Consider the following 57671-nt stretch of genomic DNA (forward strand, 5'->3'; position numbering starts at 1 on the left):
TTGACCAAAAGACGCAAAACAACTTCGACACAGCCCTAGCAGAAACCAAGTTCGGCTCTAAGCACTTCTTCAAAGCTGATGACGAAAAGCTGCAAGGCATGAGCGGTCGTATTTCTGGTTACTACAACGGTGTAGACATGCAGCGCAGCATCATTCTTGCTGAATTGCCAGAATTCGAAAAACCACTTGTGATTGATGTTTACCGCATCGAAGCAGATCAAGAGCACCAATACGACCTGCCGGTGCACTACTCTGGTCAAATCATCCGTACGGATTTTGAATACGATGTAGAAAGCACGCTACGCCCAATGGGCGAAGACAACGGCTACCAACATCTATGGAATGTAGGTTCAGGCCAAGTTCAAGGCAGCTCGCTTGTTAGTTGGTTGCACGACAACAGTTACTACTCGCTAATCACAAGCGCAACAAACGGCGGCAAAGTGTTCTTCACTCGCACTGGCGCAAATGATCCAGACTTCAACTTGAAGAGCGAGCCTGCACTGATCCTACGTCAATCTGGTCAGAACCACGTGTTTGCTTCTGTGCTAGAGACACACGGTTACTTCAACGAGTCTATTGAAGCATCGGTTGGCGCTCGTGGCCTAGTAGACTCAGTAACCGTCGTTGGCAACAACGAAGTGGGCACCGTGATTCGTCTGCAAACCACAACAGGCAACGCTTACCACTTCGCTATCTGCAATCTAGACGAAGACAAGCAAAACGCGGCACATCGCGTTGAATTCGACGGTGTGGCTTACACTTGGGAAGGCGTATTCGCACAAATTTAATCTTTAGCTAGTCACTAAAAATTAATATAAAAATCGGGAACTAATTCAAAGCCGGACGTCATGTTCGGCTTTTTTTGATTGTTTACATGACTCTACATGAGCTTATCAATTAGCGTTTAATCATAGTAAAACCGTTAATAACTCATAGAAAAACAGACATAACTTAACCTTACGCCTTATCAAAGACACCACTTATACATATAGAACTCTTCTGAGATTTAATTAACACTTTTACTATTTAACTTATGACTAAACTACTCCCCAACAACACTAAAATGATATTGTATTACAAATATTAAATAGTGTAAGAGGCTTACTACTGTGTTTATAAAATCAACTAAATTGCTTCTAATAAGCTTCTCTGGGCTTGGATTAATAGGATGTGGAGGAAATACCTCCCCTACAAGGCAAGATGATAAACCAAATATTCCACACCAAGAGCATGTAGCACCATACTCAATAGCAAAATTTCAAAACATATTGAGAAATTCAGATTTACAAGTATCAGATCCCGATGGGAAGGAGGGAAATAAAACCAGTGACGTCAAAAATGGAGCATTCTCGGATTATAAGAGTGACCACTTTTACGCAGAAAAGGATTCCAATTACCTTGTCTTTAAAATGTCGAACTACAAAATGCGCTCAGAAGTTCGTGAGCGAGAAAACTTCAACATTTCAGAACAAGGCGTCTTTAGAACTTTGTATGCAGATGTTCGATTACCAGAGATTAACCTTGCAATGGCTAGCTCCCCTGCAAACCATGATGAAGTCACTTTCCTGCAAATTCATAACAAAGGCACAGATACTTCTGGTACAGGTGCTATCCCACACCCTTTGTTACGAATCGTTTGGGAACAAGAACGAAACAGTATCACTGGTCATTACTGGGCGGTAGTAAAGAACAATGCCATAGATTGCAGTCTACCTTCTAGCGCATCAGATTGTTATGCAACATCATACGATCGTTATGATTTAGGAAAAGCCGATCTCAACGCATTCACGCGATTCGAAGTAAAAATCGGAGAAAACACATTAACCATTAAAGTGAACGATGAGCAAAAGGTAAATGTAGATGTATCCTACTGGCAGCACCTCCTGAGCTACTTTAAAGCCGGAGTTTATAACCAGTTTGAAAACGGTGAAGCAAAGGTACAATTTAAGCAGTTAGGACTAACCAAAACTGACCATACTGATTCAATAGCTTGGAATATTGACGATTGGAAATTAACCATTCCTGCAAGCAAAAATGATTGGTATGGTTTTGGCGGTGACAGCGCGGCTGAATTAGAGCCTGAGCGTTGTAATTCAAGTAAAGATCTTCTGTCTAACGAAGAGAGCGTTTACCAACGCGAGATTGATTTATCATACTTCAATGTTATTGACGGTAGCATGCATTTCCGCGCCGATATGGGTTACGGCACGTCAACGGCCAACTCCAGTTACATCCGTTCAGAATTGCGAGAGCTCTACATCAGTACTAACTCCCCGGATTGCAGCACCAGCGATGAAGAGACAAGTTGGTATATTGAAGATAGTCGTACCGGTGCAACTTCGCATACGCTAAACGCAACACTAAGAATCAACGAATACCCTAAAATCGACGGTCAATTACCAAAAGTCGTGGTAGGCCAGATACATGGTTGGAAAATCAGCCAAGCACTCGTAAAGCTACTTTGGGAAGGTGAGAATAAGCCAGTCCGAGTTATTCTGAACGATAACTACAAACTTGATAACAACAAAGACTGTACTGATTGTAACGCATTCAGCGTTAAGCTTGGTACCTACGCGGTAAACGAAGACTGGCAATATACGATCCGTGCCGATAAGGAAGGACTGTTTTTAGCCACCTACGATGCAGATGGCAGTAATATGGTCTCGCACACACTGAAGTGGGGAGAAGCATACTCAGACACCGCTAACAACAAGTCCTATACTCTTACTGAAAGATGGGCGTCGCCTGATATTGCGTTTTACTTCAAAGCCGGAATTTACCCTCAGTTTAAACCTGATAATGCATATCGAGGAGAAATCTTTGATGTGAGCTTTAGTGTTTTGAGCACTCTTCATCAATAGTCATTTCAATCTCTTAGCAATAGGCTTGCTACTTTGCTCTAAAGCAACGAACAAAGCTCATACTCCCGCCACGGGAAATTTATTTTCTCGTGGCCTCTTCTTTTAGAACACCACAATTCAACTCGCTTCACGCATAGTGTTTCCTTCTACGATAAATATATAAATCAACCTCCACTTAGGCAGCTTAAAAACAGCGTCTATAGTTTCGTGAGATATTTATCTACCCTAACGCTGAGTTATTTTAAATTTAACCAATTAAACTACTCTAATATACATTAGCACTTAAAAATAAACATTGTCAGAAGATAAAAGCAATCAATAATTATTACCTATCTATGGTGATAAATTTTTAAATTAATTTATCTATGTCAATTAAAATAACATTTGAGCTGTTTTATTCTTCTATAGAAAGAAAAAGCCCTCAGCTACAAAGCTGAGGGCAAAGGACTTCAATCAACTAAAAGTGATAGAACTAGCCTTGGTACTTACCAAAAGATTGTTTTAATTTATAGAAAGTAGCTTGTGCGTAATCATCTGGATTACCGTACATATTCTGGTTATAGACACCGGCTTTAAAGTACATATATCTGCCACCTTCGTCATAGCCACTGTCACTCATATCTACGACTTGAACAACATCATCTTTACCATCACGTTTTACCGTAACTGTCATTGTGTTGCCTTTCACATCAATGATGTAGCTGAATTTTTCACCTAGCGCGATGCCATCGTCACCGATTTCACCAGTCATATCACCCACTAAGCTGTAGTAATCCTCTGTTCCAGTTTTGGTTTTTTCGTGAGCAAAGTAAACTGTACCTGTTGGTTGGTCTGGTAGCTTACGATAATAAAGACGAATTGGCTCATCATCTTTGTCATGAATCTGGCCGATAATAAAGCGGCCAACTTCATGCGACTGACCAGTTGTGGTTGCATGGTCAATCTTCAGAGTAGCTTCAAGCGTACCGTCTACACCACCCGCTTCTTTTTGATCTTCAACTGGTGCAGAACTGAATACCCAGTTATTAGGATTTACACCTTTTGTGCTATAAGACTTATCACCAGCACGAAGCATGGTACGTAACTCAGTTCGCGCGTATTTAGTGTTTTCAGAAGTTCGAGCGCCTTTCACATAGCTCTTGAATACCATTCCGCCATCATCTGCTGTGTAGAATATATCAGAGTGTTGGAAGCCGTTAGCCAAGTCCCACTCATCAATATCATCAGCACGACCATCTTTGTCATGGTCGAAAGGTGTCGTCAGTTTCCAACGTGTTAAGTCAAAGTTTTCACCCGGTGCATTTGTCGCGAGTGGCTCTTTCGGTAACGTAGGGTAAGGCATCGCTTTAGAAAGATCACACGTCACAGTCGTTTCACAAGGACGGACGATTGGTGCTCCAAAGTCGCCTTTACGATTCTTTTTGAGTAAATCCTTTTGTGCCTTTTGCTCCGCTTTCATTTGCGCAATCATAGCCGCTTCAGCGTTAACGACGTCATCAGTAATGATGTGACTTGCCGGACAGGCATTAATTCCGCAATTAACTGCCGCTAACTCAGTAACTGAGTTCCATTGGTTTTTGCTATTACCGTGGCCAACGTAACGAACATAGCGTGCTTTTACTGCAGGCTCAAACTGGAAGCGCTCTAAGCCAAGTGCGCGACCAGAGCTTTGCGCACCCTCAATAACCGTCACCCAGTTTTCACCATCAGTACTAAACTGAACATCAAATTTGCTGACGCGTTCGTTACCTTTGCTGAACGAGGCTTGAATTGCGTCGAACTCATAAACCGAGCCGTAATCCAACATCGCCCACTCACCATCACCATTTGCTGACCAACGTGTCATAATATCTTGGTCAAACAACTGCTCTGGAACATTACCATCATGACTACTCGCCGTTATCGTAACGGGAGTCAGAATATCAGCACCAGTTTCTTGGTTGTTTGGAAATGGATCTACCATGGTCGCCGTACTATTACAGCCCACAGCAAGTAAAATAGAAGAAGCTAACAAGCTTTTGAAGAAAATATGCTTCATGTAATCTAACACCTACAATATAAAAATGAATTAACAGCTCTTTTGCTGTAACAACAATTAGGCAATAACACTCGGGTTAAAAGCTGTATTTAAGGCCAAGGCGTGTTCTCAATTGACGGTCATCCGTGGTTGAACCATCCTTACCTTTGACATTCCACAATTCAAAGTAAGGACGGAAATCTCCCATTTGGTAACCAACAATTAAACCAGCATCCCACTCAGAATCTTTCCAATCAGATAAACGCACTTCGTCATAGTTTTTGTTGTAGTTGATCTCATAGCTCAGCTTGACGTTATCAAGGTACTCGTTATCAAACTGACGCATATCGTAAGAGCCTGTCAGTGTCCACTTACCTTGTTCAACTGTTTTCCCAGCAACGCTTACCGAAGTACCATCCGTTAGTGTTTTGTTACCTGCACCATCTGAATAAACTTGAAATTCGTGTCGGTAACGTAAAGCGGTACTTAAGCCAAAAGAGGATTTGTAACCAACACGAACTTGTGGTTTATAAGTGGTTTTTTCGTCATCATCGCCAAAAGTAATAGGCATCCCTGGTTGGATAAACCATTGTTTATTTATTTGGTAGCGAACTCCCCAATCAAACTCAGAATCACCAGCAACGAGTTGATCCCAAAAATGCGAGTTGTCGTAACTATGGAATTTTTGTTCAACACCAAAGTTCAGTTTGGTCTGATCGTTAATTTTAGAACTACCACTAATTTTGATACGTTGGGCATAAGTTTCACTCTCATGCTTATATTCTGCGCGATAGTCTAAAGTTGCTGCGGAAACCGCTCCCGCCATTAATGTGGAAGCAACGAATAGGGACATTGTTGTAACTGCTTTCATGATTATATCTCTCTGTATATATTTTTTGGGATACCACTTAAATCCCTGGATTTGATTCAACACTATTGAATTAATGTATGACAAATACTAGTTAATTCATCATGAGAGTTCTGTGATATTAATCATGTAAGTGCCCCTCAACTGACAATTTGTATTATTATATATTCAAAAGTGTTAGCTATGTCTGATTCTAAAACGACCTTTGTAGACATCACTTACAGAGAAATGTTTTAACTCGTTTCATATGATAAATAAGAAGATTAAAAATATAAACAACAATAAATTCAATGACTTAAAATAAAAAATCTTGATGTAAAATCAAATTTCTTTCCTAAATCACCTTTAGTTTTTGCTGTTTCTCTATAAAGAAAGCCCTCAACCTCATAAACGTTCAGCTCTTATTGATGTTGATATTCAACTATTTTGTGTGACTTATTCATCACTTCAGTGAGCAATCATTGTATCTAGTGTGAGTCGGATCATTCTATTGATAAAACCATCTAGATGACAGAAATTATTTGTCTAACAATATTACATAAATAAAAACACATGGAAGTGAGTACCTACCATGCAAGTAACAAAAATTGCAGCAGCAATTGCTATTTCCACAGGTTTGTTAACCGGATGTAACACTGATTTAAGGGATGCACCATCGGCTCCCCCACCAACAGAAACTGAGTCTGAGTTGAGCCAAGGTATGTGGGATATTTCAACACCAGCCACTGTGGCGAAATCCGATGATGAGCACGACCTGCCAAACGTCTATGTCTTTGAAGACGGTACGCAAAAGTATTATAGCGATGATGATAACTTCGGTACTTACACAATCTACACTTCAACTTATACCGAAGATAAAGATACAGAGACGCTTACATTCAACCTTTATGACGAGAGCGATCTAGGTAACCCTACCGAGTTAACAGGGACTTATGAAGTTTCAAACGGCATGTTAACCATTTCAGGAACAAATGACGGAAACTTCACCGGTAACGATGAATCAGAAAACGATGCGGTGAAAGATGCAGTTGCAGCGGCAAATAATGACGCTGGCGATAACAACGTCGTACAAATTTTGGATACCAATAAAGGTGGAACAGAAGAAGACACCGGTGAGTTACGAATCAAGCTGTCTGATTCAACGAGTGTTTCAGAAATTTCAACAGGCCGACTAACTGTAGATCTAACTTACCAGCATCATGAAGAAACAGAACAGGAAGCCGACGGTTCTGGTGACAATGCTTACATCTCATTTTATGCAGCAAAAACCTCGAATTCCAACTTGCATGGCGAAGTGGCATTTGAAAACGGCAAAATCAAATACCGCGATGCAAGTGGAAACTTGACGGAAACAGGCGACACGTTTGAGTTAGGTGAAAACCTCGCGATAGAAGTCAGTTGGATAGAAAACTTCTTCTCTTTTTCGGTTAACGGTAAACAAATAGGTGAAATGTTACCTGTCGCTGATGGCACCGCTGTAACTTATGTATCACTGAGACTAGGTGATAATGGCAACACTACAAACTTTGAATTAAATGCAGACAACTTGAAGATTTACTCTAGTGATTCGGGCTCTGAAGTGTTGGTTCTAGAAGAGGATTTTGACAACTACATTCCAGGCTTAGACCTTGCGACAATTTACAACAGTGCATCAAGCGAAGCGGTTGTCATTTCAGACGGAAGTTCTAATCCTGATAAACCGTCAGAAGACGTGAGTGAAAACTTTGACTCATACCCAGTAGGAACAAATATCAGTTCAGCAAACTCTAGTTGGAAAGAATACAATACGGTTGCTGATGACTCCTCCACCTTGACCTCCGTGGCTGTAGTAAGTGATGACGTATCAAAGAGCGGCACTAACTCTCTGCTAATATCCGACACAGATACGACCAACAAACCATACGTTACGCGCGAGTTTTCAAACGGAGCAACATCAAACGGTAGCGTGTCATTCGATGTTTACATTCCGTCAGACAACGAAAAAACTACATACATTAATGTTGGCTCAGGTAAAAACAACTCAGATCGTTACTACGAATTGAGAATTTCGGGCAGTGGTAAAGTTGAAGCCGAAGCAGGATCAGATGACGTAGAAATAGGCACTATTACGACTGACGCTTGGAACTCAATGTCCCTAGCTTGGGATGGTGATGAGATTAACGTTTCTATTAATGGAAAAACGGTTGATGCGCCAAGTCAGTCCGAAACAGGCTTAGACGCAACGAATACACCATCACAACTGACTATTTATGTAGGGGACACAAGTGGTGCTTCAACAAAAGCATATTTCGATAACATCGATTCAAAGCAACTCTAGTGTTATTTTGTAGCACTTGATACTAGGCCAGGCTTTCGAGCCTGGCTTTATTTTTTTACCTCTTCAGAAGAACAAAATTCAACACAATACTCTAAATTCAAGCCAGTCCCAGTGATTGCTTGCTCTATCTTGTTTCTTACCTTTTAAAGAATTCCACTGAAAACAAAAGCCTCATCAAATCGATGAGGCTTAAGTAGAAATCGAGTAGCTCTTAGCTTTCTATTAGTTTCAATTTTGATTTAGCTTGAGCTTAGAAAATGTCACGCTGTTATAGTCACCGTTTTTCTTGTCGACTGAAAAATCACCGGTGCCCGCACATCCTGTACCCCACACAGGGTGAGACTCACTGACGCTACATTGACCATAAGCTCCTGCTTTAAAATAGAACATGTCTTCTGCGTAGCCATGCTCAAAGTCCTTACTATCAATCCCCTTACTGAGATCTATGGAATAAGTCACTGTCTCGTGGCGTTCTGTTTCAAACGTCAAGTTCATCATAGTTCCTTGAACTTCTATCTTGTAGCTGAACTCTTCACCAAGAGCGATACCTGCTTGGCCTGGTTCTTCAAGGTTATCCCAAGTATTTCCCCATACTGGATATGCAATATCAATACGATTTGGATCTTCCTTCGCTAGGTTACGCTCGTAGTTCCAAAATACAGAGCCCATTTTGTGTTCTGGGAATTTTTTATAGAAGATTTTAATGGGTTCATTTCCATGTCCATAGCCTTTACCCTCTTTTATTCTTGCATCAATTTTTTTCGCGTGGATTTGACCGACAACAACAGAATGAGCAGGCCCTTTTTCTGGAAATTTGGCGTGTTCAGAAACATGGTTCACTTTCAAGGTCGCTTCCAACGTTCCACCTACGCGACTGTGTTTAGCAGCCTGAGGGTGGCTCGATAAAGCCCAATGGTTTGCTAAATCATCGGTTTGAATAGAAAAGTCAGCGCCACGAGGCATTTCACGTAGTTCAGAGCGAGCATTCTTCGAGTTTTTTGTCGTTACCGCTTTATTCTGCACTTCAAACACCAAGTTGCCTTCTTCGTTCAAGAAGAAGAAGTCTTTGTGTGAATAACTCAGCATCGCCACACCCTCGATTTCGTCCACTTTTCCGTCTTCATTGATATCGGAAGGAATAGTGATATTCCAGTTTCGCATATCAAATTTATCGGCAGGGACTGGATAATCAACGCCATTATTTAAATCAGAAGCGATAGCAAGAGTTGGTAAGGTAACAGCCATTGCGGCTACGAGTAGATTGAGTTTCATGTTCAAACCTTATCATATGTAATATTGTCATACATATAATAAGGTTTGCAACGGAATGATTCGAGGAAAGAAGTTATGATGTGCTCTATTGATCACAATTTATAAACTCGATAAACCCCAAAATGATAAGCTAGACATACTCCTCTTTAGTCCATAGCATCTACGAATATTTTCGACCTAATCCAATAGTCATAGAATCAATCGTACATTAGCTTGTCTGCCTTATTAATATCGAAATCTTTCAGAGACTTACGTGCTAAATGCCTAAATGGCCATGCCTTAACAATTTCTTCAAACGGCATGATTGCAAACACCCAAAACACTGAAAGGTCCAAGTATAAAATCATCAAAGCACATAACGGTATTGAGATTACCCACTGACCGGTAAAGTTAATCTTAAACACCTCCGTTGTTTTACCTAACGCTCTCAAAATATGACCATGAACGGTGTTATAGCCACGTACTATCGGTAGCAGTATGTAAAGTGGAGCAATCGCGGATAACGCTTTGTAAGTACTCGGGTCTAAGTCGGGATACAAATCAGGAAGAACGAAACTAAGTGCAAAAAAGAAAAATGCTGAAACGAACGAGATCATCACGGCCATATCAATACTAATATCGACATTGTTACGCAGCTCATCCATTTTTCTTGATCCAATTGCTTGGCTAATCGTGATTGCCGATGAATGCGCCCAAGCAGTAATGAACTGAGTACCCGCTTTGATCCAAGGCATCACGATAGTCATAGCGACATAAGCATTTAAGGTCAGTTGCGAGTACAGCAACATGTATATCGTTGCGCCAGTTTGTAACATTGTGACGTTCGCCGCGACGGGGAAAATCTCTTTAAAATGCTTATGTATATTGCTTTTCAATGACGCATCAAGCTTCTTAATAGACAAGATGATAGAATCATCAAGCTTAATGCACATGGTTAAATATAACAGCCGAATACTAATAGCAACCAAACTACCCGCCGCGGCGCCTTGAACGCCAATACCTTCAAAATTAGTCAGGCCGTGAATCAGAACATAAGACATCGCCACGTTGACTGGCAATTCAATCAAATAGCCTTTAAATGGAACTTTGGTCCGTCCAAGCGCATTGAACACCGCAATCATAACCTGAGTAATGGCATTGAATATGACGATGAACTTAGCAATTGCAAGGTAGCATTTTGTCTCCGCATAGAGATCAACGTTATCCGTCAACTTACTGATTAACGCTTCATCAAAGACAGTAATCAACAGCCAGAATAAGGATGCGACTAGAACGTTGATAACTAAAGCTGCCCAGAAACCTTTATTTAACGATAGATAATGACCAGAGCCTACCGCACGGCTAAGTACCAATTGAGACCCATTTGCTAGAGCCATTTGGATACCTAAAACAAAAGAAACTATTGTTGTAGCAATCCCCATAGCAGCAAGTGAAACTTCACCTAATGGCGTAACAAGCAGCGTATCAATCATAAGCATTGATTGCATCAACAAAGCATTAAGAGCAAGCGGCCAAGCAAGAGATAAGTTTTTCTTTATATATGGTTGGGAAAACATTAGTAAACCTTTGTAATGAGGTTAAACGTTTAAACTAAAGAGCTCGGTCATTAGGCAAAGTTCATGACAAAAAGAAACGACAGAAAACTCTTTTTAGTCAATAAAAATGTACGCAAGCTCTTAACTATTCACGGCGTCGGAAAGCCTCTGATTCTCATCATTTAACAGCGTTTGAGAGGCTAAACGAGCTTGAAATGAGTTTCCGACCATAATTGCATCATAAATTGCACGGTGCTCATTAAGGCAGAACCTCCCTCCTTCAACTGACTTGTCAATAAACACCTTAAATATGGTCGAAAGTATATTGCTGAAGGGAACGTAGAATTGATTATCGGTACAAAGGAATATCGTTTGATGAAACAAATGATCGTTAGCAATCCACTCATCATAATCGTGACATCGTGCTGCCATCGTCATTCTTTGAAATACAATTGACAACAGCTTTCTTTGCTCAGCATTGGCATTTTGGGCTGCCAGCGCACACGCCTCTGGTTCTATGGCTTTACGCAATCCTAAAAACTGAGATAGAAACGGCTTAGTATCTTCTAAATCTTGGATCCACTCTAAGAGTTGAGGATCAAGAAAATGCCAATAGTTTCTTGGTAGTACCGTAGTTCCAACTTTTGGTTTAGAGATAATTAAGCCTTTAGCAGACAGCAACTTCGTCGACTCTCGTAGTGCTGTCCGACTAACACCAAACAACTTACACAGTTCTATTTCACTCGGGAGCTTCTCATTTTGACTTAATTCTCCTGACAATATTTTGCGAGAAATCTGTCTTGCTACTTGTACATGTATCTTGTGATTTGAATTCCCGAGAAGTGAAAACTCTGCCATCTATATTCCTCATTGCCAGCAGCCTAAACGACTTGTTTAGCTAATAATTAGAAAAGGCCAAATGAAACACGCTTTGAAGGCGGAGACTTTCTGTGTAAATGTAAAGCACTGTTATTTAGCGTCTAAAATCTAACGATCTTATGAATATGATTTTTACTCGCGAGGTATATTGGCCAAACTCAATATTGAATGGTCGAGTAGTAACATCATGCACACCGATCTTTAGTATATAATAATACAATATCACTTTATTTAACAAGAAACCTGACCTTCTATTCAAATTGTGTGCTGTGTATTGAAAATCAGTGAGTACAATAAGTAGGCGCGACTAGAGTTAACTAACATATTGAGCTAACAAATAAATAAGGAATGATGTAAGAATCGGTGGCCTCATCTGTTATACGCTAAGTATCATAATCATGAAGGCTTCATAAAGCAGTCGGAGATTCAAAATGGATTTGTGAAGACAACTGTTATTACGTAAACATCTTCTTGGTGAGCTACACTTTGGATGATATAGTCCAAGCTTAAATAATACAATTTTAACGATAAGTGATTTTATGTCTGGTGAATTTCATTCTATCTCCGGTTCCAAGCGCAGCTTACATGTACAAGTAGCTCGCGAAATTGCTCGTAGCATTTTGTCAGGCAAGATCCCTCAAGGGTCCATTCTTCCAGGAGAAATGTCCCTGTGTGAACAGTTTGGTATCAGTCGCACAGCTTTGCGTGAAGCCGTAAAACTTTTAACATCAAAAGGTTTACTCGAGTCACGTCCAAAAGTTGGTACTCGAGTCATCAACCGAGCGTACTGGAACTTTTTAGACCCACAATTAATTGAATGGATGGACGGTCTAACAGAGATAGATCAGTTCTGTCATCAATTTTTGGGGTTACGACGCGCGATAGAGCCTGAAGCTTGTGCACTCGCAGCGAAAAATGCCACTGCGGAACAGCGAATTCAGCTATCAGAAGCATTCCAAGATATGTTGGAAGTCGCTAAAGCAGACGAACTGGACAAAGCGCGTTGGATGGATGTAGATATTCGTTTCCATAGCATTATTTTTAACTCAACCGGAAACGACTTTTTCTTACCGTTTGGGCATGTTCTGACTACAATGTTCATTAACTTTATTGCACACTCATCTGAGGAAGGCAATACGTGCATCGAAGAACATCGTGAGATTTATGAAGCAATAATGGCAGGCAATGCTGAAAAAGCACGTCAAGCTTCGGCTAACCACTTGTTGGAGTCAAAACATCGCTTACCCGAAGCCAGTTAAGCTTGGGCTTGGGCGATCTAATAACTAGGCAAAAGCACGCATCTCGCGTGCTTTTTTAATTTCGTTTCCTCCAATTCTTTATGGCACACCATCAATATTTTGATATATAGTAATACAAATGTATTTTGAGAATGTTGTGTTATGACCGACTCGCTACTGCCAAATATCATACAGTTTATCAGCCAGATTGATCCGTTTGACAAGGTACCTAAAGGTGCACTTCGCGAGCTTGCTTCATCTGTCAAGATCACTTATTTAAGCAAGGGGGATGTTGTTGATCAGTATTCTTCTAAGAACGAAAAGTCACTTTATATTATTAGAACTGGCTCTATCGAACAGCGTAAATCTGATGGCATATTGAGAGCTAAACTTGGTCCGGAAGATTTGTTTGGCTTCACTTTTCTTGGTAACGAAGTCGAAAGCGGAAAAGAATACAAAGCAATTGCAATCGAAAATTCATTAGTTTATGTAATTCCAAATGCTGCGCTGAAAAAGTTGTGCACTTCTCATCCTGAATGTGCTGAACATTTTGCATCACAAGCTCAGGTACGGCTAAAGTCAGCATTAGATGTCGTGTGGTCTAACAAAGAAAAAGGGTTGTTTATTCGGCGTGTAGAGGAAGTCGCTAGTGGTCGAGTTGCAATTGTAACCGCTGAGCAATCCATTCAGTCAGTCGCCAACGAGATGATCGATAAGTGCTCTCCCTGCGCTGTCGTTTATCGTGATAATAAAATAGTTGGACTGATTACCGACCGAGATATGACAAAGCGAGTCATCGCCAAAGGATTAAGCATCTCAACACCAGTCGTCGAAGTCATGTCGCCTGATCCTAAAACAATTCATCCTGACGATTTAGTTCTGCACGCAGCCTCCATTATGATGCAGCACAATATAAGAAACTTACCCTTAGTCAGAGACAATAACGTCGTTGGCGTTTTGACCACAACGCACTTGGTTCAAAACCATCGAGTCCAAGCTATATTTTTAATTGAAAAGATCAAATATGCTGGCAGTGTCAAAGCGTTGTCTAGTTTTACGTCCGAGCGCCAAGCTATTTTTGAAGCATTAGTCGAAGGACGGGTTTCACCAGAAATCATTGGTAAAGTGATGACCATGATTATGGATGCGTACACTCGTAGGTTAATACAAATAGCCATTGATAAGTTGGGAACACCTCCCTGTGACTTCTCTTGGATTGTGGCAGGCTCTCATGCTCGCCAAGAAGTACATATGCTGTCAGATCAAGATAGCGCCATCGTATTAGATGATTCGGCAACAGATAACGACCGTATCTACTTCAAACATTTAGCAATGATAGTAAGTAATGGTCTGAATAAATGTAACTATCCATTGTGTCCAGGGAAATTTATGGCAGCGACCCCTAAATGGTGCCAGCCTCTCTCTGTTTGGAAAAAGTACTATAAGAAATGGGTGGCAAATCCTGAATACGAGCGCCTCCTCAATATCAGTGTCTTTTTAGAAATCCGAACCGTTTATGGAAACAAAGACTTTGAACAGATACTTCGCGATGAGCTTCACTCTAACATCAACGCTAATAGAGAATTCCTTACGATGTTAGTTAACGATGCGGTGAAAACAAACCCACCGCTAGGAATATTCAATAGCCTAGTATTACAAAAATCGGGAGAGAACAAGAAAACGCTCGACGTAAAAAAATACGCGATTAATCTAATCATTGATCTTGCAAGGATTTATGGTCTGGCAGTTGAATGTGACCTCACTGCAACTGATGAGCGTTTTAAAGCAGCTAACGAAAAAGGACTGCTCAGCCATGACGCGTACAAAAATATAATCAACGCATATCAATTCATCTTGTCGTTTCGATTTGCCCATCAATTAGAAGCACTAAAAAGTGGAGATGAGCCAAATAACCACATTGACCCCAATACGTTCGGTAGTTTTGAACGTCAACATTTAAAAGACGCGTTCCGCATCATTGCAGATCTACAAGAAGTCGCCAAACTCCGTTTTGGGAGCCGATAATGAAGCGCTTACTTGAGTACTTTCATCCATTGACACGAAAAAATCGTCAGAGACAAAAGCACTGTAAAAAGAAGCACATCCCTCTTTATCTTAAAAAGCTGCTTCGCTCGCCAAATCTGGACGTAAATCAACGAGCTTTTGACACTGAGTTCATCGTTCTAGATCTTGAAACAACTGGCTTAGACAGTGAGGAAGAAGTCATTCTTTCCATGGGCTGGGTAGAGATTCGACAAGGCCATATTGACTTAGCAACAAGTCAACACCTTTATGTACATAGCGACTCAAAAATTAAGCCCGAAACCATAGTTGTTAACCATATTACCCAACAAATGCTGACTGATGGAATCTCTATTCATGAAGCAATGCGTACATTCTTTAAAGCAGCAGAAAACAAAGTTATTGTTGCGCACGGATGTATAGTCGAAACTAGCTTTATTAATCAATATTTACAGCGAGTTTTCAACATAAAAGAGTTGCCGCTCATTTGGATAGACACCTTGCGAATAGAAAAAAGGTTACAAAGAGCTATCAATGCTTCCGATGAATCAGATGTGACTCTAGCAGCGACAAGGGAACGTTACGGGTTACCCGCTTACAACGGCCATAATGCACTTGCAGATGCAATTGCAACTGCAGAGTTACTATTAGTTCAACAAACCCGTATCGCACCTCAGACAAAAGCGACAGTCGGGCCCCTTTACCGGCTTAGCCTGTAATCATCCAGATCACAGGCCTATTTGCTAAACATGTTCTCTGTCACAATTTGGTATCATCAGCATTTACCTTAGTTAATAATACAATATCATTAATGGAGGCGACGTTAGCAAAATGCAGCGAATAGCCATTGTCACTTGCCAACATCAGAGCGAGTGTAAACTGATTAGTTGCTCCATATCATAACTACATTTTAGAGAGCTTAGCATTGCATGTGCGCAATGATTGTCGAAGATCTAGCAGCGTTACATAAACAACCGAATTCAGGTGATGTCCCCTCGAACGTCATCTGCAGTGGTTAGTAATCATGTAAAGCCGCTGTTGCGAACTTCAGCCGACAGCTCGCGGTACTAGTACCGTTTGGCCCATGCAGTACAGGCTTGCATGGGCTTTTTTTTAACAATCCTACATCAATCGATGTTATATCCCTCTGCCAGATATGCATAAATCCGCATCCATTCTTATTAGAGGACTTAAGATTCTTTATAAGTATATTCATAGAACCCATACCTAAACTCGACACTTTTAGCAGCTTCAGAGAAAAGCAATATCTGACACCGATCACTTGTATGATTAATTAAAGGGTTTATTACGCCTTACTGGTCACGGTTTTGAGTTATTGTACTACAAATAAGAGGGGCGAACGTTACTATTACTTAGGACAATAAACTACTTCAAAGGTCTAAAGATGGAACTCAATACTCTCATTGTGGGCATCTATTTTCTATTCTTAATCGCAATAGGTTGGATGTTCAGAACTTTTACTAGTACTACAAGCGACTACTTCCGAGGTGGCGGCAACATGCTTTGGTGGATGGTTGGAGCAACGGCGTTTATGACTCAATTCTCTGCTTGGACATTTACTGGAGCAGCTGGTAAAGCCTACAATGATGGTTTTGCTGTCGCTATTATTTTCCTTGCAAACGCGTTTGGTTACTTCATGAACTTCGCTTACTTTGCACCGAAATTTCGTCAGTTACGCGTCGTAACTGTCATAGAAGCCATTCGTATGCGTTTTGGTACAACAAACGAACAAGTATTTACTTGGTCTTCGATGCCAAACAGTGTTGTCTCTGCAGGTGTATGGCTTAACGCCCTTGCTATTATAGCTTCAGGTATTTTTGGTTTTGATATGACAGCAACCATCTGGATTACCGGTTTAGTTGTACTTGCGATGTCGGTAACTGGCGGCTCTTGGGCGGTTATCGCCTCCGATTTCATGCAAATGGTCATCATCATGGCGGTAACGATCACATGTGCAGCCGTTGCTATTGTTCAAGGTGGTGGAGTTACTGAAATTATCTCTAACTTCCCAGTCGCAGAAAGTGGCAGCTTTGTTGCAGGTAACAACCTGAACTACTTAAGCATCTTTAGTATTTGGGCGTTCTTTATCTTCGTTAAGCAGTTCTCTATTACAAACAATATGTTGAACTCTTACCGTTACCTAGCTGCAAAAGACTCTAAAAATGCAAAAAAAGCAGCTTTGCTAGCATGTGTATTGATGTTGGGTGGAGTTTTCATTTGGTTCATGCCTTCTTGGTATATTGCAGGCCAAGGTGTTGATTTAGCGGCAGCTTATCCAGATGCTGGTAACAAAGCAGGCGACTTCGCGTACCTATACTTCGTTCAAGAGTACATGCCAGCAGGTATGGTTGGACTTCTGGTCGCTGCAATGTTTGCTGCTACGATGTCCTCTATGGACTCTGGTCTTAACCGCAATTCAGGTATTTTCGTAAAGAACTTTTATGAACCGATCGTTCGTAAAGGCCAAGCATCAGAGAAAGAGCTAGTCGCAGTTTCTAAAGCAACATCGGCGGTATTTGGCGTTGCAATTATTCTAATCGCGCAGTTTATAAACTCTCTAAAAGGTCTGAGTCTATTCGACACTATGATGTACGTTGGTGCGCTCATCGGGTTCCCAATGACAATTCCAGCGTTTTTAGGCTTCTTTATCAAGAAAACTCCAGACTGGGCCGGTTGGGGAACTCTAGTCGTGGGTGGCATCGTTTCCTACCTTGTTGGGTTTGTTATCACAGCTGATATGGTGTCATCGGCGTTTGGCCTTGAGGAGTTGACTAGCCGAGAATGGTCTGATGTGAAAGTAGCAATAGGTCTAATCGGACACATGACGCTAACTGGTGGCTTCTTCATGTTGTCGACTCTATTCTACAAGCCTCTAACTGACAAACGCCAAGCAGATGTCGATAAGTTCTTTGAAAACCTATCAACGCCTCTTGTAGCGGAATCAGTGGCACAGAGAAAACTCGATAACAAGCAACGTCAAATGCTGGGTAAACTTATCGCGGTCGCAGGTATAGGTGTCATGTTTATGGCTCTGCTACCTAACCCAGTATGGGGGCGCTTAGTGTTTATTCTATGTGGTGCCATCGTCGGAGGTGTTGGTCTACTACTTGTAAAAGCTGTGGATTCAAGCGCTGAACAAGTCTCTGAACCTGTGACAGAAAGTTAAATCTCTTATTCTAATAAACGCGGCTATTCTTTGGCCGCGTTTTTTTTATTCTAAGTTCCCAGTACGAACACTTCACCCTTTTACGAAGACATATCATCTTGTCTAGGGTTATCGAATTGCAGCTTTATTTTGTCATTCGATAAGGCTAAACCAGAACGTGATAATCTGATCGAGTTAAAAGTGCAGCCTACCTTGCTTAAGTAAACGCCCCAAAAATACCTGATGAAGTAAAGATCTCGGCTCGTATACTTTGTTGCCACTTCGTGATTTAGACTCGCTAGTCCTTTACATCACTACCTAGTCTACAAGCCAAACTATTCCCGCTGAACAAACCATCTCGGGATTACTTAGGTACACTATTTTCTCTTTTTGCAGATGGCACAACAACAGCTACCAATAAAGCTAACAGCAGGAACACAGGGCTAAGCATTAATCCATGCCAGATTGAATACCCATCATGGAACAGCCAGAATATACCAAGCGTCAGTAGGTACGAAAAGTAGCTGCAAAACACCAAGCTAATCGCGACAAAGCGCTTTTGATTAATAATAAGAATCCGCACTAGATACTGGCTAAGAATACCGGAGCAGCGCATGGCAAGTTGCCAATTAATGATAAAGAAAGCAAGCGCAATAAACCCAGCTACGACCAGTGCATCATGCGTACTTAAAATGAAGTAGCTACCAAATCGGCTTATGATGATCGGATAATCGCCTTCGTATATCGTTGACCAAGATATTGCGTTCGCTGCTGCTACGTAATTGGCAAAATAAGCAATGGCGTAGAAAGTCGTTTGAGAACTGAACGGCTGAAATACGTCTGTACAAAACCCTCGCCATTCTTCTTTGTTGGCGGTAGGCCCAACCCAGTCACGTTTTTTTTGAGCGGTACGCCCGGCAAACGCAGGCTCGTTGCGAAACAACAGCCAAAATATATAGAGTGCAAGTATAACCAAGAGTATCGAAAACATACCCTTCCCCCTCAGAAATTATCGGCGCCACTGCCAATGGCGTTGGGGTCGTAAACTGCACTTCCCTGCTATACCTATTTGATTTATCAAAGACTTAATATTTTATTACCACCAAAATTCATTTAATGGCATGCTAAACAGCGATATTTTCACGCTTTGTGCGTGAAGTTCGAAAGCCTACTTTTAGGTTTAGCACAAAAATAGCTACAGCAAAGCGTAAGATAGGGATTCCGCACCCATCAATGAAGATGAGGCGTTAAGCAGAAGCTGCGACCGCAATGAGAAGAGAAGGATTCAAAGCGGTCATGCATGGGCGAGAGGAGCAACTATTTCTCTAACTTTTCTTCAAATACACCAATCTCTCTGCCCAACCAAATCGCGCGTTCTGTGTGATCGAGCAACTCTTCTTCGCTTACTGGGTGAATAAGCACAGAAAAATCGCCTCGAATCGTATCAAGCCACGCCAAGAACTCTTCACTCAAGGATTCTAGGTGAATTTCAAACATCGGCATCTTGTGTGGGCCAACTAACCTTCCAACTAATGGAAACACACGCAGCACATCTTGACGCTCTTGACGGATGATCTCGTTCAAGGCTTGCGCTTTATCTTGTTCTCTTAGGGGAAAATAAACATGAGCGTGGTACATAACTTCTCCATAATCACTTCCACTTGAGCACTACCTACTTTGGATAAGCTCAAGGACTGCCGAGGGTATACATTTGTAATGCCGTCACCCTACCTTGATTCCACTCAGTTGGGAAGAAGTTATGCATTCTCATAAGGTCGAGGCTTCGAGCACAACAAAAATTTGCAATTCATCATATAGCAACTGTTTGAGTTGATTCATTAATAATGACTCACTTTGTCAAATTTTACAGCCAAATTTTGTTGCAAATATGTTTCATTAACCAGTAATTAAATTCGAGTTTAAAAATACCACCAGCAAAATAGCAGCATATTACTCTGCAAAATCAGGGTGCAAGCAAAACTTTACTACTGAGCGAAAGTCAAAATGAAGCATAATTTAACAATTTGTTTACACTTATTGTATCTGGCTATACCACGATTTAGTTAGAGGGTTAGATACAGAAAAGCCTTTCTCTGTATCTTGCGGTGAAATAATCGCAGCGATGTTATCGACAAATAGTTTAAGGGACGAACAGATGCCTACCGCTATCGAAAGCACACGCAACCTTAGGTATGGCCTTTGCGCTGATATCAGAGTTTGAGTACCCATACAAACTCTGGTTTTGTATGAACAGCTGCAGTCCAAAAGACCCGCAGCGTCAAAAGGAGCTTGAGATGAACGTTCAGGCATTACCCATGCATCGGTTTATCGACCATCGTGGGGACCTCGTCGGCCAACTACCCAACTGGGCTGACACTGAAACATTGGTCGGGTTTTACCGAGACATGGTATTAACTCGCACTTACGACAACAAAGCAGTTGCCTTGCAACGCACCGGTAAGCTAGGGACCTATCCCTCACACTTAGGCGCGGAAGCCATAGGCATTGCGGTCGGCAGAGCACTTAAAGCCGATGATGTGTTTGTCCCTTACTACCGCGATATGCCTGCGATGTGGTGTCGTGGCATTGGCATGGAAAAGAACCTTCAATACTGGGGTGGCGATGAGCGCGGGAGTGATTTTGCTCCTGAAGGCAGTCCGGTTCCTAGCCGAGACCTTCCCTACTGTGTACCCATAGCGACGCAATGTACGCATGCTGTCGGGGTGGCTTCCGCGCTAAAAATTCAAGGTAACCATGAAGCTGCGCTAGTCATGTGTGGCGATGGTGGTACATCCAAAGGGGACTTTCTTGAGTCAATAAACTGCGCAGGTACTTGGAATATTCCACTTGTTTTCGTCGTAAACAATAACCAGTGGGCAATTTCAGTGCCGCGTAGTCTCCAATGTGCCGCCGATTTCTTATCAGAAAAAGCGCAAGGTGCAGGTATACCGGGTATTACTGTCGATGGTAACGATGTCGTCGCCGTTTATGATGCAACTAAAACCGCCCTTGAGAGAGCAAGAAAAGGGAAAGGCGCAACACTCATCGAAGCGGTGAGTTACCGACTGAGTGACCACACTACGGCCGATGATGCGACTCGTTATCGTAAAGAAGATGATGTTCAAACTGCATGGCAATACGAACCTATCGCACGTCTTAAAACGTACCTCCTTAATCAAGGCGCTTGGAGCGACGAACAAGAACAGCAATGGCTAGATTACTGTAAAGAGCAAGTAGAGTTAGCTGTTGAACGCTATCTGAGCTTACCGCCACAAGCACCAGAAACCGGTTTCGATTATTTGTATGAATCGCTACCTCAAGAGCTTCATGCACAAAGAGATGAACTCATCAACAAGGCAATGAGAATGCAGGGAGGCAGACATGGCTGAGCTAACGTTGGTTGAAGCAGTAAACCTTGCCCTGCACCACGAAATGCAACAAGACCCCAATGTTGTCGTATTAGGTGAAGACGTGGGCGATAATGGTGGTGTATTTCGTGCCACTGTCGGACTCAAGCAAGAGTTTGGTCTTAAACGAGTCATCGATACGCCACTCGCTGAAGCCTTAATCGGCGGGGTTGCGGTCGGTATGGCAACGCAAGGATTACGACCTGTCGCCGAATTTCAGTTTCAAGGTTTCGTTTTTCCTGCGATGGAGCACTTAATGTGCCACGCGGCTCGAATGCGTAACAGAACTCGCGGTCGGCTCACTTGTCCCGCGGTTTTCCGTGCGCCATTTGGCGGCGGTATCCACGCTCCGGAACACCACTCAGAAAGCGTGGAAGCGCTATTTGCTCACACTGCTGGATTTAAAGTGGTGATTCCTTCTTCACCACAACGCGCATACGGCTTACTTCTCGCCGCAATTAGAAGCAATGATCCCGTCATGTTCTTCGAACCGAAGCGCATATATCGCACCGTTAAATCTGAAGTCGTTGATAACGGCGAAGCACTCCCACTCGACACCTGCTTCACCTTACGTAAGGGGCGAGATATCACGCTCGTTACTTGGGGCGCATGCGTCGTAGAGTCACTTCAGGCCGCGCAAACCTTGTCTAGTCAGGGAATTGAAGTCGAGGTGATTGATTTGGCGAGTATTAAGCCAATTGATACCGCGACGATTTTCAGCTCACTAGAAAAAACTGGACGTTTACTCGTTGTTCATGAAGCGAGTAAAACTTGTGGTGTGGGATCTGAGCTATTAGCTCGAACCGCTGAACACGCCATGTGCTTACTTAAAGCCCCACCTAAACGAGTAACTGGAATGGACACCATTATGCCTTATTACCGTAACGAAGATTATTTCATGGTTCAGGAAGAAGACATTGTGACCGCGGCGCGCGAACTCGTGGAGGATTGGAAATGAAGACGTTTAATTTACCCGATCTCGGTGAAGGTCTCGCTGAGTCAGAAATTGTCAAATGGCACGTTAATGTCGGAGACATGGTTAAATTAGATCAAGTGATCTTAACTGTCGAGACAGCAAAAGCGACGGTAGACGTCCCTGCCCCCTATTCGGGCCGTGTGGTCAGCCGTCATGGTGAGGAAGGTGAAATCGTCAATATTGGTGCATTACTGCTAGAGATTGATGAAACAGGTGCCGGGAGAGAAGTAACGGCAGAGAAAAAAGCCACTGCTGACGCCGCAACCGTCGTCGGTAGCGTTTCTCACCAAGCGCATCATGTTAACGTTGATGATTTCTGGATTGGTGGCAACCACAACACGACAGAAAGTAACCTCGTTACCGCCCTGCCTTCGGCTCGCTTGTTGGCACAAAAACTTGGGGTAGATCTTAACCTTGTGTCAGGTAGTGGCCCGAACGGACTTATCGTAGATGCCGATATTTACGACGAAGCCGGAAAACAGCGTCCAGGCACCGAAGTTTTGAAAGGCGCTCGACGTACCATGGTATCGTCTATGACCGAATCGCACGAACATGTTGCTGCCGTAACTATTACGGAAGAAGCGTTGTTGGAAGATTGGCTGCCAAACGAAGATATCAGTATCCGCCTTGTTCAAGCGATTGTTCATGCGTGTCAAGAAGAGCCCGCTTTAAACGCTTGGTTTGATGCCGAAACCATGACACGCTGTGTACACACAACGGTCAATGTAGGAATTGCAGTAGATAGCCGTCATGGATTGTACGTGCCAGTCTTGCGCCACGCAGATGAATACGAGCCACAAGATGTTCGTCGTTGGCTCGATCAAACCGTTGAAGGGATCAGAGAGAGAAAAATCGGTCGTGAGCAATTGCAGCACGCGACGATTACGCTTTCCAACTTCGGCGCGATTGCCGGTATTTACGCAACACCTGTCGTCACACCGCCACAAGTCGCTATTGTCGGCGCGGGCCGAATACTCGACCGAGTTGTGATAAGAAATGGTCAAGCAATTTCGGTGAAAGCAATGCCGCTATCCGTAACGTTTGATCATCGCGCTTGTACTGGTGGTGAAGCTGCAAGGTTTACGAAAGTACTTGCAGAGCACCTGCAACGTCCGAGCGAAAAGTAACTTATAAAAATCAAATGATAAAGGCTTCCAGTCCGGAAGCCTTTTGTTTTAGGAAGCAAGACTATATCTACAGCTTCTCTAACAGCTCAGGCATTACCACAAACAAATCGCCGACCAATCCATAATCAGCAATGTCAAAAATAGGCGCATCAGGATCGCTATTAATTGCAACAATCACCTTGGAATCTTTCATTCCCGCCAAATGCTGGATCGCGCCAGAAATTCCGACGGCAATGTATAACTCCGGTGCAACAATTTTGCCGGTTTGCCCGACTTGATGGTCATTAGACACATAGCCCGCATCGACCGCCGCTCGTGACGCCCCTACCGCTCCACCTAGCTTGTCAGCCAATTGTTCTACTATAACAAACTTCTCTTTACTCCCGAATGCACGACCACCCGACACCACTACTCTAGCCGCTGGCAATTCTGGTCGCTCACTTTCTGGCGTTTGTTGCGAAACAAACTCACTAAGTTTATTGATAATCACCGTGTCGACTTGAGTAAGCTTAGGGACAACTGGCGTGTCAGATAGCTCTGCGGCATCAAAAGCCGTACTTCTTATGGTCATCACTTTATAGGGATCATTCGACGTGACTCTCGCCAATGCATTTCCAGCATAAATTGGACGAATCACCGTATCGATAGACTCGATTGTCATCACGTCAGAAAGTTGACCAACATTAAGCAACGCCGCCACACGAGGCATCACATTCTTACCAAATGTACTAGCAGGAGAAAGAATGTGTGAGTAGTTTTTGGCTACTTGTGAGATCAAAGGTGCGATATTTTCCGCTAATCCATGTTCATATCCCTTCGCATCAACCCAGATAATTTCTGCAACACCTTGAACACAATTCAACTCATCCAAAACTGATTGGCACTGATAACCAATAAGCAACACAGAAACAGGAAGCGATTTATCATCACCCTTAATCTCAAATGCCGCTTTAATTGCACACAGCGTCCCTACAGCCAACGATTGGTTGTCATGCTCTGCGAGCACAAGTGTTGCTAGTGGTCGGTCTTCCATGGTCATGCCTCATATAACACGTCAGATCCATTACTTGAGCTTAGTCCACTTCACGTTAACGTCAACTGAGCTATAGTTTTCTGTATAGAAACCAAAAACCTGTCACGCAGATGACGATAATAGAAAGGAAGCATAAAGATGGAACGAGAATGCATGGAGTTTGATGTCGTGATCGTGGGGGCCGGACCTGCAGGCTTAAGCGCCGCTTGTCGGCTAGCTCAATTCAACCAAGACAGTGAAGGTGACGCTCTTTCAATTTGCGTTGTAGAAAAAGGCTCAGAAGTGGGCGCACATATTCTATCTGGCGCTGTTTTTGAAACTAGTGCCTTAGATGAGCTTTTCCCCAATTGGAAAGAAATGGACGCCCCGCTAGCAGCCTCAGTTCAACGAGATGATTTCCTTTATCTTACTACTGAACAAAACCATATTCGCGTTCCCCACTTCCTTAAACCGCGTCCAATGATAAATGGCGAGAATAATTACGTAATTAGCCTTGCCAACCTTTGCCGTTGGCTCGCTAACCAAGCAGAAAATCTTGGGGTGGAAGTTTTTCCGGGCTTTGCCGCTGCAAGCATCAATTATGATCAGACTGGCGCAGTGACAGGCATTAACACGAGCGATATGGGACTAGATAAGAACGGCCAGGCCAAACCTAACTTTGAACCAGGTATCGAGCTAAGGGCAAAATACACCCTTTTTGCTGAAGGTTGTCGCGGACATCTGGGTAAAGAACTTATTCAAAGGTTCGACCTAGACGCAGGAAAGCAACCACAGCACTACGCGCTTGGCCTAAAAGAGATATGGGAGTTACCCACTGACAGTAAGGATGTATCTGGCAGTGTTATCCACTCCGCTGGCTGGCCCTTGAGTGAAACAAATACCACAGGCGGCGGTTTTCTCTATCACATTGAGAACAACCAAATCGCCGTCGGGCTTATTGTCGACTTGAATTACAGCAATCCTTACTTGAGTCCGTTTGACGAATTTCAACGCTTTAAGCACCATCCGGCTATTGAACCACATTTGAAAGGAGCTCAACGCATCGCTTACGGCGCAAGAGCCATTGCGAAAGGTGGACTTTCCTCTCTGCCGAGACAGCAATTCCCTGGCGGTTTATTGATTGGTTGTGATGCGGGGACTTTGAACGTTGCTAAAATTAAAGGCAGCCACACAGCAATGAAATCCGGAATCATTGCAGCAGAAGCGGTACATACGTCCCGACAAACTGGAGCTTCTGAGCCAGACTACCAGTCGTTGTTTGAATCATCATGGTTGTATGACGAACTCGCCGAAACGCGTAACTTTGGTGCGAACATTCATAAGTTTGGCAGCATACTGGGCGGTGCTCTTTCGACTTTTGAACACAACCTGTGGCAACCACTGGTTAAGAAGCCGTTACCTTGGTCTATCAAGGACTATTCGCACGATCATGAGCAGTTAAAACCTAAACAAGAGTGCCACCCAATTGCATACCCAAAACCAGATGGTGAAATCAGTTTTGATAAGCCTTCGTCGGTATTTTTGTCGGGAACACAGCACGAAGAGAATCAACCTTGTCACCTTGTTCTGACTTACCCTCACATTCCAATTGATGTGAATTTAAGTATGTATGACGAACCGAGTCAGCGCTATTGCCCCGCTGGGGTTTACGAAGTGGTGGAAGTGGACAATAAGTTGAAGTTTCAGATAAATGCCGCCAACTGCGTGCATTGCAAAACCTGTGACATCAAAGATCCTTCGCAAAACATCACATGGAAAGCACCAGAAGGTGGCGGCGGACCGAGCTATCAAAACATGTAGATACGTTAGTATGTTGACGATCTAACAAATGGATAAACAAACCGATTGGCAGAGCCTCATTACTCCTGCCAATCGACAAAATGATCAAGCAAGAAGTCGATAGCCAATCGCGCTCGTAGTGGTAGAAAGTGACGATTCTGATAAACAATCCAGCTGCTGTTGCCGCTTCCCCAATACGGCTCTAGTATTGGCACCAAACGACCAGACGAAATAGCATCGTTGAAACTACTCTTCGGTAAGTACGCCACACCTAATCCTTCTGCACAGGCTTGCAAGACCGTGTGTGCGTTATTGCTCTTCCATCTGCCCTGCACTTTTACGCCATCTAAAGGCTTGCCGTCTTTTTCAAACAACCAAACGTCCTTATTGGCAATAATGCAGCTATGACGCTTGAGTTGCTCTGGGTGCGTTGGTAAACCATGTTCATCGAGATAACGCTGACTGGCTGCCGCTGCCATGGGACGATCCACCAGCTTTCTCGCAACCAAGCCTGAATCACTCAACCTGCCGTAACGAATGGCAAAATCGAAACCATCTTCAATAAAGTTGACCATGCTGGTGTTGAAGTTAATTTCAACCGTGAGATTAGGATGTTGCTTGGCAAACGCCATCAAGGCAGGCGCTACATAGTTCTCAGAAAACGCACCAGCGGCGCTCACGCGTAACGTACCACTCAACTGAGTTTGCTGCGTGGTGAGCTGTTCATTGGCTTGCTGAAGCCCAATCACCAACTCTTTACACTGTTGATAATACGCTTGCCCCGCTTCCGTTAGACTCACCATTCTTGTCGAACGTGCTAACAAAGCGACACCTAATCGCTCTTCTAGTCTTGTGACTTGGCGACTGACGTGACTGGTACTGCAACCTAACTGTTTTGCCGCTGCAGAAAACCCTAAGCTCTCAGCAACCGTAACAAACTCATTGATGCCTTCAAAACTGTCCATACTTACCTTTGCTATATAGCAATAATGTTTTGCCAATTAATCGTATTATCACTTATTTGTTTAGCAATTAGTATGAAGGTGTTCAACAAATACACGTAAGCCAAAAAGGAAACCATCATGAAGAAAGTACTCATCATTGTGACGAACCATGCGACTCTTGGTGAAACTGACCAAGCAAACGGAACTTACGCGCCAGAGCTCACTCATGCCCTTAGCGAGCTACTAGGTGCAGGCTTCGATTACGACATTGCCTCTATCAAAGGTGGACAAGCACCACTGTACGGAACCGACATCGAAGGCGACGCAGTGAACGAGAAAATTTTGGCGGATGATGATTTCCAGAACCGCATCAACAACACGATTCCAGTGTCACAAATCAACGGTGACAACTACGATGCGATCTTCTATCCGGGTGGTTTTGGTCTTCTTTCAGACCTAGCGAGCAACGAAGATTTTGCCAAGATTTCTGCAAAACACTATGAAGATGGTGGTATTGTGGCAGCAGTTTGTCATGGTCCGGGCGCTCTTCTTCCTATCACGCTTAGCAATGGCGAAAAGCTGCTTGCGTCTAAATCAGTAACAGGTTTCACTCGCGAAGAAGAGATCGACTTCGGCACCATCAACGACATCCCATTCCTATTGGAAGAGTCTCTTGCTCGTGGCGCAGCGCGCTACTCTAAAGTGCAACCATGGCAAGAGTTTGTAATTGTGGATGATCGTGTCATCACAGGTCAAAACCCAACGAGCGCACACGGCGTAGGCAGAGCGATTGTTGAACACCTAGCTTAAACGCGCCGGAAACTACAACCATCCTAGAAGAGGAAAGCGTGCTTTGTCATGCTTTCCCTTGCTACAGGCGATCGCAAGATGCGCTTATACTTCTACTCCTGCTTCATCTTCTTCTACGATATCCGTTTCTTGGTTCGCCTCTTCCAACCATTGCTGTAAAGATTCACTTGCTAGCACCTTTTGTTGGTAAGCTTTGGCACCTTCCGATAACTCGATGCCGTAAGTTTGGAAACGCAATGCCACAGGTGCATACATAGCATCCGCTATCGACCATTCTCCAAATAGCCAACCGTTTGGATGCAGTTCTGCTTGCTCTGCCCAAATGGCGTCAATACGAGCAATATCTTTAAGCGCACCCTTCGTTAAGTCGACTTTTCTGTGTGCGCGGATGTTCATTGGGAGTTCGTTTCTTAAATCAAAGAAACCCGAATGCATTTCTGATGCGATGGCGCGTGCTTTAGCCCGTTCTGCAGACTTACTTGGCCATGCTTTGCCTTGTAAGAATTGCTCGTTAACGTATTCCAAAATCGCTAATGAATCCCACACGGTTGCGTCACCATCCACTAAGGTAGGGACTTTCGCGGTTGGTGTAATATCTTCCAAGGTCTTATAAAAATCTTCTGTGAATAATTTGAGCTTGGTGACTTTCACATCCAGTTTGAATTGAGAAAAGATCAGCCATGCGCGAAGTGACCAGCTTGAGTAGTTTTGATTAGCAATAAACAGTTTCATGACGCCTCCATGCGGTTCGTGTTTTGAGTACCCATTCATAATATCTGATTGTATTTAAGGGGACTAACGGATAGTTTTGATGGAACACTTCAACAAAAACGATGGATGAGTTTTAGATATGGATATCGATGCGTTACGCAGCTTTCTGGCTTTTGTCGAAACGGGAAGTTTCACTCGTGCAGCCAAGCAGATCAATCGCACCCAATCCGCGTTCAGTGCGCAAATGCGTAAGCTAGAAGACGAACTCAGCGTCAGTTTGTTTGAAAAAGAAGGTCGCAATCTTGTCTTAAGTGAAGCGGGATTAGCACTACGCTCTCACGCAGAGCAATTGGTTAGCTTGCACAATCAAGCACTGAAACAAGTGAAACGTTATGAAAATAAGCGTCCTCTTCGCTTAGGTTGCCCAGAAGACTACAACGACAATATCTTGCCTAAAGTCATCCGCGTATTACAGCAATCTGAGACCACATGTTCGATTCAGGTCTTTAGTGAGCCGAGCATCACCTTGAGAGAAAAACTTGATGAAGGAAAGCTAGACGCCGCTATTGTGACAAGAGCACCGGACAGTGAGGAAGGTTACTGGCTAGCAAGCGACAAAGGCGTGTGGATTGCTCATCCTGATTTTGACATTGAGAACGCCCAACCTCTCCCTCTCGCCCTATTCCAAACCGACTGTAAATACCATGCGGCAGCAGTAGACGGATTAACCAAACGTGGCACTCCTTATCAACTACTGGCATGTTGCAATACGGCTTCTGCACAACGAGCAATTGTACGTTCAGGCATGGCTATCGGTGCGATGGGCAGTATTAGCGTTAGCGAGGATCTTAAGATCTTAGGCAATATGCCATCGCTGCCTTCCGTAGATATTGTACTGGTCACGGGCGTCGAGCCTCATCCGATACTGGATAAAGAATGCTTGGCGCAATTGGTTGAGTTAATGGCTTAACCGGATTAGCTAGCCAATCACAAAGTTAAATTGGCCAGTTAATCGCCCGTCGGTTCGTATGGTTTCAAACTGTAGATAATCTCGGGCTTTGCCACCCCACCATTCATCACCAGTATTGCCTTTTAAGTACAACTGAGTGGTCAGAAGCTCTTGGTTATCCCGCCACAACTTAACGTGAATGTGCGGTGGACGAGAGGCATAAGGCACGGGGTACAAAGTCTGGAATAAGTAGCGACCATCCGATTGAGTTTCTACCGCGCCAAAACCTGCAAAGTGAGTATCAAACTTATCATTATTTGGCTGCTTAGGATGATCGTAAATCCCCTGCCCATCGCATTGCCAGATTTCTACTTTGATGCCTGAGATAGGGCTTCCCGACGTATCTACGACTTTGCCTTGCAACACGATAGGCTCACCGACCAAGCCTTCTGATTGCAGAATCAAGTTTTGACGAAGAGGAATATCCACTACTGGGTAAAATGGCCCTTCTGTTTGTGCTGGCGTCGGCCGCATTGGTGTCGTCGCTTTTAAAGAGGGTGCGAACAACAATGTCCACAGCGCTAAAAAGTGTCTTCTTTCCATGGTGCCACCAATACAATTGCATTGAATTAAGTTTGGTGGAACTTGAGGAATTTGCCATGACGAACATAAAAAATGCCCCTGCAAGAGAGTCATTTGCAGAGGCACTGTGGAACTAAATGATAAATGTTTGATGGAAGGTTTATGCGGCTTCGAACGCCAATGCTTTCTTCTCTACCTGACGGAAAATGAGAGTCAGCACACCATTTACCGTCAAATAAAATGCACCTGCAATACCAAATACCGTCAACGTATCGTAAGTTTGTGCGTTAATGCGCTGCGCGTAACCCATCAGATCCATGATCGTAATCGTGCTTGCTAGTGACGTGCCTTTGAAGACCAAAATCACTTCGTTCGAGTAAGCAGGAACAGCACGACGAATAGCGTATGGTAGCAGCACTTTCAGCGTTGCGGTTTTGTTCATACCCAGAGCACGACACGCTTGCCATTGACCGGAAGGAATCGCGTTAAACGCTCCTTTGAACAACTGAGTGCTGTAGGCTGCGGTATTCAGCGCTAGCGCTAACATCGCACAGAACCAAGGTTGGCTTAACCATGTCCAAAATACACTTTCTCTTACAGCATCAAACTGACCCGGACCGTAGTACACCAAGAAGATCTGTACCAATAAAGGTGTACCAGTGAACAAGGTGATGATGCCACAACTTAACCAATGCAAACCCGGAGTACGTAGGATCAGAGTCAGCGTCATCATCAGAGCTAAGAGACAGCCCACCACCAAAGAAGCGGCGGTCAATTGGAGGCTAGTGCCTAAGCCATCCAGCATTTGCCAAACGTGTTGTTCGTTCATGCGGTTGCCTCCTGTCCCATACTCATGCCATGAATTGAGAACTTCTTATCAATCAGTTTGACGGCACGTTGTGTGATCAAAGTAATGCCTAAGTAAATCGCCGCAGCAGTTGCGTACCATGTAAACGCTTCATGTGTCGCTGCAGATGTTAGCTGTGCTTGTTTCAACAAATCCGTTACTCCGATCAGTGATACAAGCGCGGTATCTTTCAGCAAAACCAACCATTGGTTAGTTAAACCTGGTAGTGCGTGTCTTACTGCTTGTGGCAAAACAATGCGAACAAAAGCATGTGCCTGACTGATGCCGAGTGCACTTGCTGCTTCTCTCTGCCCTCTTCCAACGGCTTTTAACGCGCCACGTAGAGTTTGAGAAGCATAAGAAGCGAAGATCAATGACAACGCCACCACGCCAGACAAGAACGGGCTAACTTCAATAAAGTCGCCGGTGATTAAAAACAGAACCTGAGTCGAACCAAAATAAATGAACAACACGACAAGGATTTCTGGCAAGCCACGCACAATCGTCACAAACGCCGTCATTGGCCATTTAACGAAAACGCGGCGAGACATTTCACCACTGGCGAATACCACTGCCAGAATCAAACCGACTAAAAGGCTTGTGAAGGCTAGCTGGACAGTCATCCAACTAGCTTGAACAAGCGATAAAGAGTAACCCGTTAGTGCCATATTACTTACCGAAGTACTTGTTGTAGATTACGTCGTATTCGCCGTTCGCTTTCACTGTTTTCAGTGCCGTGTTCAGCTTGTTCACTAGCTCGTCGTTACCTTTGTTTACTGCGATACCGAAACCGTTACCGAAGTATTTAGGGTTGGTTACGTGCTCGCCCACGTATGCTAGATTGTCTTCTTTCTTGAACCATTCAGCTACAACAGCTGTATCGCCGAATACAGAATCAATACGACCGTTCTTCATATCGATGAATGCGTCTTGGTAGCTAGAGTAAGGAACCGCTGTTACGCCCGGCATTTGCTCAATCAGGTAACTTTGGTGTGTAGAACCGTTTTGAACACCAACGCGCTTACCTTCTAGTGCTTTTTGATCAGCAACTTTTTCTTTGATAGAAACAAACGCAGCTGAGTTCTCATAGTATGCATTCGTGAAATTCACTTGCTCCAAACGCGCCTCGGTAATGTCCATTGCAGAGATAGCCGCATCGTAACGTTTGAATTTTAATGCAGGGATCAGGCTGTCAAAAGATTGGTTATGGAAGGTACATTTGGCTTCCATTTCTTTACATAGTGCGTTCGCCAGATCCACGTCAAAACCTTGGATTTGGTTGTTTTCATCCATGTATTCGAATGGTGCGTACGTCGCTTCCATCGCGAATTTGATCTCTTCTTGTGCTGCTGCGTTTGCTGCCATAGTTGCAGAAGAAAGGCCGATTAGTGAAGCTAGTAGAATCTTTTTCATTGCAATACTCCGTGTGTACTTAGTGGGCTGACACTCGCAATGACAGCCGAGCTTATCTGTTAAATAGACTGAACTTTAAAAACGTAATTTAGTGATTTAGTGATTTAAGTAGTCAGCAAACTGGGCGGTTTGCGGGTTAGAAAACGAATCATTTGTGCCGTGCTCAACGATGTGTCCTTTTTCTAAATACAGTACGTGACTAGCGATTTTCTTGGCGAAATCCACTTCGTGCGTCACAACTACTTGTGTAATTCCGGTTTCGCTTAAATTTTTAATAATCTTAACGACTTGGTTAGTAATTTCCGGATCAAGCGCAGCGGTCGGTTCATCAAAAAGCAAGACTTCCGGTTTCATCATCAATGCACGAGCAATCGCCACACGTTGTTGCTGACCACCAGAAAGTTGCATCGGCCATGCATCCGCTTTGTCTGCCAAATGCAGCGTCGCAAGAATTTGCATTGCCTGCTTCTTCGCTTCTTCTTTATCCATGCCAGCGACTTTTACCGGAGCCTCAATCAGGTTCTCCATCACTGTCATGTGTGGCCATAGGTTGTACTGCTGGAACACCATGCCTACTTTACGACGAAGTGCTAAACCTTGTTTCTCTTTGATTTCAGTAGAGAAATCAAAAACATCATTTGCGATGTTTAGCTTGCCGTTATCCGCACCTTCAAGAAGGTTAAGAACACGTAGTAGAGAGCTCTTCCCTGCACCACTTGGACCAAGTAACACCAGTGTTTCGCCGCTTTCACACTTAAAGCTGACATCGTGAAGCACTTGTGTCTCACCGTAGGATTTATTGATTCCGCTTACCTGAATAGTCATGCTGACATACCGCATTAATTGTCACTTGGCATTTATATTACTCAAAAGGATTTTTTATGCAATAAAAATGTATAAAAATTAATTTTGTTAAATTTTTGTATGATAAGCAATCAATACAACAGAGAATATGACTGGTTTAATCAGTTGGTTTTAACTGAAATTGTTGATGAAAATCCAACAATATGATGGCAATCGAAACAAGGTTAAAATTCTGGTTACTTTTGTGCTTGTGTAGACGGAATTTTGAGTCTTTGAACGTACTACACCCGACGCAGACCTTCTCATTTTTGCCGGGCTTCCCCCCTCGATTTCCGGTAAAGCCTTCTATCGGCGGGTTCCTGATTAGGACTTTGTGAATGGACTATAATTTCTCTTTGTATTCTGGCCCTTAATTCGAGTCATCTAAGTATGAGTGAGATAACCCCATGTTTAAGTCGCATTGTTTTTCTCTCATTGCACTTGCTTCTCTGAGCTTACTTTCTATACCCAGCGTTTGGAGTAGAACAGCAATCGTGTTACCTGGATTGCATGAACAGGGTATTGATCTTCAAGATAAGCCTATCTCTGCTGTGGCTACACGTGAATGGGAACTGGATCATGCTGATATCGTGTTTGGAGCTTACAAAGATAAGAGTGATAACGAGCGTGTAAAAGCGCTTGGTTACATGTACAACCAAAAGCTGGAACTTAACTCAGGTTGGCTGGAAAACGATATACGTAACCAAGCAGAACTGAATGGAATTGACTACGAAGATTTCTTTCTCCACTTTTCTGAAGACACTATCCTAGCTGAAGTCGACTCAAGCCATGGTGAAAATACCTTACTCAATCGAAAACCGATGATCGTTGGCTATACCGCCAGCGCTGACCACGCCGGCTTTTGGCTATATCAACCACCGCCATGGGATGCTGATGTATTTGGCCAGGCGAATAATGGTGGAGCCCTCTATGTCTATCACTCAGAGAAGTTCGACCGCTTAGCCTTTACGTTCTCTCAGTTTGCTCAAGGCGGCAGCTTCACGATTGAATACCCTTCTGCTATCGACTCGTTTGGTCGGGTAACAGAATGGAAACGCTTCGCGATTAAAAAAGACAAAACTGAGAACATGACTAAAAACCAAACAGTAAACTGGTCTGTTCCTTCGGATTGGGTTCGCGCTACAACGCATGATGGTAGCGGAAAAACTTATGGTGGCGGTCAGTACTTTGGCTCCACCTTTTTACGCGACGGCGGCCGCCTTTACTTTGCGAAAATTACTTGGCATGACGGCAACATAGAAAACCGCCCACGTCTCGAAAACATTCAACTCAAAAATAGCTTCCCTGCCGTCAATATCTCAGGAGTACCAACGGAGACACCGGAAGGTCAAACCATTCAACGCTGGCGTAAAATTCGTGGCTTCGACAAATCTGCAGATCGAAACCAAGACCATTATCTTTCTTGGAATGAATACAAAAACCGTTCGAATAAGAATGCAACCGCACGATTTCGTTGGGAGTCACGCGTTATTCCATTTGGTCGTATGTGGAATCAAACCTCTTCTTGGGCATTGACCAATCTCGGCAATCCCTTTTTTGCCAATACAATGCGCCACTCTTACCAAACTGGATGGGCGAAACAAGGTTTAAATGGTGCGTACAACGACGATACGAATAAGTTACTCGGTGCAAATCAGTTCTACATATATTCCGGAGGCACAGTGGATGAACTTGGTTTGGTGGCGGGTAGCCAAGCTGCTGACGATGCTTACAAAGCGCAATTCTCGGCGTTCTTGAATAAACTGGCAACGCTGGATGAAGATGCGTTAATTGGCCTCAACATAGGTACGGCAAACTTATTCGGTCGTAATGGGCAAAACCACTTGGTTAACGCTGGCTCCTTGTACTTGCGCGAGCACTACCTTTTCCCTGCTACCGGCTTTAGTGGCTATGCTGGCTTGGCTAAATTTTGGGATAACTCTGCACTCGCCAAAGCTGGCCAGAAAGTGATTTATCAAGCGACCACGCGTTATGGTCGCGTTCAATACTTTGGTAACACAGAAAACAATTGGAAACAGGACCAATACTCTGCACTAGCGGTGTTCTACTTAAACTATCACCCTGAGCGCAGTTACTTTAATCAGTGGAACAATGGCTACTTATATGGAAGTAATAACACAACAAGTGACAACTTCTGGAAGGCAGGCGTACCAAAGAATATTGCTTATCAACCTAGCACCTTGCTTGCCGTTGATTTGGGAGAGCCAACCAATCAAATCCCAGATGGGTATCAGGCGACTCCGCTAATGATGTCCACCAGCACGCCCTATCCTGCCGATTACACTGTCATTGGAGATGCTTCTATGAGCAAAGTGGCTCACCCTGACTTGCCTAATGGCGCTATCGATTTGTTACCAACCCATACGTACTTTGCGTATCACTCAGACGATGCGGTAGTGATGCATGGCCCTACAGAGATGGTGTTAGCCCGCGAATTCACCAAAGGCCGAGTGCTGTATCGGACTGATTTCTTTGGCAAAAATATCGATTACTTCTCCTCACCGAAGATAACTATCGCACTTCCAGAGCCTATGCGACCTGTAGATCAAGACGGTAACATCGGCGACTATGTTTCTCATATTGAGATTGGCGGCTACGAAGGAGTGTTCTTGCTGTATTAACTCCCTTTCAACACGCCTCACCAAACGCTTCATAAATCGCCGTTTTATGCTTAACGTCACTGAAAAAAACTTGTTCACTGAATCTTTATAAACCGATGTATATACTGAAGTAAATGACAACGACAAGGAAATTCAGTCACATGAAGACGACACCTTCAATGCTCTCTGTTCTGCTGCTATCAGCATTATCTACTCATGCAAATGCGGACGAATGCGGAAAAATAACCATCGCAGACATGAATTGGAATTCGGCCAGCTTAATGGCGCACATCGACCAATTTGTCTTAAATGAAGGCTACCAGTGCGATGCGGAATTGATCCCTGGTGATAGCGTTCCTACAGGCACCTCTATGATTGAAAAGGGACAGCCTGACGTTGCGCCAGAGTTATGGACAAACGGTATTAAAGAAGCACTTGATAAAGGGATTGCGGATAAACGCTTGCGCATCGCTAGTGAATCGCTTGTCAATGGTGGTGAAGAAGGGTTTTGGGTTCCCGCCTATCTGGTAAAACAGTATCCAGAACTCGCGACGATAGAAGGCGTCATCAAGCACGCCAAACTATTTGAACACCCAGAAGATGATGACAAGTTCGCGTTCTATAGCTGCCCTGCTGGTTGGACATGCCAAATCACCTCCGGTCACTTGTTTAATGCATTAGGGTTAAGTGAGCACGGCTTTGAGATGGTTGACCCAGGATCTGGCGCAGCACTAGCTGGGACCATCGCCAAAGCCTATGATCGCAAAATGCCTTGGTTTGGTTACTACTGGTCACCAACACCCGTATTGGGCAAGTATGATATGGTCAAAGTGGATTTTGGTAGCGGAACAGATTTGGAAGAGTATCGCAACTGTACCACCCAGCCTGATTGTACTTCTCCCAAAGTAACAATGTACCCACCTTCTCCAGTTCGCACAGTAACAACTGAGGCGTTTGCGAGCAAAGAACCCCAAGCATTCGCGTACTTGCAGAAACGCGGATTTACCAACGAGCAAATGAGTGAAATGCTGGCCTGGATGGAAGATAACTACGCGGACGGTGAAGAAGCGATGTTTTACTTCTTTAATACCTACCCTGACTTGTGGAAAGGCTGGGTATCTGAAGACGTCGCGGTGAGAATCGAAAAAGCGCTTTGATGATTAATACTTCGAGTGCCACAAATCATTTAACCTCCCATACCGTTTGAATAAACGGCATGGGAGACTAATCAACGACTCGTTAATACATGGTGTGACCATTCAATGTTTCTTTGGGTATCTCTTGCAGAGCGTCCCAATGTTCAACAATCTTCCCATTATGATCAAAACGAAAGAAATCCATCGTCACGTATTCAATATCATTAGGCCATGTTTGGTGAGTGTGTAGTGCCACCAATTTCCCTTCAGCAATGGCTCGCACAAACGTAATATCTTTATCGGGATACTCGTTTTGCATCCGCTCAAAATACTCGATAAAAGCCTCGGGGCCATTTCCAACTAATGGATTGTGCTGGATGTACTCATCACCTACGTAGTTTTCAACTGCCTTTCTTGGATTACCTCGATAGGCGGTTTCGTAAAACGCAATGGCATTTCTTTTATTCTCTTGCAGATCCATTTTTCTTACCTGTGTTGCTCCATCTTGCGGATAACGGTAATCATAGTCTTTGAACTTCAGAAGTGACCAAACTTCGCGCACAAAAAAGGCCGCTAAAGAGCAGCCTTCATCACTTCTACTTGGAATCATCGCCTTTCATCGCTTAAACCACACCGCCAGCACCGAGCATAGAACGCTCACTGTTCTCCACCAGCAACGCGGTTGCGGTTTGTTTCAGTGTTTCCCATTCTTGGTCTTCGACAAAGATACCATTTTGCCAAGAAGCTTGTTGCGTGCGGCTTAACTCATCGCCTTCAATGTGGGTGGCATACCCTTGTGCACTTTTCTCGATATCGAAATCGTTCACGGAGAGCTCGATAACCATACTATGCAAATCCGTATCATGCCCATCAAACTGATCCGAGAAAAAGACTTCTGGCGCGATTCGTCCACGGTTTAACACATAAAGCGTTCGCTTGGGACTAGAGCCATTGACCCATTGTGCGCGACACGCGATGCCTTTCGCAGAGAGCTTCAACAACTCACTGAAACCCAACCAACGGTTATGGCACTGTTTCAACGTAATGGTAATCGACTTGTGGTTAATCATTTTCTCAAGTGCGAAATCCAACACGGCGGGTAAATGACACGCCACACTGCCGTTGTGCAAATCCATCTCGATACTCGCTGACGTGCTGTTGGTCACCGATACGGCGCAGTCTGAATCTAGCCCAAGAAACAGACTGGCGTTATTAAAATGGCGAACTCCATGTAAGCCAACCATTTGCAAGTCCGCCACCATGTTCGCAATGACATCCGCCTCACCACAGTGACGGCGCATGCCAAGAAATGCCTTATTAACCGCGGCCACCAATTCGTTATGAGAGACGATCATAATGCAAATCCTCCACTGATTTTTTGATTATCACTTTGCGCAATTTCGTCACGTGGCGGCATGCTAGGGAAAATCCATGTGTCTGCCAATTTAGGGTCGTGAATTTCATCCAACAGCGGCGCGCCTTGGAAAAAAGTTACTCGAACCCAACGATCCGAGCGCGGATCAAACTTAGTCGCGCCAAAGATCGCCAATTTACAGCGCAGTAAGTGCATTGGTAACGCATCTTTACGCAGCACATTCATTTGAATATCCCCCATCGCACGGTTGCCTAGCGTCCATACGCGACGTGTGATCGAACGATAAGCCGGTTTTTGCAATAGAAACTCTGCTACGGACATTTCTACATCACAGTCAAGCAAGGCCTGGTACAAGCGATTCACTTGTCTGCCGATATCAAGCGGCAGTTCTTTTTCTTCTCCAGCCTCTTCCCCGCGAACACCAAGCCTTGGCTCTTCTTTATCTTGTGAGCGATACCAGAACCAGTAGTTGTTCTCGGCTAGTGAGTAATCCGCATCAATCGCCCAGCGGTACTTGCTTTGCAACACTTCCAGTAAATCTTGGATCTTTTTCCCGCCCGGAATAGATAACGTTTCATCCGTATTCATTTGGCTAGCAAATTCATCCACTAAAGATGGGTAGAGTTCGATCAAGCAAGAGGTGAGGATTTCTTGGGCTTCCACACTCATTGTTTTCTTATGCTCGACCAAACTCGCCCAATTCGGATGTGATGCCATTAACGTTGTTAGCTCTGATAGCAGTTGTTTGATGTCTGATATCGCTTGATGATTGAGCCTGTCTTGATGTTCATTAATGGTGATGACTTGCTCTAAATGACGCTGTGCTTTTTGCAGCAATCCTTGCAAAGGAGCATGGAACGACGCTTCACATGGCATGGCAAAGACTCGCGCTACCGCACGTTCGCGAGAGGTCATCCATTGGTCAACGATGCACGGGTGATTAATCAAGTATGGAGCCATGCCTAAGCCAGTAGCATTGCCGACACCAAGGTAGCGCTGCAAGCCACGATGCAAAGCCACCGCCTTGTCGCCACCTTGTTGAAGTGCCAGATAGTGCACCCAATCTAGGCTGAATTCACGCAACATATATACGGCACACATTTGCGCACTAAAAGACTGGCTGAAATCTGAGTTGTTCTCTAACAGTTTGAAATCGGCGATACCAAACTTTCCGTTACCATAAACAGCTGTGGTACGCAGGATATAACCCACTTCCGCTAACTCTTTCGGCTCAGGCTGCTCGCCTTGAGAAAGCGCGCTAACAATGTGCTCAAACACGCGCACACTTTTGTTTGCGCGAGCAAGAACAAGTACGTTGTTTGGATTACGTCCCGCTTCTTGCAGCGGTACATTTTCTCGCAATCTTTCCAACAAAGTAACATCAACATCGCCTTGAACCAGTGCAAATGTGACGTCCCACTTTTCAGCAATTACGCGATCATTACGCTCGTCGTCGGCAATTTCATCACAGAATACCACCAAATGATAAACGTGCTCTGGCGTGGTCAATTTGTAAATCACATGACCATAACCACGAGGACAAAGCTGCCACTCATGCTTGGTTACTTGCCAGTTTTGGCTTGCCATATTACGAATCAGACTGCGAACAAAGCTGATTCGGTTTTGGTGCATTGCGCCAAGCCTTTCGGCTGCCATGACAATCGCTGCATCGCGCATAGTTGCTTCCGTATAAGTAGAACGATGTGCATCCATTTTGCTCACCACCTATTTGTTATTGTAAGAATACTAGGGTTTGTGCGGATGCAGGAGGAAAACACCCGCACAAGCTCCACGTTGTTTGAATTGGATAATTGTTATAGCCCTTGCTCTTTCGCCATTTTGATTGCAATTTGTGGCGCATTCCAAAGTGACGGTAACAGAATCAACGAAACCGGAACCGCGGTAATAACAATGAAAGATTGCAGAGCAGAGATGCCGCCAGAGCCAAGGGAAATTAGGATCAATGCCGTCACACCCATCATTACTCCCCAGAAGGTACGGATGATCGCATTCGGCTCCGTTTCACCACTGATCACGACACTGATTGTGTAGGTCATTGAGTCGCCCGTCGTGACGATGAAGATCGTGGTTAAAATCAGAAATAGAATTGAAGTCAGCATTGGCATTGGTAGTTGCTGAGTCACTGCAAGCAAAGCACCTGGCAAGTTAAAGCCCTCAAACGCCGCACTCACGCTACCCGGTTCAGCAATTTCAAACGCTAGGCCAGAGCCGCCCACAATCGTGAACCAAAAACAGGTGGTTAACGGAGCCACAATACTGATGGTGGAAATAACTTGGCGAATAGTTCGACCACGGGAAATACGCGCAATAAAGATTGCCATCATCGGACCATAACCCAGGAACCAGCCCCAGAAAAATACTGTCCACCAACTTAGCCAACCTTCGTCACCGCGATAAGTCGCCATTGGGATAAAGTTATCCAACATGCTTCCTACACCTTGAATGTATCCGTTAAAGATAAAATTCGTCGGACCAAAAAACAGGATGTAAACCATCAATGCCATTGCCAGAATCACGTTGTAACGACTAAGCAGTTGCATGCCTCGGCTTAATCCACTGAGTGCTGACAAGGTGTAAAGCGCAATCGCAAACAAGATGATGATAAGCTGAGTGGTAAAGCCATCAGGGATATCAAACAACGCATTTAACGCGTAGCTAACCTGCAAGCCCAGAAACCCAATTGGACCAATGGTGCCCGCGGCTACCGCGATAATGCAGCATGCGTCAATCAATGCACCGAGTTGGCCTTTAAGTGCTCGTTCGCCCAAGACTGGGTAAAGCAAAATACGGGGTTTTAGTGGTAAACCTTTGTCGTAATGTAGGTGCATCACCACGATGGAAGTTAAGCTACCTACAATCGCCCAAGCTAGAAAGCCCCAGTGCATAAAGGATTGCGACAACGCATTCACCGCACCTTGCTGCGGGTTATCTTGCGCGCCGTACAAAGGAGGTGGGCTAACATAATGCGCGATAGGCTCAGCCGCGGCCCAGAAAACGCCACCACCAGCCAATAAGGTACAGAAAATAATCGCCATCCAGCGGAAAGAATCCATTTCTGGTTTTGCAATCCCGCCCAACATCACCTTGCCTGTTCGCCCTGCAGCCAAGCCAAGACCAATAAGAAAAGTGAGAAGCAGCAGTAACTGCCAGTATGGACCAAATACCTGAACTGCCCAGCTAAAACCGGCGTTAACGATCGTAGATAACAGCTCGCCGTCATAAAGTGCAATAGCAACGAACAACGCGATGAAACCACCGCTATACCAAAAGGCCGGGTTATTCAGTCCTAATTTGTCCGTCGTGTTTTCTGTTGTTGATGTGTTGTGTTTTGCTTTTGACTTGCCCGATGACACGCTCATCGTGGAAGCTTTCATGCTATTGGTTAAATCAGACATACTCTGGCTCCAGAGGTTCTTTGCAGCAGCCAAAGACTGGCTACAAATGTGAGTTTTACGCCTGCCGTATTGTTATTATGTGGGCAGGCGGTTCCTACTTTGGGGAATGCTATGAAATAGGCTCTAATCCTTCTTTAAGGAAGTTGAACCAGTTTTCACCCAATATTTTTCCAGCCTCAGATTCACTGAATCCGTGACCCATTAATCCGTTGTAGATGTTCTCCATCCCTGCGCTGCCGCAGAACCATGGCAGCGCATCTGGCCATCCCGAGTTACTTGCTGAACCTTCGCCGTAATCCATCGCTTTTGACCAACGCCCGTTGCGCATCCACTCCAACACTTGTTGCGGCTGATTTAGGCACAAATCACTACCGATGCCTAAATGGTCGACGCCAAACATGTCTGCGGTTTTCGCTACCATCTGGCAGAAATCATCCAGCGTGCACTGGCTGCCATTTGGTAAATGGAACGGATATAAACTGAATCCAATCAAACCACCGCGCTCCGTCAGTGCTTTGATCACGGTGTTGGACTTGTTGCGCAGTGCGTCATGCGCAAACGTCGGGTTAGCATGGCTGATACAAATTGGACGCGAAGAGAGCTCGATAGCTTCCAACGTTGAACGCTCTGCGCTGTGGGACATATCAATGATCATCCCGACTCGGTTCATCTCTTCAATCGCTTGCTTACCAAAGCGAGTTACGCCGGAATCATTTTGTTCGTAACAACCTGTCGCCAGTAAGCTTTGGTTGTTGTAGGTCAGTTGCATGATCAGCAGACCTTGACGGCGCATCACTTCAATCAGGCCAATTTCATCATCGATTGGTGAGCAATTTTGCGCGCCGAAGAAGATGCCGACTTTGCCTTCTGCTTTGGCTTTTTCTACATCTGCCATTGAATAAATAGGCATGATGAGGTCCGCATTTTGCTCGAAGCGCAAGTTCCACTCAGCAAAACGCGTCAAGGTTTCGCGCGCAGTTTCGTGGTAGACGATGGTGGCATGAACGGCGGTAATGCCACTCGCCTTAAGCGTTTGGAAATACTCTCGATCCCAATTGCAGTACTGCAATCCGTCAATCACAATCCGTTGTTGGTACATAACCACTCCTTAAACAATTTCTTAGCCTTTTCGTGCGGGTAACTGACACCATCAGTTACCCTGCCGATCTTAGTAAGGACGCTGATAAGCGGTTTTCACTACGGTGTAGAACTCTTTGGCGTACTGACCTTGCTCACGAGGACCAAAGCTAGACTCTTTACGGCCACCAAATGGAACGTGATAATCTGTACCCGCAGTTGGCAAGTTAACCATGACGCAGCCCGTTTGGACTTGCTGTTTGAAGATCGCGCTATTACGCAAGCTTTGCGTGATAATGCCGCCTGTCAGGCCAAAGCGCGTATCGTTCGCGACTGCAATTGCCTCATCCAGATCAGAAACGCGAATCACGCTCGCCATTGGCGCAAAGACTTCTTCTTGGTTCACTTCCCAGCCATTCTGTGTATTTAAAAACAGAGTTGGTGACATGTAGTAACCGTCATGCTCTAGGCTCAGACGCTCACCACCGAAAGCCAGCTCCGCGCCTGCTTGGCGTGCGTTTTCGATCCACTCAAAGTTCGCATTCAGCTGGTTACCATCAACAACAGGGCCCATGAACACGCCCTCTTCTAGAGCGTGACCCACTTTAAGTTCGCTCATGCGTTTGATTAGCGCTTCAACATACGCGTCGTGAACTCCGTCCATAACGACAAGACGAGAAGACGCGGTGCACTTTTGACCTGCACCCGAGAATGAGCCTGCGATTGTTGCTTCGACAGCAATCTGAATGTCTGCATCATCTGCCACTACGAGCGCATTTTTGCTACCCATCTCTAGCTGACAACGCACAAAATTTGGTGCCGTTGCCGCTGCAACTTTACGGCCTGTGTCCACAGAACCAGTGAAGCTCACGCCGTTCACATCCTTCGAATTGATAAGGGTATTACCTACTTGCGAACCGCTACCCAAAACGAGGTTAAACGTGCCAGCAGGTAAACCTTGGCGATGGATAATCTCTGTCAGCGCAACGGCACTTGCTGGGGTTAGGTTGGCAGGCTTCCAGACGACGCTGTTGCCAAACGCAAGTGCTGGCGCGATTTTCCAAGCCGCTGTTGCTGTTGGGAAGTTCCAAGGAGAGATAATGGCGATAACGCCGACGGCTTCGCGAGTAACTTCAACGGAGACACCTGGACGGACGGAAGCAGCGCTATCGCCAATTTGACGCAGAACCTCAGCAGCAAAGTATTGGAAGAATTGGCCAGCACGGTAAATCTCACCTCGACCTTCAGCAAATGGTTTACCTTCTTCACGCGAAAGCAAGGTGCCCAATTCGTCACATCGTGCAATGAGCTCATCACCAATCGCTTGTAGCACTGCTTGCTTGCGCTCGATTGGTGTTTTTTCCCACTCTGGCTGCGCTGATTTAGCCGCTTGAATCGCTTGCTCTACTTGCGACACACTCGCTTGTGCGAAATCGCCAATGTTTTCGCTGATATCAGAAGGGTTAATATTGGCGATGGTGTCCATGCCCGATTGCCATTCACCTGCTATATAGAGGGATTTTTCTGCTTGAACATTGTTAATAAAAGTCATGGTTCTTTCCTTGTTCTTCCGATTTGTGATGGCAAGCCACTCACTCACTGATCTCTAATTATTCTCGTTGGATTTATTCTGGTTGGCTTGCCGACGCGTAGACAACAAACTCCACCAACATCTCTTCTCGCGCTAACCCTGCAACCACCATGGCGGCGCGATTTGGGTACGGCGCTTCAAAATATTCCGCGTACACTTGGTTAACGGTCTTTAAGTATTCTCTGTCAGTCACATAAATCAGGACCTGCAACACCGAGTCCAAAGACTCCCCTGCACACTCCAGGGTGTGAATGAGATTGTTAAAGGTTTGACGTGTTTGTGCTTCGATACCGCCTTCCACAACCGCGCCTGTGTCATCAATAGGAATTTGAGCCGTATACAGGGTTCCGTTGTTGACTATCGCCCATTCAAGCGGCGCTTTAGAAGCAAATAGACTGGTTTTAACTGGGTGTTTTTTAGTAGGAGTATTCACGTGCCTTTCAACCTTTGTAACGACTTTGTTTCAATATGGTTAAATGATGCACATTGACAGGCGATAAATCTAACGGTAAATTTTTGACATTTGATAAATTAAACTTATCACTCTGTTTAAAATAACGTAAATAAAGGGATTAAGAGGCATTAGGGATGAGTATTAAGCTTCAACAATTAATGCATTTTGTGATGGTAGTCGAGGAAGGAGGCTTTCGAGCCGCTTCACATCGTGCAAATCGTTCTCAGGCGGCACTGTCAACATCGATAAAAGAGCTTGAAAGAATTCTAGGGCAAACGCTGTTTGAACCCGGAAACAAAACCAAATTGACCCCGTTTGGTGAAATTTGTCTGCCCAAAGTGGTTCAGTTTCTCAATATCTACAGTGCACTAGACAACGATCTCAAAGCAGCCGCTGCCGGACAGCAAGGGAGAGTGCGAATTGCGAGCGTTCCTTCTGTTGCAGCGAAGCTCATTCCTAGCGTGTTGGGCGCCTTTTGCGAACAGTATCCAAATGTAGAAGTAAGCTTGATAGACGATAATGCCGCTGGCGTCGAGGCTCGCCTACTCTCCGGTGAGGTCGACTTAGCGCTCGGTAACCCCTCTCACCTCGATGAGGGCGGCATTGACTTTACGCCACTGTTAGCCGATCCAATTGGCGTGGTATGTTTAAAGGATAACCCTATTGCGAGTCATCCAGAAGGAATCGAGTGGCAAACTTTGTTGGAACAACCCTTTATCCGTAACGGCACTTGTACACTTCTCGATCCAACCCCAGCAAGAGCTCTGAGTCAGCAAGCGCTCTATTCGGTCGAAAATATTACTTCGCTGTTTTCTGTCTTAGAACTTGGGATTGGTGTCACGACCCTACCGAAGCTTGCTTTCCCAACCAATGAAACACGCTTGGTTTGGATTCCGCTTATCGAGCCACCACTTGAAAGGCAAATTGGTATATTTACGTTAACCGATCGCACGATCTCGCCTCAAGCTAAAGCATTTCACGATCTTTGTGTGCATTATTTAAACTATCAAAAAGAAGATAAATAATGGTTCGATTAACATGCGGATAATTAAAAGCCTCCATATTCAGAGTGGAGGCTAATTTGTATTTGTGTATTCGCTTCGTTCTATTTTTTGCGACGATTTCGGTTCTTATACACCACGCAAAAGTTACCACGCTTGGTACGACACTTTGAGCAACGTTCGCAATCTACTGGTGCGCGATTGCCTTCTTTCCAACGTTTGATCAACTGCGGCTCAGCCAATAAAGGGCGTGACACAGCAAAAAATTGGATATCTGTGTTTTCTGCAATTTTCTCAATCGCATCAATGTCGCTCAGCCCGCCGACAGTAATCACCGGTATGCTAACGTCCTGACTGATCACGTGACCATATTCGTGAAAGTAACCTTCTTTTTGTAGTGTGTAACCATCGAACGTTTGACCAACAAGTTCGTTTGCTTTGCCGTGAATATTGCCAGACACGACGATCGCATCAACGCCTACTTCTTCAAGTGTCTTACAGACGACGCGAGTTTCATCGAACGTTAAACCGCCGTCAAAGAACTCAGTTGCCGTCAGTTTAACGAGGATGGGAAATTCGCTTCCAACCAGCTTTCTGGTTTCAGAATAAATTTCTAAAAGAAAGCGCATGCGATTTTCTAAGTCACCGCCATATTCGTCTTCTCGACGATTATAGTACGGGCTTAAAAACTGGTTAATTAAATAAGTGTGCGCCGCATGAATCTCTACGCCGTCAAAACCAGCGTCTTGAGCACGTTTACTCGCCAATGCGAATGCCTTTACGATGTAGTCTATTTCGTCCTTTGTCATCGCTTTGCCTTGCGTATTTGTACCACGCTCAGGCACGTCACTCGGAGCGAAGATGACACGCTCACCGACGTTATGGGTGGTTTTGGTGCCACCGTAAGCAATTTGCATCACGATTTTAGAATCTTGTTGATGTACTAGCTCTGTTAGCTTTTTGTATTCTTCAATAAAAGAGTCGTTGTAGATCCCCATCATACCTGCGTTGGGTTTCTCTTCTTCAACGATATTGGCATAACCCGTGACAATAAGCCCAACCTCCCCTTTCGCAAGCGTTTCGTAAATATCGTAAAGCTTTGCCGTCATGTGACCATCTTCGGTCGCCATGTTCTCCCACGTTGCGCTTCTCACAAAACGGTTCTTTAGAGGCATGTTGCCAATGCGGGCTTCGGAAAACAAAATGCTCAAAACCAGTCCTCTTAAAGTTGTCTTTATGTTTTATCTTTTCGCAAGTAAACAAGAACGAAAAAGGAACAGCGATACACGATGTATGGCTGTTCCTTCTCTGAATCCTTGAGACCTGCAAACTACAGGCGCACCTTAATGCCTCGGAGACGACAAAACTTTAATCTGGGTTAAGGTTTGGTGAGTTTTTAGATTATGTAAAAGGATGATTCTTAATCGTGTTCATTTCACTGGAGCTAAGATGCTTCCTCACCCACTTTCAGTCGTAAAACTTTTGTATTTCGCTTCAACTCAAACATTCACATTGTTAGTTTGTATGCTGCTATGGGAACTAGCACTCCCCCCAAATGTTTACATTACAAACTATCGATATTGAATTCTCATATGGTAAGTAGAGTTATTGCGCTGTTTATACTTTTTAGCTTAAAAGTCGCTATTTCTTGGCATTATTACGCGTCAGCGGAAACGTGCTTCACTATGTTTTACACACTGGTTGTTTTTGCTTTTAGATATGAATACGTGATAGTGAAGCTAGAGGAGGAACAGGAAAAACAGTGAAAATAAAGGACAATAGAAAGTGAAATGACCTTACTTCTAGGTAAGGTCATTCATGCATTCAGCAGCAAAAGATATTAGCGCGTAGCAAACGCTTAGGTTTGGTTATTACAGAGCTAGAGGAATCAACTCGACGCCAAGCACACCACTGATCCCCATCACCACTAGCAGTGAGACTTTAAACACCGACTTTGACCAAGCGATGTAGTTGTTGTCATCAATGCTGCGAAAGGTCACTTTCGTCCACATAAAGCAAACAACCGCTGCAACTGCTAAGTATTCATACCCGGCTTCACCTAGTAAAAATAACCCCAATGATGCTGCTCCAAAAGCCACGACATACGCTTTCATGTGTCGATGCGCTTTATGAATGCCCTCTTTAACTGGCAATACGGGAATCCCGGCTTCTCGGTAGTCTTGCATGCGGAACATGGCAATGGCATACGAGTGCGGCATTTGCCAGAGACAGAACATGGTAAAGAGTAAAATCGCTTCCAAGCTAATGAAGTTTGTTACCGCTAAGTAACCCACCAATGGCGGAACTGCGCCTGAGATACTTCCCACTAAGGTCCCATACACCGAGTTACGTTTGTACCACATCGTGTAAAAGAACACGTAATACACGTAGCCAAGCAACACGACGACAGCGGATAGTGGGTTCACTCGGATAAATAACAGTGCGGTTCCTACCAGCAATAATGCAAGTGCATAAACAAACGCAATATCGATATTGATGTTGCCTTTCACTGTTTCACGATTTCGTGTACGTGCCATCTTTTGGTCGATATCACGATCGAAAATATTATTCACCACACAACCTGAAGCGATGACTAACCCAACACCAACTAACGTCGTAACGAACAACATTAGACTGGCTGGTTCTGTTTTTGCGGCGAGGAAGAACCCCGCCGCAACAGAAATCAGGTTGCCGAAAATAATGCCCGGTTTAGTGATAGACAAATAACTTTTCAGCATACCTTGACCTACAACTTCATGTTGACGTTCATGTTGTAGATGATCCATACCGAGCCAGCGATAAGGATAAGTACAACAATGGCGGTAAACATCAGTGATACAAGGTTCCAACGTCCGTCGGATGTTTTTGTTTCCATGTGCAAGAAGTATTTAAAGTGAACAAATATCTGCACTAATGCACATCCAAATAGAATCGCATAGGTCGTTGTATCTGGTAATGATTTCGTCCAAACAAAGTAGAACGGAATTACCGTCAGAATCAGTGAGGCAATAAAGCCTTTCACGTAATCTGACGAACTGGTTTCTATATGTTGATCCATTACATTACCCCCAGTAAGTAAACGATGGTAAAGACACAAATCCAAACGATATCTAGAAAGTGCCAGAATAGGCTTAAGCAGTTAAAGCGCATTGCCATATTGTCGTTCAGACCTTTCGTCGACAGTTGATGATACGCTACCGCTAACCAAATCAGACCAAAGGTTACGTGCAGGCCGTGCGTACCAACCAACGTAAAGAATGCCGATAGGAATGCACTTGTTTGTGGCCCATAGCCTTCTTCAATCAGGTGATGGAACTCATAGACCTCCATACAGATAAAGCCAAGACCAAGCGCGAACGTGACTAACATCCAGCGTTTGAGACCAGCAACGTTGTTGCGCTTCATCGCGATAATGCCAAAACCAAATGTGATACTGCTAAACAGCAGCAGCATGGTTTCGACAAACACGAATGGGAGTTCGAAAATGTCTTTACCTGTTGGGCCTGCAATTGAATTGCTCGACAGCACAGCGTACGTCGCGAACAAGGTCGCAAACAATACACAGTCACTCATCAGGTAAACCCAGAAGCCAAATAGCTTGTTGCCATGCGTGTCATGGTGGTGATCATGGTCGTGATGTGCTGCGATATTAGTTTGCATACGTCACCTCCAGATCATCTTTACTTTCGCTGTCTTTCACTGAGTTTTTCTTCGCTTCTTCAAGCTGAGCTCGACGTTCGGCCTCAATTGCTTTGATCTCTTCAACTTCCACGTAGTAATCCACATCATCGTTATAGCTATGCTGAATACACGTCACGATAATACCGACCAAACTTGCCGCCGCTAGCCACCAGATGTACCAAATCATGCCGAAGCCAAATAGGAGCGACCAAGCCGACACGTAGATGCCTGTTGCCGTGTTTTTTGGCATATGAATACGTTCGTATTCCACTTCTTTAGTTGGATCGAACTCGCCACTTTGTTTCTGGTACCAGAAGGCATCCAGCACATCACCTTTTGGTAGGTGCGCAAAGTTGTAGAACGGCGGTGGAGACGATGTTGCCCACTCAAGAGTACGTCCACCCCACGGGTCACCAGTTAAATCACGATTTTGCTCGCGGTCACGGATACTCACGTAAATTTGGATGAACTGAGACAATACGCCCAGCGCAATCACAACCGTACCTGCTGCGGCAATCGACAACAGTGGGAAGTATTCTGGGTTGATGTCTTGGCTTAAACGACGAGTCATCCCCATAAAGCCCAGCGCATAAAGCGGTAGGAACGCCATTAAGAAACCAATAATCCAAAGATAGAACGCACGTTTGCCCCAAGTTTCATTCATGGTGAAACCGGTCGCTTTCGGGAACCAGTAAGTGATCGCAGCGAAACATCCAAACACCACACCACCGATGATAACGTTGTGGAAGTGAGCGATAAGGAATACTGAGTTATGCAGAACGAAATCTGCACCCGGAACAGCCATTAGTACGCCCGTCATACCACCAACAGTAAAGGTGATCAGGAAACCCACCGTCCACATCATTGGCGTCGTAAAGCGGATGCGGCCTTTGTACATGGTGAATAGCCAGTTGAAGATCTTCACCCCTGTTGGGATAGAAATGATCATCGTGGCAATACCGAAGAAGGCATTTACGTTCGCGCCAGACCCCATCGTAAAGAAGTGGTGTAGCCAAACAACAAAGGCAAGAATCGTGATAACTACGGTAGCCCAAACTAGCGATGTGTAACCGAACAACTTTTTACGTGAGAAGGTTGCGGTGACTTCTGAGAACACACCAAAAATTGGCAAGATCAAAATGTACACTTCTGGGTGACCCCAAGCCCAAATCAGGTTGACGTACATCATTACGTTGCCGCCAAGATCATTGGTAAAGAAGTGCATGCCTAGGTATCTATCCAGCGTAAGCAGAGCGATAGTCACCGTTAGGATTGGGAATGAAATGATGATCAAAATGTTTGCACACAGAGACGCCCAAGTGAAAACTGGCATCTTCATCATTGGCATAGACGGTGTACGCATACGCAAAATGGTCGCGAAGAAGTTCACGCCTGTTAACGTCGTACCAACACCTGATATCTGCAGCGCCCAAATCCAATAGTCGACCCCGACTCCTGGGCTTGCCTCAATACCTGAAAGCGGCGGATACGCTAGCCAACCTGTACGACCAAATTCACCTAAGCCGAGAGACATGTTTGTTAGGATGACACCAACAACAAACAGCCAGAAGCTCAAGTTATTCAGATACGGGAAAGCCACGTCACGTGCACCAATCTGCAATGGCACGATGATGTTCATCAAACCAATGACCAATGGCATCGCTACAAAAAAGATCATGATCACGCCGTGGGCAGTAAAAATTTGATCGTAGTGATGCGGTGGCAAGTAACCTGCTTCACCCGCAGAAGAAAGGAGTTGCTGACTACGCATCATGACTGCGTCAGCAAAACCACGAACAAGCATCACCATCGCTACTGCGATGTACATGAAGCCAAGTTTTTTATGGTCTACTGAAGTAAACCATTCATTCCACAAATATTGCCACTTTCCGGCTTTGGTCACCGCGTAAACTACGGCTAAACCAACCAGCGCCACAACCGCTAGGGTGATGACGATAATAGGTTCGTGGAATGGAACTGAATCAAGAGTTAATCTTCCAAACATTACGATTATCCTTGGTTTTCAGGCAAACAGTTCATTGAACCAGGATGCTGAGTCACAACGTCGGTGAACAAGAACGGAGGAACGCTAGAGAACAAAGTGACTGGCTCTGCGATACTTGGCGCTGCCAGTGAGCTGTATTGCTCCCAATCTTCAATACGATCAGGGCTCGCCTTCACTTTCTGCACCCAATTTAGGAACGCAGCACGATCAGACATTGCTGAAGCTGTGAACTTCATTTGCGAAAAGCCTTCGCCGCTGTAGTTCGATGCAAAACCCTTGTAGTCACCTTCGTGGTTCGCTATCAGGTTGAGCTTGGTTACCATTCCTGGCATCGCGTAGATCTGTGTACCTAAGCGAGGGATGAAAAACGCGTTCATGATGTTGTCCGAAGTCAGTTTGAACTGCACTGGCACGTCTTTCGGGAACGCCACATAGTTCACCGTCGCAATGTTTTCTTCTGGATATATGAACAACCATTTCCAATCGAGTGACACCACTTCGATGGTCATTGGTTTAACATCACTTTCCAAAGGTTTGGATGGCTCTAGTTCATGAGTTGAACGCCATGTGATCGTCGCAAGAATCGCAATGATGATGATTGGAATTGTCCATACCACCACTTCGATTTTGGTCGAGTGTGACCACTCGGGTGCGTACTCTTCTTCAGTGTTAGAGGCGCGGTATCGGTAAGCGAAGTAAATCGTCATTAAAATCACAGGGATTACAACGATCAACATCAGCAAAAGAGCAGTAATAATTAACTCTTTTTCTTGCACACCAATGGCACCTTTGGGGTCAAGTAAAGCTGAATTACATCCTGAGAGCATAAGTATGACGGACGCCAAACTTCCCCTCGACAAGATGCGTTTATATCTTGAGGCTTCCATTAACTTTCTCGATGGTTGTCTGGTTTCAAAGCAGATGCCAATCAAAGTAAATAAAAGCTCACAAATAGCGCAGAGGTAATGTATGAGAACAAGAAAAAACTTCGATAAGTAGTTATTCTACTTACAATTTTTCAACTTCGTCATCAAGCATTTAACCAGCTAGAATGAACCGTTATTTGCTACGATACGATTGGTATCAAGCCAAGAACCAGTTGTTATAGTCATTAGAATGTTTATGTGTTGAGCATGAGTAACGTCGGGCTCAGAGCGAAACAAAACGGAATTGAGTGGAGATCAAAACCACACTCTTAGTGTGAGTTTATTGTTACACTTTGAAACACTATGTTACATTTGGCGCATTATGAGGAGTAAAAAGTTAAAGCTCATTAGCCACAACTGGAAACTAACCTTCCATTAATGGAAGTTACACACTTTAAATCGAATATTAACCTCAACACGAATTTCTCGTGCTTCAACAATTAATTATTTAAAAACAAATAGTTGAAACTTAAAATTGATGAGACTGACTATCAACTTCATTTACGCAGATAGCCTTAATGAGAAGCGGAAACTAAAAAACCAAAAGTGTGATCAGCATCAAATTAATGATTTCACTTAATATTTGAGTGGTATTTACATCTCTTTATTGGATTGCGAGAAATCATTCTCAAGGTAAATCCAAACATAAGTTGTAAATACATTTGGGTTGCGCAGAATTAGCACTCCACAACATAGAAAATGTTGAAATGGAAAGAAACTTATTATTCAGGTCTATCAGAGCCTTATTTAAGTGGTCACTTACATACGAATACCGCCATCCACTTCTAAAACCCTGCCAGTAAAGTAATCACTCTCAATAATGTATTTTACTGCATGCGCGATTTCGCTTGTTTCGCCCATCCTGCCAACTGGGATCATCTTTTCTAATCGCTCTATGGCTTCTGGTTTCATTTGCTCTGCCATCGCGGTATGAACTACACCTGGTGCAACCGCCGCCGCGCGAATACCGTATCTTGCGAGCTCACGGGCCCATGTTGTCGCCATGGTCGCGACCGCCGCTTTTGACGCAGAATAATTGGTTTGTCCGATATTTCCTGCTCTCGCAACACTAGAAATATTGATGATAACGCCTTGGGATCCACTCTCAATCATCTTGACGGCAGCTTCACGCCCACACAAAAATGTTCCTGTCACGTTAACGTTCATGACCAAATTGAATTGATCCAAAGACATCTTACTGATCACGCCATCTTTTGCTTTTACAAGTAACCCATCTCTTAATACGCCAGCGTTATTGACTAACCCATTGAGTTGACCAAAATCTTGGATAATCGCTTCAAACGTGGTTTCAACGTCGATTTCGTTGGTAACATCCACTTGATATGTCAACGCTTTCGCACTCAGCATTCGACACTGCTCTTGTGTTTCCATTAAGCCACTGGCGTTTACATCCAACAACGCTAAATCAGCGCCAGCTTGAGCAAGGGTAATGGCCATCATTTGCCCAAGCCCCTGCCCTGCTCCTGTAATGGCAATAACACTACTTTTTATGTCCATATTGGTGCACTCCATAGCTCGTAATGTTCTCTATCTCAACCAGTCTAAGTTGGCCGAAATGATGCGCGTTTTACGTCACCATCTCGGGCTGGTTTGTCACAAAACTCGGTCTAGCCTTTCTTACTCTTGTATAACTCAAATAAGCTTGAGAAATCGAGTTCGCCGTGGCCGCTCGCGTTGTGGAAAGAATATAAGTTGCGCGCTAACGACCCCATCGGAACCGAAGAATGTGTTTGTAACGCCGCATCTAACCCCAAGCCGAGATCTTTCAGCATGAGTTTGCTCATAAAGCCCGGTTGGTAATCGTGACTGGCTGGCGCACTGTCCATCACGCCTGGGCAAGGATTGTAAAGCTCCAATGCCCAATTTCGGCCAGAGCTTTGCAGCATGATGTTTGATAGCACTTTTGGATCGAGTCCATGATCGATACCTAGGTTTAATGCCTCGCACGTACCAGACATTAAAATGCCGAGCATAAGGTTGTTACAGATTTTCGCCATTTGACCATCGCCTGCTTTGCCAGCATGGAAAACATTTTTTCCCATATACTGCAAAATGGCATTGGCTTTAGAAAACGCTTGATCCGAACCACCAACAATAAAGGTTAATGTCGCCGCTTTAGCGCCAGCAACGCCCCCCGAAACGGGCGCGTCGACAAACAACACGCGTTTATTTGCCGCTTCATTGGCGACTAATCGCGCAGAGTCCGGATCAATGGTTGAACAATCAATCATCAAGGTACTTGGCGAGACAAGATTGAGGACACCTACGCCACCATGTAAGTCACCAAGATACACGGAACGAACGTGAGACCCTGCTGGTAGCATCGTGATGACTGTGCTAGCACCATCCACGACTTCCTCAATAGAGCTCGCCACCACCGCACCAAAAGGTACTAGTTGCTTTGCGGCTTCGCTATCGACATCGAATACTTGCACGTTAAATCCAGACGCGAGTAAGTTTTGCGCCATCGGATGCCCCATTCTTCCTAAACCGATAAATGCGATGGTACTCATGATCATTCTCCTTATTGACCTAGTGTTTGTTCACCCAAATCAGCAAGCGGATGTTCGTCATCCGGCCAAAGTGAGGTAAACAAGGTATCGATGACATCTTCATCGACTTCACTGACACTGTTAAACATCCAGTTAGGTTCGCCATCCCGGTCAATAAGCCGAGAACGGACGCCCTCTTTAAACTCACCTAATAAGGCACTGCGAACCGACAAACTCAACTCTAAACGGAAACAATCTGCAAGCGGTAAGCTGTGGTACTCTTTCACTTGTCTAAAGCAAATATGCGCGGTGATCGCACTGCCCGATGCGAACGTTTGTTTCGCGTTTTCTATCCACTGGCTATTCCCTTCGATAGCCATGATTCGCTGTGCTATCGCATTAAGATCAAAGCCTTTGCACGCTTCCTCTATCTGATCTAAGTATGGACAAATTTGCGTGGTTGGTTTGCTATCAATAACTTGTTCTTCCATTAACTGTAGTAGTGCAGTTACCAACTCTTTCGCATCTTCTTTGCCCCACTGGAGCCGCTTTAGCTCATCCAGTAAGGTGGGATACTGCTCTTCCAACAGTGACCAATCGGCCAAACCAATAGTGACAGCGTCACTTGAATTTACCATTGAACCTGTCAACCCGAGGAATAAACCCACTTGCGGATCTATCTGGCTTAAAAACCACGTACCTCCCACATCAGGATACAGTCCGATATTGATTTCTGGCATAGCAAGGCGTGATATTGTTGTCACAACTTTATGGCTGGTTCCCATAAAAAGCCCCATCCCACCGCCCATGACAATACCTTCTCCCCAACCGATAATGGGTTTGTTGTAAGTGTGGATGAGATAGTCACACTCATACTCCAACGAGAAATAGTTCGTACAGAACTCTACGATTTTTTCTTTACTCTCGTTATGCATGACGTGATACATAGCTCGAACATCACCACCAGCACAGAATGCTTTTTCTCCAGCGCCAGTCAGTACCACACAAGCCATATGTGGATCATCTTGCCACTTGATAAGCTGATCGTTAAGTTGGACTAACATGTCATACGTCAATGCATTCAATGAAGCGGTGTTGTCTAACGTTGCGATACCAATGCGGTGCACGCCATCTAAGCACTCTATTTCACTAATGGTTACCATCCCTGCCATGTGGCCTCCTATCGGTTTTTCCATTGCGGTGGGCGTTTTTCTAAAAAGGCGCGAACACCCTCAACTTGATCTTCCGTATCAAAAAGATTCAGAAACAACTCTCGCTCTTTCATTAAGCCGTGCTTAAGTGGCGCAGAGCGCATATTTTGAATGAGCGCCTTACATGCGGCGACAGAAGATGGTGACTGGTTCGCAACAGATTCAGCAAGTTCCAGCGCTTTACTTAAAGCTTCACCTTTGGGAACCAACTCCTCAACTAGGCCTAGTTCTTTTGCTTTGTCAGCGCTGACTTGCTCTCCACATAAAATGATACGCTTTGCCCAGCCTTCCCCTACTAACGCTGTGAGGTTTTGGGTACCGCCAGCGCAGGGCAAAAGTCCGACTTTGGCTTCAGGTAAAGCAAGTACCGCTTGCTCTTCCACGACTCGAATATCACAAGCTAATGCCACTTCTAAACCTCCACCCATGGCGTAACCATTAATAGCGGCAATGGAAACACCACGGAATTCCGAGAGCATTTCAAAGGCTTCACCAAAGCATCGCGCCATGTCTAACGCAACCGCTTTGTCACCGTCAGAAAATAGCTTGAGATCTGCACCAGCAGAGAAAAACTTTTCTCCACTGCCGGTTAAAACCAGTGCGTAGACCTGCTTATCATTGTTAAGTGTGAGTATCAGCGACTTCAGTACCTTGAGGCTCTCTGCTGTCCACGTATTGGCCGGCGGGTTGTTCATCGTCACCACCGCAACGTGATTAGTGATCGTATGTTGAATGGCTTCTTGGGTTAATGGCATATCTGAATCCTTTCTCAATGAGCAAATCCAATACTTCGCTACAGCAAGGCCGACTCCTCAGAGAGCAAACGGCGCGCGATGATCAAGCGCATGATTTCGTTCGTTCCCTCCAGAATTTGATGCACACGCACATCTCTGAAATGACGCTCCATTGGATACTCTTTGATGTAACCATAGCCGCCATAAAGCTGCAGCGCTTGGTCGCAAACCTGAAAGCCCACATCGGTTGCGAACCGTTTTGCCATCGCGCAATAAGCCGTGGCATCTGGGTCATTTCGGTCGAGCTTGCTGGCGGCATAGCGCACTAACTGCC

General features: G+C 44.5%; 50 protein-coding genes (2 of these 50 running past the window's edge). 16 read left to right on the forward strand and 34 right to left on the reverse strand.

The features are described from left to right. Positions 1-788 carry the 3' end of a heparinase II/III family protein gene (locus R8O10_RS08435; RefSeq protein WP_318191294.1) on the forward strand. 1378 nt of this gene lie to the left of the window's left edge, so 788 of the gene's 2166 nt are visible here — the last part of the coding sequence; its start codon lies beyond the left edge, outside the window; it ends in the stop codon at positions 786-788. Between the two features lie 321 nt (positions 789-1109). After that, positions 1110-2861: a polysaccharide lyase family 7 protein gene (locus R8O10_RS08440; RefSeq protein ID WP_171342558.1), complete on the forward strand. Its 1752-nt coding sequence runs from the start codon at positions 1110-1112 to the stop codon at positions 2859-2861. A gap of 472 nt (positions 2862-3333) precedes the next feature. On the opposite strand, the gene R8O10_RS08445 is transcribed toward R8O10_RS08440, so the two are convergent. Continuing rightward, the gene (locus R8O10_RS08445; protein WP_017821221.1) at positions 3334-4899 is read right to left on the reverse strand and encodes a polysaccharide lyase family 7 protein; all 1566 of its coding nucleotides are present in this window, start codon (positions 4897-4899) and stop codon (positions 3334-3336) included. Positions 4900-4975: 76 nt separating this feature from the next. Next, positions 4976-5749 (reverse strand): oligogalacturonate-specific porin KdgM family protein, encoded by a 774-nt coding sequence (locus R8O10_RS08450; protein WP_017634227.1) that lies wholly within the window; start codon positions 5747-5749, stop codon positions 4976-4978. 568 nt (positions 5750-6317) lie between these two features. Here R8O10_RS08450 and R8O10_RS08455 point away from each other — a divergent pair. Further along, positions 6318-8063, forward strand: a complete 1746-nt coding sequence (locus R8O10_RS08455; RefSeq protein ID WP_062730962.1) for a hypothetical protein — start codon at positions 6318-6320, stop codon at positions 8061-8063. A gap of 228 nt (positions 8064-8291) precedes the next feature. Here R8O10_RS08455 and R8O10_RS08460 read toward each other — a convergent pair whose 3' ends face one another. The 3 genes from R8O10_RS08460 to R8O10_RS08470 form a co-directional block, all read right to left on the reverse strand. After that, on the reverse strand, positions 8292-9335 hold the full coding sequence (locus R8O10_RS08460; protein ID WP_318191295.1) for a polysaccharide lyase family 7 protein: 1044 nt from the start codon (positions 9333-9335) through the stop codon (positions 8292-8294). A 197-nt stretch (positions 9336-9532) separates the two neighbouring features. Then, positions 9533-10822: an MATE family efflux transporter gene (locus R8O10_RS08465; protein ID WP_025998585.1), complete on the reverse strand. Its 1290-nt coding sequence runs from the start codon at positions 10820-10822 to the stop codon at positions 9533-9535. 189 nt (positions 10823-11011) lie between these two features. Further along, the gene (locus R8O10_RS08470; RefSeq protein ID WP_017634231.1) at positions 11012-11728 is read right to left on the reverse strand and encodes a FadR/GntR family transcriptional regulator; all 717 of its coding nucleotides are present in this window, start codon (positions 11726-11728) and stop codon (positions 11012-11014) included. Positions 11729-12288: 560 nt separating this feature from the next. Between R8O10_RS08470 and R8O10_RS08475 the strand changes: the two genes are divergently transcribed. The 4 genes from R8O10_RS08475 to R8O10_RS08490 all read left to right on the forward strand — a co-directional run bounded on the left by R8O10_RS08475 (position 12289) and on the right by R8O10_RS08490 (position 18196). Further along, positions 12289-13008: a FadR/GntR family transcriptional regulator gene (locus R8O10_RS08475; protein ID WP_005388529.1), complete on the forward strand. Its 720-nt coding sequence runs from the start codon at positions 12289-12291 to the stop codon at positions 13006-13008. A gap of 141 nt (positions 13009-13149) precedes the next feature. Beyond that, positions 13150-15012 carry a putative nucleotidyltransferase substrate binding domain-containing protein gene (locus R8O10_RS08480; protein ID WP_017634232.1) on the forward strand — a complete coding sequence of 621 codons (1863 nt, stop codon included), beginning with the start codon at positions 13150-13152 and terminating at the stop codon, positions 15010-15012. Further along, positions 15012-15728: a 3'-5' exonuclease gene (locus R8O10_RS08485; RefSeq protein ID WP_005388533.1), complete on the forward strand. Its 717-nt coding sequence runs from the start codon at positions 15012-15014 to the stop codon at positions 15726-15728. Before R8O10_RS08480 ends, R8O10_RS08485 begins: the two co-directional genes overlap by 1 nt. A 686-nt stretch (positions 15729-16414) precedes the next feature. Then, positions 16415-18196, forward strand: coding sequence for a sodium:solute symporter family transporter (locus R8O10_RS08490; RefSeq protein WP_054578993.1), 1782 nt, complete (start codon positions 16415-16417; stop codon positions 18194-18196). Between the two features lie 343 nt (positions 18197-18539). Here R8O10_RS08490 and R8O10_RS08495 read toward each other — a convergent pair whose 3' ends face one another. The 3 genes from R8O10_RS08495 to R8O10_RS08505 form a co-directional block, all read right to left on the reverse strand. Next, entirely contained in the window at positions 18540-19166 is a 627-nt protein-coding gene (locus tag R8O10_RS08495) for a hypothetical protein (protein WP_054578994.1), read from the reverse strand. Positions 19167-19492: 326 nt separating this feature from the next. Then, complete coding sequence (locus tag R8O10_RS08500; RefSeq protein WP_005375836.1) at positions 19493-19813, reverse strand: DOPA 4,5-dioxygenase family protein; 321 nt, start codon at positions 19811-19813, stop codon at positions 19493-19495. 396 nt (positions 19814-20209) lie between these two features. Beyond that, complete coding sequence (locus R8O10_RS08505) at positions 20210-20404, reverse strand: hypothetical protein (protein WP_152560954.1); 195 nt, start codon at positions 20402-20404, stop codon at positions 20210-20212. A gap of 65 nt (positions 20405-20469) precedes the next feature. Here R8O10_RS08505 and pdhA point away from each other — a divergent pair, with 65 nt between their 5' ends. From pdhA to R8O10_RS08520, 3 genes are read left to right on the forward strand one after another with little or no spacing between them, the layout of a single operon-like run. Beyond that, positions 20470-21564, forward strand: coding sequence for a pyruvate dehydrogenase (acetyl-transferring) E1 component subunit alpha (pdhA, locus tag R8O10_RS08510; RefSeq protein ID WP_025998586.1), 1095 nt, complete (start codon positions 20470-20472; stop codon positions 21562-21564). Then, on the forward strand, positions 21557-22540 hold the full coding sequence (locus R8O10_RS08515) for an alpha-ketoacid dehydrogenase subunit beta (protein WP_017634235.1): 984 nt from the start codon (positions 21557-21559) through the stop codon (positions 22538-22540). The genes pdhA and R8O10_RS08515 overlap by 8 nt, the downstream gene beginning before the upstream one ends. Continuing rightward, the gene (locus R8O10_RS08520; RefSeq protein ID WP_005375831.1) at positions 22537-23685 is read left to right on the forward strand and encodes a dihydrolipoamide acetyltransferase family protein; all 1149 of its coding nucleotides are present in this window, start codon (positions 22537-22539) and stop codon (positions 23683-23685) included. The genes R8O10_RS08515 and R8O10_RS08520 overlap by 4 nt, the downstream gene beginning before the upstream one ends. A gap of 67 nt (positions 23686-23752) precedes the next feature. Here R8O10_RS08520 and R8O10_RS08525 read toward each other — a convergent pair whose 3' ends face one another. Beyond that, positions 23753-24718 (reverse strand): electron transfer flavoprotein subunit alpha/FixB family protein, encoded by a 966-nt coding sequence (locus tag R8O10_RS08525; RefSeq protein WP_318116827.1) that lies wholly within the window; start codon positions 24716-24718, stop codon positions 23753-23755. A 138-nt stretch (positions 24719-24856) separates the two neighbouring features. Here R8O10_RS08525 and R8O10_RS08530 point away from each other — a divergent pair, with 138 nt between their 5' ends. Then, positions 24857-26518 carry an electron transfer flavoprotein-ubiquinone oxidoreductase gene (locus R8O10_RS08530; RefSeq protein WP_318191296.1) on the forward strand — a complete coding sequence of 554 codons (1662 nt, stop codon included), beginning with the start codon at positions 24857-24859 and terminating at the stop codon, positions 26516-26518. Between the two features lie 59 nt (positions 26519-26577). Here R8O10_RS08530 and R8O10_RS08535 read toward each other — a convergent pair whose 3' ends face one another. Further along, positions 26578-27462, reverse strand: a complete 885-nt coding sequence (locus R8O10_RS08535) for a LysR family transcriptional regulator (protein ID WP_065275364.1) — start codon at positions 27460-27462, stop codon at positions 26578-26580. Positions 27463-27579: 117 nt separating this feature from the next. On the opposite strand from R8O10_RS08535, the gene R8O10_RS08540 reads away from it, so the two are divergent. After that, the gene (locus tag R8O10_RS08540) at positions 27580-28251 is read left to right on the forward strand and encodes a type 1 glutamine amidotransferase domain-containing protein (RefSeq protein WP_054576772.1); all 672 of its coding nucleotides are present in this window, start codon (positions 27580-27582) and stop codon (positions 28249-28251) included. Positions 28252-28335: 84 nt separating this feature from the next. Here the strand turns inward: R8O10_RS08540 and R8O10_RS08545 are convergent, their stop codons facing one another. After that, positions 28336-28983 carry a glutathione S-transferase family protein gene (locus R8O10_RS08545; protein ID WP_318191297.1) on the reverse strand — a complete coding sequence of 216 codons (648 nt, stop codon included), beginning with the start codon at positions 28981-28983 and terminating at the stop codon, positions 28336-28338. 118 nt (positions 28984-29101) lie between these two features. Here R8O10_RS08545 and R8O10_RS08550 point away from each other — a divergent pair, with 118 nt between their 5' ends. Beyond that, on the forward strand, positions 29102-29932 hold the full coding sequence (locus tag R8O10_RS08550) for a LysR family transcriptional regulator (protein WP_230238059.1): 831 nt from the start codon (positions 29102-29104) through the stop codon (positions 29930-29932). Between the two features lie 9 nt (positions 29933-29941). Here R8O10_RS08550 and R8O10_RS08555 read toward each other — a convergent pair whose 3' ends face one another. The 5 genes from R8O10_RS08555 to artP form a co-directional block, all read right to left on the reverse strand. Then, complete coding sequence (locus tag R8O10_RS08555) at positions 29942-30514, reverse strand: protocatechuate 3,4-dioxygenase (RefSeq protein WP_318191298.1); 573 nt, start codon at positions 30512-30514, stop codon at positions 29942-29944. A 139-nt stretch (positions 30515-30653) separates the two neighbouring features. Beyond that, complete coding sequence (artM, locus tag R8O10_RS08560; RefSeq protein ID WP_318191299.1) at positions 30654-31322, reverse strand: arginine ABC transporter permease ArtM; 669 nt, start codon at positions 31320-31322, stop codon at positions 30654-30656. After that, positions 31319-32008, reverse strand: coding sequence for an arginine ABC transporter permease ArtQ (artQ, locus tag R8O10_RS08565; protein ID WP_318191300.1), 690 nt, complete (start codon positions 32006-32008; stop codon positions 31319-31321). The genes artM and artQ overlap by 4 nt, the downstream gene beginning before the upstream one ends. Position 32009: 1 nt before the next feature. Further along, positions 32010-32753 (reverse strand): arginine ABC transporter substrate-binding protein, encoded by a 744-nt coding sequence (locus R8O10_RS08570; RefSeq protein WP_005390934.1) that lies wholly within the window; start codon positions 32751-32753, stop codon positions 32010-32012. 96 nt (positions 32754-32849) lie between these two features. After that, positions 32850-33578 carry an arginine ABC transporter ATP-binding protein ArtP gene (artP, locus tag R8O10_RS08575; RefSeq protein WP_086013014.1) on the reverse strand — a complete coding sequence of 243 codons (729 nt, stop codon included), beginning with the start codon at positions 33576-33578 and terminating at the stop codon, positions 32850-32852. A gap of 425 nt (positions 33579-34003) precedes the next feature. Between artP and R8O10_RS08580 the strand changes: the two genes are divergently transcribed. Both R8O10_RS08580 and R8O10_RS08585 read left to right on the forward strand, forming a co-directional pair. Next, the gene (locus R8O10_RS08580; RefSeq protein WP_318191301.1) at positions 34004-36238 is read left to right on the forward strand and encodes a hypothetical protein; all 2235 of its coding nucleotides are present in this window, start codon (positions 34004-34006) and stop codon (positions 36236-36238) included. 140 nt (positions 36239-36378) lie between these two features. After that, on the forward strand, positions 36379-37374 hold the full coding sequence (locus R8O10_RS08585) for an ABC transporter substrate-binding protein (protein WP_285335211.1): 996 nt from the start codon (positions 36379-36381) through the stop codon (positions 37372-37374). Positions 37375-37456: 82 nt separating this feature from the next. Here the strand turns inward: R8O10_RS08585 and R8O10_RS08590 are convergent, their stop codons facing one another. The 7 genes from R8O10_RS08590 to R8O10_RS08620 all read right to left on the reverse strand — a co-directional run bounded on the left by R8O10_RS08590 (position 37457) and on the right by R8O10_RS08620 (position 45245). Further along, positions 37457-37834: a nuclear transport factor 2 family protein gene (locus tag R8O10_RS08590; RefSeq protein WP_318191306.1), complete on the reverse strand. Its 378-nt coding sequence runs from the start codon at positions 37832-37834 to the stop codon at positions 37457-37459. Positions 37835-37976: 142 nt separating this feature from the next. After that, the gene (locus R8O10_RS08595) at positions 37977-38708 is read right to left on the reverse strand and encodes a DUF3726 domain-containing protein (RefSeq protein ID WP_285335213.1); all 732 of its coding nucleotides are present in this window, start codon (positions 38706-38708) and stop codon (positions 37977-37979) included. After that, positions 38705-40441, reverse strand: a complete 1737-nt coding sequence (locus tag R8O10_RS08600; RefSeq protein WP_285335214.1) for a hypothetical protein — start codon at positions 40439-40441, stop codon at positions 38705-38707. The genes R8O10_RS08595 and R8O10_RS08600 overlap by 4 nt, the downstream gene beginning before the upstream one ends. A gap of 101 nt (positions 40442-40542) precedes the next feature. Further along, positions 40543-42144, reverse strand: coding sequence for a BCCT family transporter (locus tag R8O10_RS08605; protein WP_213876120.1), 1602 nt, complete (start codon positions 42142-42144; stop codon positions 40543-40545). A 109-nt stretch (positions 42145-42253) separates the two neighbouring features. Continuing rightward, entirely contained in the window at positions 42254-43243 is a 990-nt protein-coding gene (locus R8O10_RS08610; RefSeq protein ID WP_053303711.1) for a membrane dipeptidase, read from the reverse strand. Between the two features lie 69 nt (positions 43244-43312). Then, positions 43313-44773, reverse strand: coding sequence for an aldehyde dehydrogenase family protein (locus tag R8O10_RS08615; protein ID WP_031781215.1), 1461 nt, complete (start codon positions 44771-44773; stop codon positions 43313-43315). 73 nt (positions 44774-44846) lie between these two features. Continuing rightward, positions 44847-45245 carry a RidA family protein gene (locus R8O10_RS08620; RefSeq protein ID WP_005375789.1) on the reverse strand — a complete coding sequence of 133 codons (399 nt, stop codon included), beginning with the start codon at positions 45243-45245 and terminating at the stop codon, positions 44847-44849. Between the two features lie 155 nt (positions 45246-45400). On the opposite strand from R8O10_RS08620, the gene R8O10_RS08625 reads away from it, so the two are divergent. Continuing rightward, positions 45401-46291 (forward strand): LysR family transcriptional regulator, encoded by an 891-nt coding sequence (locus R8O10_RS08625; protein WP_213901641.1) that lies wholly within the window; start codon positions 45401-45403, stop codon positions 46289-46291. Between the two features lie 80 nt (positions 46292-46371). On the opposite strand, the gene R8O10_RS08630 is transcribed toward R8O10_RS08625, so the two are convergent. From R8O10_RS08630 to R8O10_RS08680, 11 genes are all read right to left on the reverse strand, one after another. Continuing rightward, the gene (locus tag R8O10_RS08630; protein ID WP_213889787.1) at positions 46372-47478 is read right to left on the reverse strand and encodes an NADH:flavin oxidoreductase; all 1107 of its coding nucleotides are present in this window, start codon (positions 47476-47478) and stop codon (positions 46372-46374) included. 660 nt (positions 47479-48138) lie between these two features. After that, a complete protein-coding gene (gene cyoE, locus R8O10_RS08635; protein ID WP_033906955.1) occupies positions 48139-49053 on the reverse strand; it encodes a heme o synthase in 915 nt (304 codons plus the stop codon). Continuing rightward, positions 49014-49325: a cytochrome o ubiquinol oxidase subunit IV gene (gene cyoD / locus R8O10_RS08640; protein WP_318191302.1), complete on the reverse strand. Its 312-nt coding sequence runs from the start codon at positions 49323-49325 to the stop codon at positions 49014-49016. The genes cyoE and cyoD overlap by 40 nt, the downstream gene beginning before the upstream one ends. Then, positions 49325-49927: a cytochrome o ubiquinol oxidase subunit III gene (cyoC, locus tag R8O10_RS08645; protein WP_318191303.1), complete on the reverse strand. Its 603-nt coding sequence runs from the start codon at positions 49925-49927 to the stop codon at positions 49325-49327. The genes cyoD and cyoC overlap by 1 nt, the downstream gene beginning before the upstream one ends. After that, the gene (cyoB, locus tag R8O10_RS08650) at positions 49917-51953 is read right to left on the reverse strand and encodes a cytochrome o ubiquinol oxidase subunit I (protein WP_005375781.1); all 2037 of its coding nucleotides are present in this window, start codon (positions 51951-51953) and stop codon (positions 49917-49919) included. Before cyoB ends, cyoC begins: the two co-directional genes overlap by 11 nt. Before the next feature lie 5 nt (positions 51954-51958). Then, positions 51959-52840 (reverse strand): ubiquinol oxidase subunit II, encoded by an 882-nt coding sequence (cyoA, locus tag R8O10_RS08655; RefSeq protein WP_005388604.1) that lies wholly within the window; start codon positions 52838-52840, stop codon positions 51959-51961. A gap of 798 nt (positions 52841-53638) precedes the next feature. Next, the gene (locus tag R8O10_RS08660) at positions 53639-54397 is read right to left on the reverse strand and encodes an SDR family oxidoreductase (RefSeq protein WP_005375778.1); all 759 of its coding nucleotides are present in this window, start codon (positions 54395-54397) and stop codon (positions 53639-53641) included. A 110-nt stretch (positions 54398-54507) separates the two neighbouring features. Then, positions 54508-55413 carry a 3-hydroxyisobutyrate dehydrogenase gene (mmsB, locus tag R8O10_RS08665; protein ID WP_005375775.1) on the reverse strand — a complete coding sequence of 302 codons (906 nt, stop codon included), beginning with the start codon at positions 55411-55413 and terminating at the stop codon, positions 54508-54510. Between the two features lie 11 nt (positions 55414-55424). Continuing rightward, positions 55425-56564 (reverse strand): enoyl-CoA hydratase/isomerase family protein, encoded by a 1140-nt coding sequence (locus tag R8O10_RS08670; RefSeq protein ID WP_158155283.1) that lies wholly within the window; start codon positions 56562-56564, stop codon positions 55425-55427. 8 nt (positions 56565-56572) lie between these two features. Beyond that, positions 56573-57358 (reverse strand): enoyl-CoA hydratase, encoded by a 786-nt coding sequence (locus R8O10_RS08675; protein WP_053349982.1) that lies wholly within the window; start codon positions 57356-57358, stop codon positions 56573-56575. Positions 57359-57396: 38 nt separating this feature from the next. Continuing rightward, positions 57397-57671 carry the final stretch of an acyl-CoA dehydrogenase family protein gene (locus tag R8O10_RS08680; protein WP_158155285.1) on the reverse strand. 880 nt of this gene lie beyond the right edge of the window, so only the last 275 of its 1155 coding nucleotides appear in the window; its start codon lies beyond the right edge, outside the window; its stop codon occupies positions 57397-57399.

The organism is Vibrio sp. 1727, assembly GCF_033344415.1.
Classification (GTDB): Bacteria; Pseudomonadota; Gammaproteobacteria; order Enterobacterales; family Vibrionaceae; genus Vibrio; species Vibrio alginolyticus.

What these genes read in the sequence shown, in the direction of transcription:
- R8O10_RS08530 (WP_318191296.1), top strand. Translation starts at nt 24,857, where the DNA reads ATGGAACGAGAATGCATGGAGTTTGATGTCGTGATCGTGGGGGCCGGA.
- R8O10_RS08445 (WP_017821221.1), bottom strand. Translation starts at nt 4,899, where the DNA reads ATGAAGCATATTTTCTTCAAAAGCTTGTTAGCTTCTTCTATTTTACTT.
- R8O10_RS08455 (WP_062730962.1), top strand. Translation starts at nt 6,318, where the DNA reads ATGCAAGTAACAAAAATTGCAGCAGCAATTGCTATTTCCACAGGTTTG.
- R8O10_RS08595 (WP_285335213.1), bottom strand. Translation starts at nt 38,708, where the DNA reads ATGATCGTCTCTCATAACGAATTGGTGGCCGCGGTTAATAAGGCATTT.
- artQ (WP_318191300.1), bottom strand. Translation starts at nt 32,008, where the DNA reads ATGGCACTAACGGGTTACTCTTTATCGCTTGTTCAAGCTAGTTGGATG.
- R8O10_RS08600 (WP_285335214.1), bottom strand. Translation starts at nt 40,441, where the DNA reads ATGGATGCACATCGTTCTACTTATACGGAAGCAACTATGCGCGATGCA.
- cyoB (WP_005375781.1), bottom strand. Translation starts at nt 51,953, where the DNA reads ATGTTTGGAAGATTAACTCTTGATTCAGTTCCATTCCACGAACCTATT.
- R8O10_RS08675 (WP_053349982.1), bottom strand. Translation starts at nt 57,358, where the DNA reads ATGCCATTAACCCAAGAAGCCATTCAACATACGATCACTAATCACGTT.
- R8O10_RS08570 (WP_005390934.1), bottom strand. Translation starts at nt 32,753, where the DNA reads ATGAAAAAGATTCTACTAGCTTCACTAATCGGCCTTTCTTCTGCAACT.
- R8O10_RS08555 (WP_318191298.1), bottom strand. Translation starts at nt 30,514, where the DNA reads ATGGAAAGAAGACACTTTTTAGCGCTGTGGACATTGTTGTTCGCACCC.
- R8O10_RS08470 (WP_017634231.1), bottom strand. Translation starts at nt 11,728, where the DNA reads ATGGCAGAGTTTTCACTTCTCGGGAATTCAAATCACAAGATACATGTA.
- R8O10_RS08585 (WP_285335211.1), top strand. Translation starts at nt 36,379, where the DNA reads ATGAAGACGACACCTTCAATGCTCTCTGTTCTGCTGCTATCAGCATTA.
- R8O10_RS08495 (WP_054578994.1), bottom strand. Translation starts at nt 19,166, where the DNA reads ATGTTTTCGATACTCTTGGTTATACTTGCACTCTATATATTTTGGCTG.
- R8O10_RS08625 (WP_213901641.1), top strand. Translation starts at nt 45,401, where the DNA reads ATGAGTATTAAGCTTCAACAATTAATGCATTTTGTGATGGTAGTCGAG.
- artP (WP_086013014.1), bottom strand. Translation starts at nt 33,578, where the DNA reads ATGACTATTCAGGTAAGCGGAATCAATAAATCCTACGGTGAGACACAA.
- R8O10_RS08545 (WP_318191297.1), bottom strand. Translation starts at nt 28,983, where the DNA reads ATGAAACTGTTTATTGCTAATCAAAACTACTCAAGCTGGTCACTTCGC.
- R8O10_RS08505 (WP_152560954.1), bottom strand. Translation starts at nt 20,404, where the DNA reads ATGGGTACTCAAACTCTGATATCAGCGCAAAGGCCATACCTAAGGTTG.
- pdhA (WP_025998586.1), top strand. Translation starts at nt 20,470, where the DNA reads ATGAACGTTCAGGCATTACCCATGCATCGGTTTATCGACCATCGTGGG.
- R8O10_RS08580 (WP_318191301.1), top strand. Translation starts at nt 34,004, where the DNA reads ATGTTTAAGTCGCATTGTTTTTCTCTCATTGCACTTGCTTCTCTGAGC.
- R8O10_RS08615 (WP_031781215.1), bottom strand. Translation starts at nt 44,773, where the DNA reads ATGACTTTTATTAACAATGTTCAAGCAGAAAAATCCCTCTATATAGCA.
- R8O10_RS08480 (WP_017634232.1), top strand. Translation starts at nt 13,150, where the DNA reads ATGACCGACTCGCTACTGCCAAATATCATACAGTTTATCAGCCAGATT.
- cyoA (WP_005388604.1), bottom strand. Translation starts at nt 52,840, where the DNA reads ATGGAAGCCTCAAGATATAAACGCATCTTGTCGAGGGGAAGTTTGGCG.
- artM (WP_318191299.1), bottom strand. Translation starts at nt 31,322, where the DNA reads ATGAACGAACAACACGTTTGGCAAATGCTGGATGGCTTAGGCACTAGC.
- R8O10_RS08550 (WP_230238059.1), top strand. Translation starts at nt 29,102, where the DNA reads ATGGATATCGATGCGTTACGCAGCTTTCTGGCTTTTGTCGAAACGGGA.
- cyoD (WP_318191302.1), bottom strand. Translation starts at nt 49,325, where the DNA reads ATGGATCAACATATAGAAACCAGTTCGTCAGATTACGTGAAAGGCTTT.
- R8O10_RS08540 (WP_054576772.1), top strand. Translation starts at nt 27,580, where the DNA reads ATGAAGAAAGTACTCATCATTGTGACGAACCATGCGACTCTTGGTGAA.
- mmsB (WP_005375775.1), bottom strand. Translation starts at nt 55,413, where the DNA reads ATGAGTACCATCGCATTTATCGGTTTAGGAAGAATGGGGCATCCGATG.
- R8O10_RS08670 (WP_158155283.1), bottom strand. Translation starts at nt 56,564, where the DNA reads ATGGCAGGGATGGTAACCATTAGTGAAATAGAGTGCTTAGATGGCGTG.
- R8O10_RS08590 (WP_318191306.1), bottom strand. Translation starts at nt 37,834, where the DNA reads ATGGATCTGCAAGAGAATAAAAGAAATGCCATTGCGTTTTACGAAACC.
- R8O10_RS08610 (WP_053303711.1), bottom strand. Translation starts at nt 43,243, where the DNA reads ATGTACCAACAACGGATTGTGATTGACGGATTGCAGTACTGCAATTGG.
- R8O10_RS08460 (WP_318191295.1), bottom strand. Translation starts at nt 9,335, where the DNA reads ATGAAACTCAATCTACTCGTAGCCGCAATGGCTGTTACCTTACCAACT.
- cyoE (WP_033906955.1), bottom strand. Translation starts at nt 49,053, where the DNA reads ATGGATCATCTACAACATGAACGTCAACATGAAGTTGTAGGTCAAGGT.
- R8O10_RS08485 (WP_005388533.1), top strand. Translation starts at nt 15,012, where the DNA reads ATGAAGCGCTTACTTGAGTACTTTCATCCATTGACACGAAAAAATCGT.
- R8O10_RS08500 (WP_005375836.1), bottom strand. Translation starts at nt 19,813, where the DNA reads ATGTACCACGCTCATGTTTATTTTCCCCTAAGAGAACAAGATAAAGCG.
- R8O10_RS08525 (WP_318116827.1), bottom strand. Translation starts at nt 24,718, where the DNA reads ATGGAAGACCGACCACTAGCAACACTTGTGCTCGCAGAGCATGACAAC.
- R8O10_RS08535 (WP_065275364.1), bottom strand. Translation starts at nt 27,462, where the DNA reads ATGGACAGTTTTGAAGGCATCAATGAGTTTGTTACGGTTGCTGAGAGC.
- R8O10_RS08515 (WP_017634235.1), top strand. Translation starts at nt 21,557, where the DNA reads ATGGCTGAGCTAACGTTGGTTGAAGCAGTAAACCTTGCCCTGCACCAC.
- R8O10_RS08475 (WP_005388529.1), top strand. Translation starts at nt 12,289, where the DNA reads ATGTCTGGTGAATTTCATTCTATCTCCGGTTCCAAGCGCAGCTTACAT.
- R8O10_RS08605 (WP_213876120.1), bottom strand. Translation starts at nt 42,144, where the DNA reads ATGTCTGATTTAACCAATAGCATGAAAGCTTCCACGATGAGCGTGTCA.
- R8O10_RS08660 (WP_005375778.1), bottom strand. Translation starts at nt 54,397, where the DNA reads ATGGACATAAAAAGTAGTGTTATTGCCATTACAGGAGCAGGGCAGGGG.
- R8O10_RS08520 (WP_005375831.1), top strand. Translation starts at nt 22,537, where the DNA reads ATGAAGACGTTTAATTTACCCGATCTCGGTGAAGGTCTCGCTGAGTCA.
- cyoC (WP_318191303.1), bottom strand. Translation starts at nt 49,927, where the DNA reads ATGCAAACTAATATCGCAGCACATCACGACCATGATCACCACCATGAC.
- R8O10_RS08490 (WP_054578993.1), top strand. Translation starts at nt 16,415, where the DNA reads ATGGAACTCAATACTCTCATTGTGGGCATCTATTTTCTATTCTTAATC.
- R8O10_RS08465 (WP_025998585.1), bottom strand. Translation starts at nt 10,822, where the DNA reads ATGCAATCAATGCTTATGATTGATACGCTGCTTGTTACGCCATTAGGT.
- R8O10_RS08450 (WP_017634227.1), bottom strand. Translation starts at nt 5,749, where the DNA reads ATGAAAGCAGTTACAACAATGTCCCTATTCGTTGCTTCCACATTAATG.